This is a genomic window from Duncaniella muricolitica, from assembly GCF_910574735.1.
GTDB lineage: Bacteria > Bacteroidota > Bacteroidia > Bacteroidales > Muribaculaceae > Duncaniella > Duncaniella muricolitica.
The window spans coordinates 1-57,671 of sequence record NZ_CAJTCF010000001.1; the positions used below are offsets into that span (position 1 = coordinate 1).

At 51.2% G+C, this 57,671-nt stretch carries 43 protein-coding genes (1 of these 43 running past the window's edge); 23 read left to right on the forward strand and 20 right to left on the reverse strand.

Annotation, left to right across the window (positions count from 1 at the left end; genetic code table 11):
* Positions 1–327 precede the first annotated feature (327 nt).
* From QGT73_RS00005 to QGT73_RS00030, 6 genes are all read left to right on the forward strand, one after another.
* Positions 328–3,375 (forward strand): SusC/RagA family TonB-linked outer membrane protein, encoded by a 3,048-nt coding sequence (locus QGT73_RS00005; RefSeq protein WP_280120915.1) that lies wholly within the window; start codon positions 328–330, stop codon positions 3,373–3,375.
* A 22-nt stretch (positions 3,376–3,397) separates the two neighbouring features.
* Positions 3,398–4,846 (forward strand): RagB/SusD family nutrient uptake outer membrane protein, encoded by a 1,449-nt coding sequence (locus QGT73_RS00010; RefSeq protein ID WP_280120916.1) that lies wholly within the window; start codon positions 3,398–3,400, stop codon positions 4,844–4,846.
* A gap of 42 nt (positions 4,847–4,888) precedes the next feature.
* A complete protein-coding gene (locus QGT73_RS00015; protein WP_280120917.1) occupies positions 4,889–5,650 on the forward strand; it encodes a DUF4843 domain-containing protein in 762 nt (253 codons plus the stop codon).
* Positions 5,651–5,681: 31 nt separating this feature from the next.
* Positions 5,682–7,274, forward strand: coding sequence for a hypothetical protein (locus QGT73_RS00020; RefSeq protein WP_280120918.1), 1,593 nt, complete (start codon positions 5,682–5,684; stop codon positions 7,272–7,274).
* Between the two features lie 12 nt (positions 7,275–7,286).
* On the forward strand, positions 7,287–8,645 hold the full coding sequence (locus QGT73_RS00025; RefSeq protein ID WP_280120919.1) for a TlpA family protein disulfide reductase: 1,359 nt from the start codon (positions 7,287–7,289) through the stop codon (positions 8,643–8,645).
* 159 nt (positions 8,646–8,804) lie between these two features.
* A complete protein-coding gene (locus QGT73_RS00030) occupies positions 8,805–10,154 on the forward strand; it encodes a TlpA family protein disulfide reductase (RefSeq protein ID WP_280120920.1) in 1,350 nt (449 codons plus the stop codon).
* 103 nt (positions 10,155–10,257) lie between these two features.
* Here QGT73_RS00030 and QGT73_RS00035 read toward each other — a convergent pair whose 3' ends face one another.
* From QGT73_RS00035 to QGT73_RS00050, 4 genes are all read right to left on the reverse strand, one after another.
* The gene (locus QGT73_RS00035; protein WP_280120921.1) at positions 10,258–12,699 is read right to left on the reverse strand and encodes a hypothetical protein; all 2,442 of its coding nucleotides are present in this window, start codon (positions 12,697–12,699) and stop codon (positions 10,258–10,260) included.
* Between the two features lie 21 nt (positions 12,700–12,720).
* Positions 12,721–13,842 carry a cellulase family glycosylhydrolase gene (locus tag QGT73_RS00040; RefSeq protein ID WP_280120922.1) on the reverse strand — a complete coding sequence of 374 codons (1,122 nt, stop codon included), beginning with the start codon at positions 13,840–13,842 and terminating at the stop codon, positions 12,721–12,723.
* A 1,245-nt stretch (positions 13,843–15,087) separates the two neighbouring features.
* Positions 15,088–15,969: a hypothetical protein gene (locus QGT73_RS00045; protein WP_280120923.1), complete on the reverse strand. Its 882-nt coding sequence runs from the start codon at positions 15,967–15,969 to the stop codon at positions 15,088–15,090.
* A gap of 2 nt (positions 15,970–15,971) precedes the next feature.
* Positions 15,972–17,054 (reverse strand): HK97 family phage prohead protease, encoded by a 1,083-nt coding sequence (locus tag QGT73_RS00050; protein ID WP_280120924.1) that lies wholly within the window; start codon positions 17,052–17,054, stop codon positions 15,972–15,974.
* Positions 17,055–17,255: 201 nt separating this feature from the next.
* On the opposite strand from QGT73_RS00050, the gene QGT73_RS00055 reads away from it, so the two are divergent.
* The 3 genes from QGT73_RS00055 to QGT73_RS00065 all read left to right on the forward strand — a co-directional run bounded on the left by QGT73_RS00055 (position 17,256) and on the right by QGT73_RS00065 (position 19,451).
* Positions 17,256–17,573 (forward strand): hypothetical protein, encoded by a 318-nt coding sequence (locus tag QGT73_RS00055; protein ID WP_280120925.1) that lies wholly within the window; start codon positions 17,256–17,258, stop codon positions 17,571–17,573.
* 117 nt (positions 17,574–17,690) lie between these two features.
* A complete protein-coding gene (locus tag QGT73_RS00060) occupies positions 17,691–18,146 on the forward strand; it encodes a hypothetical protein (protein WP_280120926.1) in 456 nt (151 codons plus the stop codon).
* A gap of 462 nt (positions 18,147–18,608) precedes the next feature.
* A complete protein-coding gene (locus QGT73_RS00065) occupies positions 18,609–19,451 on the forward strand; it encodes a helix-turn-helix domain-containing protein (protein ID WP_280120927.1) in 843 nt (280 codons plus the stop codon).
* Between the two features lie 132 nt (positions 19,452–19,583).
* On the opposite strand, the gene QGT73_RS00070 is transcribed toward QGT73_RS00065, so the two are convergent.
* From QGT73_RS00070 to QGT73_RS00095, 6 genes are all read right to left on the reverse strand, one after another.
* A complete protein-coding gene (locus tag QGT73_RS00070) occupies positions 19,584–21,014 on the reverse strand; it encodes an alpha-amylase family glycosyl hydrolase (protein WP_280120928.1) in 1,431 nt (476 codons plus the stop codon).
* Positions 21,015–21,067: 53 nt separating this feature from the next.
* Positions 21,068–21,925 carry a phosphatidate cytidylyltransferase gene (locus QGT73_RS00075; protein ID WP_280120929.1) on the reverse strand — a complete coding sequence of 286 codons (858 nt, stop codon included), beginning with the start codon at positions 21,923–21,925 and terminating at the stop codon, positions 21,068–21,070.
* Positions 21,926–22,048: 123 nt separating this feature from the next.
* Complete coding sequence (locus QGT73_RS00080) at positions 22,049–22,948, reverse strand: diaminopimelate dehydrogenase (RefSeq protein ID WP_280120930.1); 900 nt, start codon at positions 22,946–22,948, stop codon at positions 22,049–22,051.
* Positions 22,949–23,095: 147 nt separating this feature from the next.
* Positions 23,096–24,292, reverse strand: coding sequence for an acetate/propionate family kinase (locus QGT73_RS00085; RefSeq protein ID WP_280120931.1), 1,197 nt, complete (start codon positions 24,290–24,292; stop codon positions 23,096–23,098).
* Between the two features lie 53 nt (positions 24,293–24,345).
* On the reverse strand, positions 24,346–25,362 hold the full coding sequence (pta, locus tag QGT73_RS00090; protein WP_280120932.1) for a phosphate acetyltransferase: 1,017 nt from the start codon (positions 25,360–25,362) through the stop codon (positions 24,346–24,348).
* Between the two features lie 145 nt (positions 25,363–25,507).
* On the reverse strand, positions 25,508–27,874 hold the full coding sequence (locus QGT73_RS00095) for a TIM-barrel domain-containing protein (RefSeq protein ID WP_280120933.1): 2,367 nt from the start codon (positions 27,872–27,874) through the stop codon (positions 25,508–25,510).
* A gap of 22 nt (positions 27,875–27,896) precedes the next feature.
* On the opposite strand from QGT73_RS00095, the gene QGT73_RS00100 reads away from it, so the two are divergent.
* The 9 genes from QGT73_RS00100 (at position 27,897) to ftsH (ending at position 35,289) form a co-directional block, all read left to right on the forward strand.
* Complete coding sequence (locus QGT73_RS00100; protein WP_280120934.1) at positions 27,897–28,082, forward strand: hypothetical protein; 186 nt, start codon at positions 27,897–27,899, stop codon at positions 28,080–28,082.
* A gap of 1 nt (position 28,083) precedes the next feature.
* Entirely contained in the window at positions 28,084–28,962 is an 879-nt protein-coding gene (locus QGT73_RS00105) for a cell division protein FtsX (protein ID WP_280120935.1), read from the forward strand.
* Positions 28,963–29,034: 72 nt separating this feature from the next.
* Entirely contained in the window at positions 29,035–29,313 is a 279-nt protein-coding gene (locus tag QGT73_RS00110; protein WP_123616124.1) for a DUF3098 domain-containing protein, read from the forward strand.
* Positions 29,314–29,316: 3 nt separating this feature from the next.
* A complete protein-coding gene (locus tag QGT73_RS00115; protein WP_280120936.1) occupies positions 29,317–30,135 on the forward strand; it encodes an undecaprenyl-diphosphate phosphatase in 819 nt (272 codons plus the stop codon).
* Positions 30,136–30,150: 15 nt separating this feature from the next.
* The gene (truB, locus tag QGT73_RS00120) at positions 30,151–30,879 is read left to right on the forward strand and encodes a tRNA pseudouridine(55) synthase TruB (protein ID WP_280120937.1); all 729 of its coding nucleotides are present in this window, start codon (positions 30,151–30,153) and stop codon (positions 30,877–30,879) included.
* 49 nt (positions 30,880–30,928) lie between these two features.
* Entirely contained in the window at positions 30,929–31,978 is a 1,050-nt protein-coding gene (gene queA, locus QGT73_RS00125; RefSeq protein WP_280120938.1) for a tRNA preQ1(34) S-adenosylmethionine ribosyltransferase-isomerase QueA, read from the forward strand.
* Between the two features lie 31 nt (positions 31,979–32,009).
* A complete protein-coding gene (locus tag QGT73_RS00130) occupies positions 32,010–32,615 on the forward strand; it encodes an IMPACT family protein (RefSeq protein WP_280120939.1) in 606 nt (201 codons plus the stop codon).
* Between the two features lie 156 nt (positions 32,616–32,771).
* Positions 32,772–33,134, forward strand: a complete 363-nt coding sequence (rsfS, locus tag QGT73_RS00135; RefSeq protein ID WP_123616129.1) for a ribosome silencing factor — start codon at positions 32,772–32,774, stop codon at positions 33,132–33,134.
* A gap of 49 nt (positions 33,135–33,183) precedes the next feature.
* Positions 33,184–35,289 carry an ATP-dependent zinc metalloprotease FtsH gene (ftsH, locus tag QGT73_RS00140; protein ID WP_280120993.1) on the forward strand — a complete coding sequence of 702 codons (2,106 nt, stop codon included), beginning with the start codon at positions 33,184–33,186 and terminating at the stop codon, positions 35,287–35,289.
* An 80-nt stretch (positions 35,290–35,369) separates the two neighbouring features.
* Here ftsH and gadC read toward each other — a convergent pair whose 3' ends face one another.
* The 10 genes from gadC to tamL form a co-directional block, all read right to left on the reverse strand.
* The gene (gene gadC / locus QGT73_RS00145) at positions 35,370–36,908 is read right to left on the reverse strand and encodes a glutamine/gamma-aminobutyrate antiporter GadC (RefSeq protein ID WP_280120940.1); all 1,539 of its coding nucleotides are present in this window, start codon (positions 36,906–36,908) and stop codon (positions 35,370–35,372) included.
* Positions 36,909–37,027: 119 nt separating this feature from the next.
* The gene (gene gad / locus QGT73_RS00150; protein WP_280120941.1) at positions 37,028–38,452 is read right to left on the reverse strand and encodes a glutamate decarboxylase; all 1,425 of its coding nucleotides are present in this window, start codon (positions 38,450–38,452) and stop codon (positions 37,028–37,030) included.
* Positions 38,453–38,719: 267 nt separating this feature from the next.
* Positions 38,720–40,108 (reverse strand): phosphoglucosamine mutase, encoded by a 1,389-nt coding sequence (gene glmM / locus QGT73_RS00155; protein ID WP_123616132.1) that lies wholly within the window; start codon positions 40,106–40,108, stop codon positions 38,720–38,722.
* Between the two features lie 57 nt (positions 40,109–40,165).
* Entirely contained in the window at positions 40,166–40,738 is a 573-nt protein-coding gene (gene bamK, locus QGT73_RS00160; protein WP_280120942.1) for a BamK family beta-barrel-assembly machinery protein, read from the reverse strand.
* 69 nt (positions 40,739–40,807) lie between these two features.
* Positions 40,808–41,863 (reverse strand): DHH family phosphoesterase, encoded by a 1,056-nt coding sequence (locus QGT73_RS00165; RefSeq protein ID WP_280120943.1) that lies wholly within the window; start codon positions 41,861–41,863, stop codon positions 40,808–40,810.
* Between the two features lie 109 nt (positions 41,864–41,972).
* The gene (locus QGT73_RS00170; protein ID WP_280120944.1) at positions 41,973–44,054 is read right to left on the reverse strand and encodes an outer membrane beta-barrel family protein; all 2,082 of its coding nucleotides are present in this window, start codon (positions 44,052–44,054) and stop codon (positions 41,973–41,975) included.
* A gap of 140 nt (positions 44,055–44,194) precedes the next feature.
* A complete protein-coding gene (locus QGT73_RS00175; protein ID WP_280120945.1) occupies positions 44,195–45,175 on the reverse strand; it encodes a hypothetical protein in 981 nt (326 codons plus the stop codon).
* Between the two features lie 39 nt (positions 45,176–45,214).
* Positions 45,215–47,341, reverse strand: a complete 2,127-nt coding sequence (locus tag QGT73_RS00180) for a sensor histidine kinase (protein WP_280120946.1) — start codon at positions 47,339–47,341, stop codon at positions 45,215–45,217.
* 59 nt (positions 47,342–47,400) lie between these two features.
* The gene (locus QGT73_RS00185; protein ID WP_280120947.1) at positions 47,401–48,075 is read right to left on the reverse strand and encodes an HAD family hydrolase; all 675 of its coding nucleotides are present in this window, start codon (positions 48,073–48,075) and stop codon (positions 47,401–47,403) included.
* A gap of 26 nt (positions 48,076–48,101) precedes the next feature.
* Complete coding sequence (gene tamL, locus QGT73_RS00190) at positions 48,102–50,447, reverse strand: translocation and assembly module lipoprotein TamL (protein ID WP_280120948.1); 2,346 nt, start codon at positions 50,445–50,447, stop codon at positions 48,102–48,104.
* Between the two features lie 168 nt (positions 50,448–50,615).
* On the opposite strand from tamL, the gene QGT73_RS00195 reads away from it, so the two are divergent.
* The 5 genes from QGT73_RS00195 to QGT73_RS00215 form a co-directional block, all read left to right on the forward strand.
* Positions 50,616–51,527 (forward strand): hypothetical protein, encoded by a 912-nt coding sequence (locus QGT73_RS00195; RefSeq protein WP_148070471.1) that lies wholly within the window; start codon positions 50,616–50,618, stop codon positions 51,525–51,527.
* A gap of 1 nt (position 51,528) precedes the next feature.
* Entirely contained in the window at positions 51,529–52,245 is a 717-nt protein-coding gene (locus QGT73_RS00200; protein WP_280120949.1) for an MgtC/SapB family protein, read from the forward strand.
* Between the two features lie 70 nt (positions 52,246–52,315).
* Positions 52,316–54,571: a monovalent cation:proton antiporter family protein gene (locus QGT73_RS00205; protein WP_280120950.1), complete on the forward strand. Its 2,256-nt coding sequence runs from the start codon at positions 52,316–52,318 to the stop codon at positions 54,569–54,571.
* A gap of 23 nt (positions 54,572–54,594) precedes the next feature.
* Positions 54,595–55,629, forward strand: coding sequence for a serine/threonine protein kinase (locus QGT73_RS00210; protein WP_280120951.1), 1,035 nt, complete (start codon positions 54,595–54,597; stop codon positions 55,627–55,629).
* Positions 55,630–55,838: 209 nt separating this feature from the next.
* Positions 55,839–57,671, forward strand: partial view of an alpha amylase C-terminal domain-containing protein gene (locus QGT73_RS00215; RefSeq protein WP_280120952.1) — the 5' portion only. 180 nt of this gene lie beyond the right edge of the window; the window shows 1,833 of its 2,013 coding nt (coding positions 1–1,833); its start codon is at positions 55,839–55,841; its stop codon lies off the right edge, out of view.

Below are 57,671 nucleotides of genomic sequence, written 5' to 3' on the forward strand. Positions count from 1 at the left end.
ATACAAAGATACAAAACTTATTTGACTTTACCAAATAAAATTGCAGCTAATTACTATAAAATCAGCAGGTTGAATTTACTTATAATGGTGATGTCTATTCCACATTATCGCCTTAGCGTGTCCGCTGAATAGTTACTTTTAGTTAAATTTGTAGTTAATGAATGTTGATTATAATCGGGGGGGGTAAAATTTTGTTTAAATTTGCCGAAAGTCAATAACAAAAAGAGTGTTTAAGTGGTGCTATTCCTTCCAAATGTGTTTTGTTAGGGCTTTTTTAGTGATGAAATTTCAGTTATTAACCAATCATTATCAATCGCAACATTTTTTATGAAAGCAAAAGGACTTCATCTATTCCTGTTGTTAGTCCTGTTCCTGTCCTTAGGGTCTCCGGAGGTCTACTCCCAGCAGGCCGGCGGAGGGACAGCCGGGACAGCGACGAGTAACTCGTCAGTAACAGGTGTAGTATTAGACTCAGAAGGATTACCCCTCCCGGGCGTCACTGTCGCTGTGATGAAAGGCGACAAGATGATATCGGGCACAGCCACTACCATCGACGGAGAGTTTGCAATCAAAGTACCTGCCGGAGCAATGCTTCGGTTCACCTACATCGGTTATGCACCTCGGGAAGTAGCCCCTGTTTATGGCAAATCGATGGAGATAACAATGGAAGAGAGTGCTGAAAAAATGTCGGAAGTAGTGGTCAACGGCTACTTTACCCGCAATCGCAACACCTATACAGGTGCGGCCAAATCGTTGTCGGGCGACGAGCTCCTGAGCGTCTCGGCCACCAACATACTTTCGGCCCTCAGTTCGCTTGACGCCGGCCTCAACATCACTCAAAACAATGCCATGGGCTCCAACCCCAACAGCATTCCCGACCTTGTGATACGCAGCACCACGTCGCTGGCCACCGACAATGAAACCGGCCTCAACTCACCTCTCATTGTAATCGACGGTGTAGAGCGTGACCTCCAGGCTCTTTATGATATGAATATTCAGGACATCGAGCGTGTTGACATTCTTAAGGATGCATCGGCCACCGCCCTTTATGGTGAGAATGCCGCCAACGGTGTGATTATCATCGAGCGCAAGCGTGTGTCGCAGGCTCCGGCCCGTGTGCGCTACACATTCACTCCTCAAATGAGCTTTGCCGATCTCAGCAGCTACAAACTTTGTAACTCGGCTCAAAAACTCGAACTTGAGCGTATGGCCGGTCTTTATGACAGCCCCAGAGGAGACCTTGACCAAAGCTATTATGACAAACTTGCTCTCGTAAGTGCCGGACGCAATGTCGACTGGATATCCAAACCTGTACGCAACAGCTTCTCCCATACCCACTCGCTCTCTGTGTCGGGACGCGGCTCAAGCCTTGACTATAACATTACCGCCGACTATTCCAATCTTAACGGTGTAATGAAAGATGACGGTCGTAACCGCTATGGCATGGAGCTGTATCTCAGCTATCGTGTGAGGGAGAAACTTGTTGTGACCTTGCGTGCCGGACATACCAGTCTTGACGTGAAAAACTCTAAATATGGTTCATTCTCCGATTATATCGAGGCAAATCCATATGATTCGCCATATGATGAATACGGTTATTTCAACCGCGTCCTATCTTATGGTATGCTCAATCCTCTTTACGAGGCATCGCTCAGCAGTTTCAGCAAGACACAGACCCGCACCCAGAACGCATCAATTGACGTGCGTTATAATTTCCGTCCCAACCTCTACATAACGGCACAAGGCTCTTACACAACATCAAAGGGCACCAGTGACGAATTTACTTCGCCTGATTCCTATAAATATGTGTCAACACCTCTTGACCAGTGCGGCTCATATACGCTCGGTAATCTCTCTACCGACAATTGGTCCGCTAAAGTCGTTGGCAACTGGATTCACAACTTTGACAACGAAGGCACCATGTCGACACTCAACGTCGGTGGAGAACTCCGTCGCGAGAAATCCACTGCAAGCTATCTTACCGGCTCAGGTTTCCTCTCTGACGATCTGGCCGACATAGCGTACGCTACAACTTATTCGACAGCCCAACTCCCGACCGGAAGTGAAGACCTGGCCACCAGCATGGGTGCATTCGCCGCAGCCAACTTCATCCTTAAAAACCGCTATGTAGTTGACGGCAGCTACCGTCTCTCTGGTTCGTCCAAGTTTGGTTCAAACAACCGTACCGCACCATTCTGGTCGGTAGGTCTCGGCTATAACATGCACAACGAAAACTTTATCAAAGACCTCGGTATCTTTGATATACTCCGTCTGCGCGGCAGCTATGGTCATACGGGTAGTGTGAAGTTCAACTCCTATCAGGCTATTGCCACATATCTGTTCTCAACCAGCTATCTGCACTATGCAGGTGTCGGTGCCGTGCCTATGGCTATTCCCAACCCCGACCTTACATGGCAGACAACCAAGAAGTTTAACGTCGGCATCACATCTTCGCTCTTCGGCGACCGTCTCAATATCAATGCCGATTACTATCGCGAGACTACCGACGATATGCTCATTGACGTGAGCCTTCCCCCGTCGTCAGGTGCAGGCACCGTGAAAAACAACTATGGAAAGCAGAAGAGCTATGGCGTGGAGTTCAGTGTCTGGGGCCGGATTATCCAGAACCGCGACTGGATGTGGAGTGTTACAGCCACAGGTCTGCACTCCAAGTCGACAATCCTCAACATCTCCGATGCACTGAAGCGCAAAAATGAGGAAAACGCGGCTGTCAACACCGAGACAACACCTCGTCTGCAGTATCGTGAAGGAGCTTCGCCCACAACCATCTGGGCCGTGCGTTCTGCCGGAATCGACCCTGCATCCGGTAAAGAGATTTTTATCAAGCAGGACGGTTCGTACACATATGATTATGACACAGCCGATCAGGTGGCCTGCGGTGATAAGAATCCCAAACTCCAAGGCACAATCTCGTCGATGCTTACTTATAAAAACCTCTCGCTCAATATAAACTTCTCCTATCGTTTCGGAGGCAATCTCTACAACGAAACCCGTATGGCCAAGGTAGAGAGCATAGATCCCCAGAAAAATGTCGATGAGCGAGCCTTTACCGACCGCTGGAAACAACCGGGAGATGTATCGCCCTACCTCGCTATCAAGTATAACGCGGAAAGCACATCCCAGTCATACTTCTATACGGATCGTTTTGTGGAGAAGGACAATGAGCTGTTGCTTTCGAGCGTAACCCTTCAGTATAACGTGCCTCAGAAGGTTGTCAACAATCTCGGTCTGCAGCGTCTTTACGTAAGTGCCGGTGCCGAAGACCTTTTCCGCCTCACCTCCGCCAAATATGAACGAGGCACGACCTATCCGTTCAGCCGCAGTGTGAACCTCTCTTTAAGTCTCACATTCTAACCACTCATTATCGAACAACAATATGAAAAAAGTATATATTGCATTCACCTGTATGCTCGGACTCTTCGCCACAACATCATGTGACGATTTCCTGGACGTCCAGCCCAAGGGTGAGAAAGTCGAAGAAGACCTCTTCAGCACCTATAAGGGGTTTGAGAGTGCCATCTATGGCGTGTATGGCTCCATGAGCGACAATGCTCTTTACGGATGTGATCTGTTGTGGGGTACTACCGAGCTTCTTGCTCAGAATCTTTACAGCACATCGACCTATGGTCAGGACATGGGTCAGTATGAATATTCAAGAAATCAGGCTTCACGTGACCGTATAGGGCGTATATGGACCACGGCATACATCTCTATCGGTTATGCCAACAACGTAATAAAGAATCTTGACGAAAAGGGTCCCGGCAGTATGCCTAACTGGGACTTGTATAAAGGTGAGATGCTTGGAGTGCGTGCACTGCTGCACTTCGATCTGCTGCGCATGTTTGCCCCCGCCGGTGACGAAAGTCTGCAAGGCATACCTTATGTGTCATCATATTCGTTTTCGGTTAAACCGTTCCTCTCAGTGGGAGAATGCTATGATGCGATAATCGCAGACCTCACCGAAGCGGAGAAGCTGCTTACCGACGATGAGACGCTTATGGCATATCCGCGTGACAACGACAATTATGACCGATATCTCAACTGGCGCGAGACTCATATGAATCTTTATGCCGTCAAAGGCCTCCTCGCCCGTGTGTACTGGTATCGCGGAGACATGACCAATGCCGGCAAATATGCTGCCCAGGTTATCGACAAAGGCTATTTCCCGCTTGTCCAGCCCACTGAAATCAAGGATTATCTGGCCGGCGTGTTGTCGCCTAAGGAGACTGTTTTCGGCATCTATTCGACAACATATCTCACCACAGCCACGACATATCTGTATCAGTATGTCTCTTACTCATCTTATGAGGCATATGACAATTCCTCAGGCTCTAACAAACTCGAGCCCTGGCAGAGTGTCTATAATCTTGACGTGGATGTTACTGCCCAGGACTATCGTCGCAATCACTTCCGTGTAGGTAATTCGATAACATTTTTTGATAAACTTACCGACTATAAGACCATCAATAATATATCTCACGATGGAAATTTTATATCCGGCATGACAGTGATGCATTCATCCGAATTATACCTCATTGCTGCGGAGGCTTTCCTCTCATCGGATTACAACCGAGCACTGAGATATTTCAATACCGAAATCACATCGCGCGGACTACCTGCGTTGATGCCTGATCAGACTCTTACTACCGATCGTATCTACAATGAGTACCGTAAGGAATTGTTTGGTGAGGGCCAGCAGTGGTTCAACATGAAGCGACTCAATCGCGACATAGTGTCCAATAATCAGGGCCGTGTAATTCCTGCATCCGATGCTATATACGTATTGCCGATGCCTGATGAGGAGTATGACTATCGCGACGAATGATATGCATCTCACGATTGACTGAAAATTTTTTAGACGAACACAATGAAGAAAATATCAAATATAATGTGGTGCGGTGTAATGCTTGCTGCACTCTCGTCTTGTACCGAAGAAGACTACAAGGTATACGACACTTCACAGAAAGACTCGGTGTTCTTTGAATACCGAGATGACGCCAACAAACTCATTGAGGCCATCGAGTATAATTTCAATTATGATATAGCTGATAGCCACACAATCGAGATTCCCGTATCTCTCATGGGCATGCCTAAGGACTATGACCGCACATATAATATTGTAGTCATAGATGACGAGACTGACATGGTTGAGGATGTCAACTATGTAATCTCTGACAATGTCATCAAGGCCAGGGCCGTCAATGGAGTGGTAAAGGTCAACCTATTGCGCAATCTTGACCCGGAGTTGCTGACGACATCCAAGACTCTCACGCTCTCAATCAGTGAGAATGACCAGCTAAAGTCGGTCGGTGAGAATAAATTTGCCATCACATATTCCGACATACGCCCGGAGGTACGCCCTGTATGGTGGACCCCTTATGCCACGATGCCGGTATACTCTTATGAGAATGCTCAGTTATTCTTCGATTACTTTTACCGCCTTGTACCCGTGGCCAATCAGGCTATATATAACGAAATCATCAACACCTACGGCGATTATTTCGTGAAGCACAAGACCGGTATGGTGTCTCCTCTTGTGTATTACGAGCGTTTCCTGCGTCAATATGTGATGATTCCCCTCTATAATGAACATCCCGAGATAGATTGGCAGGCCTCTCCGCTTTTCTAAAATTTACATTATTTAGAATTTAGACAATAATATGAAATTCAGATATATCACCATAATAATTGCGGGGGCTCTGACTCTGAGTGTCCTCAACTCGTGCATCGATGACGACAGCAAATATGGCGACATCCCTGTGCCCCGGCTCAAGGTTGAAGTCCCTGACACAGAGGTCGGCTCTATGCCTGAGGTAAACTTCAATCTTGGCGAGGAATGTGTCATCAAGCCTCAGATTTCCTACGATGGTTCCGGCTCGCTTCACTATGAATGGAGTGTCGGTTCTTATGCCAACGGCGTGAAGGGTGAACTACAGGTTGTAAGCAATGAGCTCGAACTTCACCACTCATTCCCCGCCGGAGGCACCTACTATGCTCACCTTAATGTCACGGATGGTGTTGTCGGATTCTCTCAGGATTATCAGATCAATATCAACCGTACATTTGAGCAGGGCTACCTTATTGTTTCCAACAATAAGTCGGGTATCGGTAACCTTGCTTTTATCAAAGACCTTACACCCGAGGAGAAAGAGCAGGGTATGAGCCCCATCACCATGGAACACTGTCTCGAAGCGGTAAACGAAGGTACTAATCCCGAATATCTCGCCGGAGTGAGCGTACTGCAGGTGTCATGGCCCACTGATGCCACACGCATTGTGGCAAGTTATGGCTCGACATCTTACTATCTTGACCCCAACACTTTCATCTCGCTCTCAACCATCAATCATAATGATGTTATACCCGGATTCAACGCACGCACATCTATCGGTGGGGCTGATGCCGTTGTGTACGACCCTGTGATGAACCGGTTCATCACACTGTTTGCCTACGATATGATAGGAGTGGAGGAGAGCAAGTATGCAAGCGGACAGTTTGGTTTTGATTACTATAACTTCTACGCTTACTCATCATACGGCACTCTCGTCTATAACAACTTCTTTGTATGTCATTCACCTCTCGAGGTATTCTTTATAGATTATTATGGCAATCGCATTGACCAGACATCGATAGTTGACGAAAATACCAATAAACCTATTGGCAACATATTTGACGGTCATTCGTGTGTTAATGTATTTGGCGGTCTTGCCATTACGTATACCTACGAGTACTGGGGTCAGATTTATGAAGACTCTTATTTCCCTTGCTGTGTGATCAGCAAGGATGAGGCTTCTGGTAAGTATTGGTATACACGTCTCAGTGGTTTCGGAACATATGACACGTCAATGGGACTTGCAAGCCGTAGTGAAATTGATGTCACATCGACTACTGCAATCCCCGACGTAGAGGGTGCCATTACTTTGTCACACACTTATCAGCGTGGTTACTACACATGCAACAACAAGGTATATGTGATGACTTATAACAATGAAAAGGCAATTTTACCCAATGAGTCACAGTCGGTACTCTCTTTCCCCGCAAACGAAGAGATCACATATATGACCATCAATGCCGATACCGAAGAACTGATTGTGGCTACAGCCGATAAGACCACAGGCCGAGGCAGTGTGTATTTCTATGATACCGCAAATGTTCGCACCGACTCGCCCAATACTCCGGCCAAGGCATACTATCCTGATTGTGCCGATAGGATATCGTTTATGATTTATAAGCCCCGTGTGGCCGACAATAAGTAATAAGCCCGATATATGAAACTATTGACAACATTCGTGTCAGCCGTCTTGTGTGCCATCTTTAATGTCGGAGCACAAGGTGTGGGCTTTAAAGTCACGCTCCCGGCAGATTCTGCCTATAACGGCATGAGGGTGTTGATACAAAATATCTCACCCGAGTCTGCCAAGTCATTTTCAGAACTTAAGTCTGTAAATGGCTCGCAGGCATTTGCAGGGCGTGCCGAAGCATCGCCATATGGTATATATCGCATAATCTGCAGCAATTCAAAGTATCAGTATTCTCTTCCGGTATATGTCAATCCGGATGATACGGTAGTGGCTTTGGGAATGCAGACAAGCGGTCCGTCTCTCGTCTCGTCGTTAAGCGATACTTCTAACCGTGCGCTACACGCTTATCAGGAGTTTTTGACACAAAAGTCTATCAGGCTTTCGCATGAGACAGACAGTATGCCGCTTGACGAAATTAAAGCGCGGCTATCATCGCTCATAACGGCAGGCAACTCTATTGTCGACAGTCTGAAGCCCGAGCCGCAGGTTGCCGAGTTTATTCGTCTTTGGGCCTATAGTTCGGTTTTTGAATGTGTTGACATGGCCAACTACCTTTTCAGACGCAGCCGACGCGATATGTATATAGCCCCGACCGACATATTGCCTCCTCCGTCGACCATTCTCGATACCCCTATGGCCATGGCGTTTATGAGTAATGTCCTTGCCGTGACAACATCACTTCCTGACAGAGTTCCTGTCGAGCAGCAGCTTGAGGCTCTTTATGCATCATATCGTACACCCGTCATAAGGAGTGCGGTGGCGCAGAATCTTGTGATGGGTTTTGTGAATCACTACAATCCGTCGGACGGAATGGCCGAAGGCGAGAAACGATTGGCCTCAATGATTGAGAAGTATTCTTTGCCTGAACATCTGATGACCGCTTTTAAGGCCAAAAAGGTAGTTTCGGAGGGTACTCCATTTCCCGATGTTACGCTCGTAGACCGTGATGGCAATACAGTAGACTTCTCACGCTTCCGAGGCAAATATGTCTATGTGGATCTTTGGGCTTCATGGTGTGGTCCATGCTGTGCCGAGGTGCCGCATCTCAAAAAACTTGAGAAAGATATGGCCGGCAGCAATGTTGAATTTGTGTCAATCTCGCTTGACTCTTCGCGTGATTCTTGGATTAAGAAGATGGCGCAACTTGATATGCATGGCAATCAGCTATTGTGTAATGACGACCGCCTTGCTCAAATGCTTAATGTGAAGGGCATTCCACACTTCCTTGTATATGACCCCGAGGGACGTCTGCTTATATATAAAGCTCCTCGCCCGAGTTCAGAGCAGATACTCCCCACACTCAAGGCTCTTGGTGCAAAAGAGTAAGCATATATAGTCTAAGTTTATAAAATCACGGGTATGATACATCATGTCCGTGATTTTTGTATTTTCGCCCTGTCGGAGAGATGTTCTTGGAGCCATGGTGTTATATTATTGGGAAAAATGCATTATTTTTGTGGCGTATATCACTTTATAATACCATTTATGAAAATCCATTCAACAATGTTCGCGCTGATGGTAATGTCAAGTGCGTGTATGCATGCCGACAACCTGTCAGTCAAGATTGATCTTTCGGATAATCCCTTATGTGGGGAGATGAATGTCAATATGCGCCCGGTCGAGGATTACAGCGCGGCGGCATCTGTGACGCTTCAGAAAGCCTATGCTTCATTACGTGTCGGCGAGATCGTGGAGAGCCCTTCGGGTCTGTATTACCTCTATTGTTATACACCTAAATATCAGACTTCGATACCGGTGAGTCTTGATGTCGAGAGCGTCAAGTCGCCCATTAAGGTTTCTGTCAAGGATTATGTGGTCACGACTTCTCTTTCGGGGCCGGTCAACAATGCTCTTGTCGATGCCAACACTCGCTTCACTGATCGCGCGCGCACTGTGGGCAACGGTGCGGCCGACATGACTTCCGACGAGCTGCGAACCGCCCTCGCAGGATTTATCTCTGACGGGGAGGCTGTGATAGCCGACGAGCCGTCGCTGCCTGCCTCGACGCAGGAGTTTATACGTCTCTGGGCCTATACACTTGCTTCCGACTCCTATAGTATGGCTCTTCATGTGAGAGGCCGCGCCGGAAAGGAAGTCTCTTTTAATGCTTCCGACATCCTTCCCGCGCCGGCAAGTGTGCTTGACACCCCCATGGCCGCCGGATTTCCGTCGGTCACCGGAGCTGTAGCCTCGACTCTTCCCGGTAAAAATGTTGAGGAGAAGCTCGCTGCGCTCCATGAGCTATACAATACGCAGACCATAAAAGACAATGTCACATCGATGCTTGTCAGAGGCTTTATGTCGGGTTTTGATTATAAAAACGATTTTGAGTCGGGAGTGACACGTCTGCAGGCTCTTACCGACAAATACTCATTGCCGGCAAGCTATCTCGAGAGTTTCCGTGCCCGTCGGGCCACAGTGCCTGGATTGCCGTTTCCCGAGGGCGTAAAGCTCCTTGACCGCGACGGCAAGGTGGTAGACTTCTCAACATTCCGTGGCAAATATGTATATGTCGACCTCTGGGCTTCGTGGTGTGGACCCTGCTGTAAGGAGGTGCCTTATCTTCAGCAGCTCGAGAAAGATATGGAGGGCTCGAATGTTGTCTTTGTCTCCATCTCATGTGACTCGTCGACCGCTCCGTGGTTTAAAAAGATGGAGCAGCTCGGCATGCACGGCAATCAGCTCATCGATACCACCAACGAGCTTGGCAACAAACTTAATGTCCGCGGCATCCCTCACTTCCTGATTTATGACCCCGAGGGCAATCTGCACACATATAACGCTCCACGTCCGTCATCGTCCCAGATACTCCCCCTCCTCCGCTCGCTTAAGTGACGCTTACACCCACTAAAAAACGCCAGTCAGTGACAGGAGTGTCTCTGACTGGCGTTGATGTTATCCCACATTAATGTGTCGGGGATGAGTATAGCGGTCCGGATTATCTAATGTAAATCTTGCTGACTTTATTGCCCTGGCGGCGGATAAATATTCCGTTGGCGGGATTGTCGACACGCATGCCGTTGAGGTTGTAGTATTCGACAGGCATGTCAGTGGTGTCAGAGCCTATGTCATCGATACCGCTTTGGTCGACTGTAATCAGTGACACTTTTGTGACTGTTACGGCAAAGCCTGAGATGACCAGGCCGTGAGCCTTGAGTTTCTCAAGGTCTGTCACATTTATTTCATATACGGCATCCTTGGCTCCGCGCTTGAAATTACCGGCCGAGTCCATGTTGGTGCCTTTACCGTTGACTGTGAGGTCAACCATGTCACCGCTTTGTACTTTGACGATGCCTTTGCCTTTGCCTGCATTGATTGTGAGATTGATTTTGAAGCGGTCTCCCTCACGGGCGTTTTCAAACTTGTCGGCCGCTACTGTTACTGACTGAGCCCATTGTCCGCAGTTGACATTGCCGCTCCAGATTTCAGATTCAATGCCTGGAGCGGGTGTGTCGGGATTGTCGGGCAGAGGGTCGCCTGACGAGAGCTGAATACCTGTCACAGTGATGTTTGCACCTTTGACACGCAGGCCGTTGGCCTTGAGTGACGCAGCGTCGTTATTGGTTATCACATAGGTGAGTTCGGTGACATCGGGCTGTATGCATCCATAGCTGTCAAGATTGGCCGAAGTCCTGTCGGTCTCGAGTTTGACATAAGTCTGGTCGTCAAGCTCTATATTTCCATAGTCATTACCGGCGTTCACGTTCAGAAGTATTTTCAGTATGTCGCCGCCCTTGACATTTGAAAATTTGGGAGCGTCTACCGTAATATCGTTTTTCCAGCTACCGGTCGAAGTGCTACCTGTCCATATCGTATTTTCAGCGGGAGTCTCTACGCCCTGTCCGCCGATAAGCTCTACCTTTGTAACGGTGATGTTTGCGCCTTTAATTCTGAGACCGTTTGATTTGAGCAGAGCCACGTCTGCAGCCCCGATTTCATAGGTCACTTTAGTCACGTCGGCCTGTATGCATCCATAGCTGTCGAGGTCGGCCGAAGAACCGTCGGTGTCAAGTTTGGTATACTTCTGGTCATCAAGCTCAATGTTGCCGTAGTCTTTGCCAGACTCGACGTTGAGATATATTGCGATTTTGTCGCCGGCTTTGATAGCCGAAAATTTAGGAGCGTCAACAGTTATATCGTTTTTCCAACTGCCGGTCGAAGTGCTACCTGTCCATATCGTATTTTCAGCGGGAGTCTCTACGCCCTGTCCGCCGATAAGCTCTACCTTAGTAACGGTGATGTTAGCACCTTTAATTCTGAGGCCGTTTGATTTGAGCAGAGCCACGTCGGCAGCCCCGATTTCATAGGTCACTTTAGTCACGTCGGCCTGTATGCATCCATAGCTGTCGAGGTCGGCCGAAGAACCGTCGGTGTCAAGTTTGGTATACTTCTGGTCATCAAGCTCAATGTTGCCGTAGTCTTTGCCAGACTCGACGTTGAGATATATTGCGATTTTGTCGCCGGCTTTGATAGCTGAAAATTTAGGAGCATCTACCGTAATATCGTTTTTCCAGCTACCGGTCGAAGTGCTACCGCTCCACAGCACACCATCCCCCGGAATGTTGGGGGTGTCGGGCTTCTCGGGTGTTTCGGGAGAGGTCCCTCCGTCGGTGAGTGTGACTTTGGTTATTGTAACGTTGCGGCCTTTGAGCTGTAGTCCGTAGCTCTGTAGGCTCGCGATGTCATTGTCGTCATTAATCACTGTCGAGGTTACCGTGGTGGTGAGTGCAAACTGTCCGTTTTTCTTGACATTGGTACGTCCGTCCTGACATTTGAGTTTGGTATTGTTGGAGTAGATGTCGACCGATGCGTATTGCTGAAGGGTGCCGGTGGTGAAATGTATGGTCAGAGTCTGGCCTTTTGTCAGACCGAGAAATTTTTCGGCACCGAGTTTGAAATATACTTTTTTCATGTCGGGCACGGCTGTGCTTCCTTCAAAAAGCACAGGATCAATATCGAGTTCGTCGACCAGTACAGCCTTTGTGATATTGGCCGAGCCTGGCTTTGCCGACATGAGCGCAATCTTGGTGATTTCATCCTTTTTGCTGTTGTCAAGTCGGAGCACAATCCGGGTGGATGTGGCATCTGCCTCGCAATTGCTCGAAGCATTTGATTCATCGGAGTAATAGGCTTCGAGTTTGAATTTGGCCGGGGTGGGTTGCTCGAAGTCCATCACGATGTAGTTGTATTCGGAGTAGTCCTTGTTGTCAAGGTTGAATACTATGCCGCCATAGCCTTCGGTCCAGGAGGCGGTGTTGCCGCTCATTGCCGCTCCGCTCCAGCAGAGCTCGGATGTGTAGAGAGGCATGATGTCAAGTTCGGCGGCCGATGAGCCCAAGGCCATCAGGCCGGTCGCCAGGCATGCTAAAATTTTTCTCATAGTTCTATAATTTTTAAGTAGTTAGTGGTTGAGGATTTTCTTTACTGTAGAGCCTTGCCGCAGTATGTATATGCCGGGGTTGGTCATATCGCTGACACGGCGACCCGTTATGTCAAATATCTGATAAGGTTGTGTGTAATCTATCTCCCGAGTGTCGTTGGGCCTTATGTCCCGGATGCCGGACGAGCCATATATCGAGCACTCTACGGATGTTTCGCGGATGCCGTTTCGGCCGAGCACGGTATTGGTCCCGTTAGGTTTGTATATCGAGTCGTCATAGCTTCCAAACATATCGCAGTCCTCCACACCGCCGCTGTTGCCGGTCCATGACCATACGAGATAGCCCACTTGAGTCTGTGCGGTGTAGTCGAGTATGCTTTGCCATTCGACATAGCGGCCTCCGTGTCTGTAGGCAAACTCCCCGATTATTACCGGGTAACCTGTGGCCAGCGCGTTGTCGATATTTTTCTTGACAGTCGAAGTGTTTTTTCCTGCAACGTCATACATATGTATCGCGAAGACAACATTCTGCAACGGGTCGGCTGAGGCTACTTCCGACGCTCGTTCAAATATGCTTTGAGGCCATTGGCCCCAGCCTGCTGCATCAATTATCAGAGTGTTGCGTACACCTCCGTCACGGATGATTTTTATGGCCTGTTTGTAACCGTCGGCCCATGCTGCCGAGTTGCCTGACGTGCCAAACCATTCGTTGGCTATGTTGACGATTGTTGTTGCCGTGTGGGCGTTAAGCAGGTCTTTCATATCCACCCAGAAGCGTGCGGCTTCCTCGAGGTCGGAATATTCGTTGCTTCCTGTCGCGTCATGAGTGTTGAATACTGCTATCAGATGGTTTTCCTCACAGAGAGTGATGAGTTTTTTCAGTTCTCTGACCGAAGGACGTGAAAAGCGTCGGCCGGTGCCGAGTTGGATACGGAGCGTGTTACATCCGATACGCTTGGCTGCCGGGATTACGGAGTTTTCTTTGCCTTTTTGCCAGCACCATGAATAGTTGGCCCCGCGCATTACAAAATTATTGCCGTTGGCATCAAGCAGTCGGGTCCCTGATACTTTAAAAGAGCCTTCATATTGTGCCGAGGCCAGCAATGGTAAGAGAAGTATTAGAATCTGTAGGATTGCTTTCATGTGATTGATTGTTATTTCGGTTATATATAGCAATAGGATATGATGAGAGAAAACGTCTCAAGTTGTGACATCGCAAAGTTATGACTAAATAATCGGGATGTATGTTCTGATTTTAACCATTGTTGTTACAACTGTTTTTGATGCAAAAAATAGATAAAATCAGAACATTGAGAGATGCTCCTTTATGAAGTGTGTGGTATAATATGTTGAAACATAGTAGGTTAATAGGGAGGGGTGAAAGTTAAGGTTTAATGTGTGTTCCGTGTAGTGGCCTGAAAATGTAATAATGTCGTTATATCAAGGACTTGCGGAAGGATGAAATGTGTTAAATGGTTATACATGAATTATGGCGAATTATTTTTTTGTATATATTTGCACAAAAAATGAAAATTCAGGACCTTGTAATATGAGAAAAATTAATTCGGAAATCATTACTGAAATAGTATAATCCACAAAACGAAACGTATAAAATTAGACAAGTTTACACGCTATAATTGTCTAATGATTTTAGCAGCGTAACATACTGTATTTTAATATAATACAATTAGTCTACCGTGTTAAGCGTTCCAAACTGAACGAAAACGACCACCGAAGAAAGAATATTTGAAAATCAGATAGTTACAAATTTAGAAAGTGTTAAATAAAACGAAACGTTCTGTTAATTTATGTTTAATAACTCGTTTGTGAGGTAGTATTCCATTGGGAAAATTCGACTTTTTGACCAATTGTAATAAGTCAGCGGAGCGACAAAAAAGCCGCTCCGCCTTCTGCTACGAATCGGTAGTCATTAGCTACGGAATCGTAAATTTGCCTCACAGCTTGAAGTTATCGCGCCTTTTCGGAGGTTTTGTGCAAAGGTACAAATAAATATTTACCTGTCAAAAAGACGGCAAAACCAACGGTAATTACATACAACTCATAAAGGTTTTGCCGTCCGTTCCGCAAATACAGCATCATTAAGAAAAGCTCTCCGGGCGGATCTTAGGTCTCAATCGCCAGTTTACCATTCCCGGGTGCTTGTATATCATATAAACGCACTGCGTTTTAAATAATTGTACAATGTCCGCTCCGCTATGCCGAATTGTGGATATATGTAACGCCGCCAAATATCGCGGTTACTGACACCGATTTTGGCGTGTCGGTCATATATCTCATTGACAGCCTTGATCCTTGCGGCATAAGAATTGGCTTTTGGCATTGTTTTCGACATAACGCCTATTTGTCAATTGTTTGCATTCCTTTGGATTATGCGCTTTTCTCGGCACTTACAATCGCTCCTATGCCCTTGCCACGGATAGGCAGAACGATAGAACGTTTGTCAAAGCCTACTATTGTGGCGCGTTCCTTGGGGTCATCATAGGTGGCGTACATATATGTTTCGCCATCGGCTTTGAACACTTCATCGGCGTAGAACGCTACACTGGCAAAACGTGTAGTAGCATCTGCGTCGTATGCGACCTTGACTAATGCGCTTTTGTCATCGGTCGTGTATGTCGGCATTGTCGAGCAGGAGAAACACCCGAATCCTGCGAATTTCATCGGCTCACCGTTTGTAGTGTTAGTCAAGTCCTTAAAGATTTTCAAATCTTCAAGCAGCAGGTCGGAAACGTGCTTAGGGTGCAATACCAGATAACGGCGATCCATTGGAATATCTGCATAATCGAAACGCTCTTTAAGCGCGAGTATGTCGGCGAAAGTCAGACGGTGACGATTGCCGACAAGTTCCCCGGTGGTAACGACAAGTGGTGTGTCGAATGTGTCGGACTGCGGCGCGATAGCGTGTGTCGCTTTCATTGTTACCGCCTTGCGTAATGTGCTGCGGTGCTGACGGATAACGCTTTCGAGTTTGTCGTAACTGTATTCTATCGCGTCCGGGCGGCGCACAATGGTGTTTTCTGTCTCGAATTTGTCAAGTGTTATCTCGTTGTCCTCGTCCTCACGCCCTACAACAGTTATAGGGTATGTGGTATTGTTAATCAATACCTTGGGGTCGATGCCTGCGGACGCTATGTGGATTTTGTCATTTTCCACGAAGCCGTCATAGTTCAGCAGCTTCTGCAAAAAGCTGTCATCGGGATAAAATCCCTCTTTAATCTGGTTTAACCAAACTTCTTTGTTGAGTGCCATTTTTATTTGCGTTTTTGTTCGTTTTCAATAAGTTGTGCATATAAATCGGGGTGTGCCGCGAGATATTCCGGCTCGTTCCGGCGGTAATAGTCCAAATCCTTGACACCCGCGCCGTGTCCGCGCTCATGCTCGACCAGCCGCTTGTAAAGCGTCGGATTGTCTCGCAGTTCCTCCGGGGCGAATTTGCGGTACATTTCAAGTGTCCATCGGCTTTTGTCTTCCGGAAGGCTGATTGCCTGAGACAGTCTAACCGGGTTAATCATACTATCAAGTACACCGCGCAGAACCTCCGCGCCGAGCCGCTCGCCGATATGTCGGAACGTTCCGCGCTCCATCGGCATTACTTTGTTTTGGTTTTGGTCTAACAGTCGTTCAATTTCAGCCTTTTGCGCCTCTTTACGGCCTTTGCAATATCCCCGGAAAGCCTTGATATTGCCCTTTGCCATAGCCATGAAACTTTTCCGATCGTTTGCCGAAATCAATCCGTTGTTAATTGCCTCCTCAACCTCCTTTTCAACGCTTGTAGGCTCGTTCAGCAGCGTTTTAATGTGCTCTATAATATCTTTGTCGGTCACTGTCTCCGAAAGACCTAAAACGTCAATTATGCGCGTTCTGAGGGCGGTGTTGTCATCGTCAGCCCCTGCGGTGTCGTTCTTTTTAAGTTCTGACAGCGTTTTAACGGGTTTCCAACCCTTTTTGAACAGTTTCACGGCGTTCTCGTTTGCCGGAACGTCAACGATTGAAATTTCAATCAAATCACATTCTACGATTGCCTGCACTCCGTTGATTGTCTCGCACTTGCAGTTCTCAATACCTATCGAGGCACTGCGTAAAAAGCCGCTTTCGACTTGGTGCCTTACCTTTGCTCCCAGTTCCGTGCCGTCATCAAAGACGGCCTCCGCGGTCAGTTTGTCACCCTCTTTTGTGATGTTCTCCCAGCGACCTATTACGCCCTTGTTACGGTCGTGCATATATAGCATTATCGGGTTGCGCTGAAACCGGGCAATATTGATGCCGGAAGTAAGAACAACGCTGTCATAACTGTTAAGCGTCTCATCCGATACGGTGAATTTGTTGTTTGCCATATTTTGCGGTTATTAATGTTTTGTGGCTCAAAATTATGTACCATTATTGAAACACCCTAAAAAGTGTGCAATGGTTGCACACTTCTATGCAATGATTGCACACTTTTTGTGTGAAAGCCTTGCACACTTATTATTTTTGCCCTCGAAATTTTGGTATGTCGGAAGAATTGATTACTTTCGCATATCCTAAATTATTCATGTATGAATCAGACAAACAACTCTCAAAAGCATTTGCGGCCAATGGTGCGGGTAGCGGAAACGCCCCGGCGCGTTCACATGAATAAGCGTAGGACACCTAAAGGTCGCTTTTTTAATAACTTCCTAAATTATTCATGTATGAACAACGCTTCTACAACAGAGGCGCAGTTGCTTGCTTTTTACAAGCGGTATTCTGAGCGTCTGTTAGACCAATTAGCAAGTGCCCACGAAACAATCGGCGGTCTGCGCTACTACCTTGAGATTAACAACATTGAGTTACCCAAACACCTTGCACCGAAAAAAAAGAAGAGGCAAAAATAGAAGTGACAACTTCTAAATCTCTCCTTAAAAACTTTTGGCTCAACTAAAGAACAACATTTTCTCACTTATCTCGAAGCCGCCCGGTGCAACGTCTCACCTCCGGGCGGTTTTATTCCTATGACAGCCAAAGAATGTATCATAGAACAGCACGGCATGTTTACGCCGGAAGAGATCGCCGAAAACATCGGCGTTACTGTTTATTATGTCAACAAAGTAATAAAAGCCCATACAGCCAATTTACGGCCGTCTCTGACGCTTCAAAACTATGTTGCGGCACATCATCAGGGAATAACGCGTAAATGTGATTTAGCGCGATATTTCGGCGTTACACGGGATGCAATCTATAAATTTGAGCATAAGCCGGAAATTAAATCTATTCTTGAAAAATATAAAAACATTGTCGGTATTGACCCTATTAAACGCCTTGAACATGAAATGTCCGAAATTCTGTCAGTTTTAATCGAGTGCGAACCAAAAAGTAAAACGGCCTCGACTATCAAACAACTACTAAAGGCCATACACGACAAAAAAAACACTATTAACAATTACGGGGAATCATCTGCGAATTGTTAAAATGTCACTCCACTTGACAACCTACTATACATTTAACACAAAACGAAACGTTCAAACTAAGACATATTATTGAGTTTCAATTATATACAAACAATAACAAGACAAAATTACACTATACATTCGCCCGAAATGTTAAAATTTTGGATGTTACATATCATACAACGTTAGAATGGCGTTATAATACTTTTCGGACAATCTCCACCTCTACACGACATCGCCAGCACGATTAAAATTATTGCGTGCTGTTTTACGGCCATATGTAAAGTAGATGCAACCATATCAGCTCGTTAGATTAACTCGCGTATAAACTTTTCACGCCCAAATGTAAACCAAAATTAAACCTATGTAAACTTTTTGGCGTAAACCTTTATCGCCTTTTCGACCAATCAAAACACCCAAATTCAGCCATTTACCGTGTTACACTCAAAGTAACGCTTCGTTTTGTGCCCCATAATAGCTCCTGTGCAAGAAAAGTATGGTTACTATATTGTAGAGCGTAAGAAACATTCTTTTGATTATCCGGTACATCGTCACGACGCATATGAAATCAATTTTTTGTATGGATGTAAGGGTGCGCGGCGCATAGTAGGCGACTCGATTGTCGAGCTTGATGATTTTGATCTGGTGTTTGTAGGCCATGGCATCGAGCACGGGTGGGAACAGCACAATTGTCAGTCGGGCGATATGCGAGAGATTACCATCCAGTTTTCGCCTCATTTTTTCGTAGAGGATTATCTTATTGATAATAAGCTCAATTCAATGGTGCGTCTGCTCAAACTCAGTGCCAATGGCATAGCTTTCGGCACCGAGACCGTGCTGAGGGCTTTTCATGCGTTGGATGAATTGCCGAAGATAAAGGATAGTTTTGAGAAAATGTATGCGATTCACCGTCTTGTCAGGATGCTGTCGGAGAGCATGGATTATACGATATTGTCGAGCTCGACGTTTTCAAGCATGTATGCTACAAGCGATTCACGCCGCATAACCAAGGTGCAGAACTATATACGTGAGCATGTGATGGAAAAAATCAGGCTTGTGGATCTGGCAGCTCTGGCCGGGATGACAGAGTCGTCGTTTTCGCGCTTTTTCAAGTTGCACACAGGTTACTCGGTGAGCGATTACATCACTAATATGCGGCTTGGCGTCGCTACGCGTAAGCTGGTGGATACTAAGATGTCGGTCTCGGAGATATGTTATGAGTGTGGTTTTAACAACGTCAGTCATTTTTGTCGGTGTTTCAGACAAAAGAAGTGTTGCTCACCTACCGAATTTAGAAATATGTATCAAAACAAGATTAAGCCGTAATGAAAATATATCGGATGAGTCTGATAAGGATATAAACAATACAGTTCTTGTCCAATGCTTTTAATATTGCATAAACAGGAACTGTATTGCTTGGAGAGGATGACGTTATCCTCTTAAATTTTTATGGCCCTCTTATTTTGTCAGAATTGCAGAGGTGTAGGGGGCGAGATGACCGATGACGTGGCCTGAGGCAACGGTGAAATTGCTGTTGTGCACAGAGTCGGTGTAGTCACCGTCAGGGAGTGATGTCGTGATGTCAATGTCCTGGGGCGTAGCGGTGAGATTGATGAGTACAAGGCCTGCGTTTCCACGACCTATGGCTATGACAGCTCCGTTATTGGCCTGAGTGATTGTTTCGGGTTGCCCGTGCATGGCGCGGCGAAATTTGTTGACAGCCACGACTTCTGGATGCTTGAACTCGTCGTTGCCGCGTGCGCCTACGCGATTGTTGCCCCAGTAGTTATCACGTGTGCTTCCGGCCGGGCGGCTGAAGAAGAGAGGGGTGCCGTTCTGACGGGCGGCGAGAAATACCCAACCCATGCGTATCTGGTCGTCGGTAAGTCCGGCCGATTCGTGTTCGTTGGCATATGTGTCGTGCGATTCCACCCATGTCACGAGATGCTTGCCGTCGACCGGGTGATGCCAAGTGAGGAGCGAGTCGGCATTGAAGTCGCCTTTGTCAAGCACGGTGCGGAGGGCATGGCCATAGGCCGAGGCAGTGAGGTCCATGTATTCTCCATATTCGGCTTCTTTCACATTACGGTCCTGGAGCACTTCGCCATAGATGAAGAGCGAGTCGCGGGGCACGCCGAGGCTTATGCCTTTGACGGCTTCGCGGCCGGTGGCAATGTCCCAGAAGTTGTTTCGCTCGGCAAGACTGTCAAGGGGGTCGGAGGGAAGGCCAATGTGCTTGGCTGTGTCGTAGCGAAATCCGCGTACTCCGAGGCTGAGCAGGTCGTTGACATAGGCCATATAGTAGGCCTGGAAGTCGGGATTTTCGGTATTTACGTCGGGTAGGCCGCCCATCTTTCCGGTGGTGCACTGATAACGGTCGTTGTAGTCGGTGATGTCGTTGAATCCGTTGGCGTGAAACAGCTTTTCGTGACCGCCTACGGCATTGTCAAGGTCGGGGAGCACGACTGTGTGGTCAACGGCTGTGTGGTTGGGGAGAACGTCGACGATGACTTTTACATTATATTTGGCCGCGCTGTCCATCATGGCCTTGAACTGGTCGCGCGAGCCGAGCAGATAATTTCCGATTTTCCAGTCGGTGGGCTGATAGTAGTAATACCACTTGCCGCGCACCGAGTCGCCGGGCTGGGAGTAGAGGGCGAGGCCTCCGTCTTCACCGACAAAGCAGGTGTTGGCGGGCGATGTCTGCACGTAGGCATATCCGGCTTCGGCGATGTCGCGCATATTGGCGGCGATGGTGTCAAATGACCATGACCAGGCGTGGAGGATTACGTCGTCGTTGGTATCGGCTGACGCTGTTTTGGCGGTGTTGCCTCCGCATGACGCGAGCATGGTGCCTGCGGCAAAGGCAAGAAGTAGTGATTTGTTCATGAAATTGTTTGATTTATGTAAGTATGATTATGATATGCTGGCGGATGATACCGCTAAAGGAAGAGTGTAAGCGTGATGAGGTAGAAAAGTGAGGCGGGGACTACGAGCAACAGTGAGTCGATGCGGTCGAGTATACCGCCGTGACCGGGGAGAAGATTGCCTGAGTCCTTGACGCCGAGTGTACGCTTTATGAGCGATTCGACAAGGTCGCCCCAGGTGGCGAATATGGCTACTGTGACTCCCATGAAGCACAGCCCTGATGTCGAGATGCTTTCAAAATATGTCGGGAAGAAGTATTTCATGACGAAAGCCGATGCGACAACAAATATAATACCTCCGAAAAATCCCTCCCATGTCTTGGCCGGAGATATGCGCGGAAACAGTTTGTGGCGTCCGATGAGCGAGCCTGTGACAAATGCGCCCGTGTCGCTCAGCCATATCATTATGAACATCGCCAGCAGGAGAGCTTTGCCGTCAGGAAGCGTGTAGTACATTGACAGGATGCCGAGCGGCAGGGCTATGTAGAGCTGGCCCATATAGGAGTATGCGAGATTGGCAAGCGGAGAGTTTTCGTGATTGTAGAGCTGCATTACGAGCCTGATGGTGAGATACAGGAGGTAGAGCAGGAAGAATGTGCCGCCGAGTACAGCCGTGGTGTGGGGCGACAGAAGGCCGAGATTGACGCTGCCAAGTCCTACCACAAGGATGAGTGCGCCGGTCATGTCGGTGACGAGTGTGGTGATGTTCTCTCCGCCCGAACCGGTGTTGCACAGTGTCGAAAACTCATTCACTGCAAGAACAGCGAAGAGCGAGAATAGTGCTACAAACCACCATCCGCCCGACAGGACGGCTGCGACGATAAGGGCTACGTATATTATACCTGTTATGGAACGTTTTATGAGATTTTTCATTTGTGTATTTTATGCCAATAAACAATATTTCGCAAAAATAATGAAAAATTTTTATAGAATGCTAAAACGGACCGCCTAAATTTAGGCGGTCCGTTTAAAATGAGTGTTTTTGGATGCGTTTTTTTACACGAGATGTCCGATGAGGTTCTCGCGATCGCCGGGCAGGAGGTCGATGACAGGGATTTCCACCATCGTGTAGGCTCCGGGGGTGAGACGCATCGATGCGCGGGCCACGCCTACGAGCAACTGGGCTGTGAGGGCGGGATTGTTGATGCTCATGCTAAATTCAAAACGCTGGTTTTGGGTCTGGCCCGAAACACCTTTGCGCACCATGTGTACACCGTGACCCATGTCCTTGACGGCATCGACGCTCTCGACGGCCATCACGTGGGTTTCGTCAGAGGCGAAGTAGGGGTCTTCCTTTACGGCTTTGGCCACATCTTCGAGCGACGCACCGGGGAGAAGCTCTACATACACCATGCGGCGATGCATGCCGTCGCCCTTGGGCATGGTCATGGAGAGGGCGTTTTTCACGCCGGGTTTTGATTTGACACACACGGTGTGGCCCATGCTCATGCCGGGGCCGAAGTTGGTGTGGGTAAGGCCTTTGGGAGCGGCTGCTTCCATGAGAGTACGCACGATAGAGTCGCTGCCCGGATCCCATCCAGCCGAGATGACGGCTACTTTGCCGGCCTTGACTGCGGCCTCGTTGAGCGATCGGCGCAGTGATACTATCTGTGTGTGGATGTCAAAGCTGTCGACTGTGTTGATGCCCATGGCAAGATACTCGAGAGCATATTTCTCTACTTCGCGGGTGGGGGTGCAGAGGATGGCTACATCGACCTGTCCCAGTTCGCGGATGTCGGTTACTACGGGATAGGGAGTGAGTTCGAGGGGTTTCTCACCAACGTTGCGGCGTACTACGCCGGCAATCTCCATGTCGGGGGCTTCTTCAAGGGCCTGGATTGTAAACCGGCCGATGTTGCCGTAGCCTACTACGGCTGCGCGGATTTTCTTATTCATACCTATTGAACTTATAAAATGTGCAAGTAAAATGTCATTATAAAGCCATGAGGCTATAAGGTCATGGAATGATTGTGCATCCTCTTAACCTTATAGCCTCATAATCTGATAGACTTCAATTTTCTTGAGCTTGCGGAAAAATTGAAATTATTTCTTTACGATTGCTTCGGTGTCACGTGCTATCATCAGTTCCTCGTCGGTGGGGATAACCACAACCTTGACCTTGGATGCGGGGGTGGAGATTACTTTCTCCTCGCCGCGTACTTCGTTGGCCACAGGGTCGATTTCCACACCCATGAATGCGAGGGGTGCGCAGACGTCACGGCGGAGCGGGCACTGGTTTTCGCCGACACCGCCGGTGAAGACGATGATGTCCACGCCGCCCATCTCGGCAGCATAGGCTCCGATGTATTTGAGTATGCGCTGCTGATACATGTCGAGACCGAGTGTGGCGCGCTCGTCACCGTTGTTGACGGCTGCCTCAATCTCGCGCATGTCGCTCGAGATGCCGCTGATGCCGAGCATTCCGCTCTCCTTGTTGATGATTTTCTGGAGGTCGGCGGCCGAGAGGTTGTGCTTGAGCATGATGTAAACGAGGGCTCCCGGGTCGACGTCACCTACGCGTGTGCCCATCATGAGGCCTTCGGTGGGGGTGAGACCCATCGAGGTGTCGATGCTCTTGCCGTCAACCACGGCTGTGATTGATCCGCCGTTGCCGATGTGGCAGGTGATGATTTTCTGACCCTTGGGGTCTACACCGAGAAATTCACACACGCGCTGCGATACGTAGCGGTGGCTTGTGCCGTGGAAACCGTAACGACGCACGCCGTCTTCCTTATAATATTTGTAGGGGAGGGCATACATGAACGATTTGGCGGGCATTGTCTGGTGGAATGCTGTGTCAAAGACTGCCACCTGGGGTGTGCCGGGCATGAGGGCTGTGATGGCGTCGATGCCGGTCATGTTGGCGGGATTGTGGAGCGGGGCGATGTCATAGCACTGCTTGATCATGTCCTTGACCTCGTCGGTGATGAGCATGCTCTCGCTGAACTTCTCGGCTCCGTGCACCACGCGGTGGCCTACGGCGTCGATTTCGTCGTAGCTGCTGATGCAGCCTTCCACGGGGTCGGTGAGGAGGTTGAGGATAGCCTTTACTGAGCCGTTGTGGTCGGTCTGGCCAAGCTCGATGACTGCCTTGGAGCCGTCGGCTTTCTTGTATTTGAGAAATCCGTCGGGAAGACCGATTTTCTCAACACCACCCTCGGCGAGCACAGCGTCGGTGGCTGTGTCGATAAGTTTATATTTTACTGAACTGCTGCCGCAGTTAAGCACGAGAATTTTCATTATATATGTGTGTTAAAACTTTTATATACTCTGAGTCTTTGATAAATGATTCATCAATTGTCGCCCTTGAGGCCGATGGCCTGGTTGCAGGTGATGATGATGGTCTTGTAGATGTCGTCGGGCGAGCATCCGCGGGAGAGGTCGTTGACAGGAGCGGCGAGACCCTGGAGCACGGGACCTACGGCCTCGACGCCGCCGAGACGCTGCACGAGTTTGTATGCGATGTTGCCCACCTCAAGGTTGGGGAATACGAGCACGTTGGCACGACCGGCAATGTCGCTGTTGGGAGCCTTGCTGCTGCCTACGCTGGGCACGAGGGCGGCGTCGGCCTGGAGCTCTCCGTCGAGCGGGAGGGTGGGTGCCATTTCCTTGGCTATCTTTGTGGCTTCGATTACCTTGTCGACCTTCTCGTGCTTCGCGCTACCCTTGGTCGAGAAGCTGAGTATAGCCACGCGGGGCTCCATACCGGCGATGTCGCGTGCGGTCTGGGCTGCCGATACAGCTATCTGGGCGAGTTCGGCTGCGGTGGGGTCGGGGATTACGGCGCAGTCGGCAAAAATGAGCAGACCGTTGGTGCCATAGGCTGAACCTTCGGGGAGCACCATGACAAAAGCACCGGACACGACGTTGATGCCGGGTTTGGTCTTGATTACCTGGAAGGCGGCGCGGAGCACATTGCCTGTGGTGTTGAGCGCGCCGGCCACCTGGCCGTCGGCGTCACCATTCTTGATCATGAGGCAGCCGAGATAGAGGGGATTGGAGGCTGTCTTACGGGCTTCTTCCATAGTGATGCCTTTGCTCTTGCGGAGCTCGAAGAAGAGGGGAGCATATTTGTCAAGCACTTTCTCATCGTTGGGGTCAATGAGGGTGGCCTTTTCGATGTTGGTGAGTTTGAGCTCATTGGCCTTTGCATTGATCTCTGCGGGGTCGCCGATGAGTATTACCTCGGCAATGCCCTCGGCAATGATGCGTGCGGCAGCTGTGAGTGTGCGCGGTTCGGTTCCTTCGGGGAGTACGATGCGCTGGCGCGAAGATTTGGCTTTCGCGGTAAGTTTTTCAAAAAGTCCCATACTGATTTGGTGGTATTATAATTTGGTTGTTGTTTGTTGTGTCGATAGATTAGAATCAATTACGGGGCAAAGTTACAAAAGTTTTCCCCCAATGACAAAAAAACTTTTGCCATCGGGGGATTTTTACTTGTTTTTGAATGCCATTTCAGAGCCTGATGTCAATATCAAGATTGTCACGCATGTTGATGTCAAAGCGCAGGGTGTGTCCGTCCGGGTCATATCTCCATCCTTTGACGTTTTTGCCGCCGGATGTCACCGATGCCGGTCGTGACATTATGCGGTGCACTACAAAAGTGAGCCGTTTGTTGTCGGCCGAACCGTCGATGTGTCCTGTTGTCGCCACCTTAATATTAATATAGGTGTCCGAAGCCTGCCCCGAGAATGTCACGAGGCGATAGTTGCCGCTCTCGAGCGATGAGGGCGAGGTGAGGTCGTCTTCATATAGAGTATAGGTCGACAGGCCTGATGTCGGGTAATAGTTTATGGTGTATCGGTCGGTGCGATAGTCACCGGTGTTGTCCATCTTGTAGTCGGCCGTGGGGATGAAAGAGCCGGCCCGCACGAAGAGCGGCAACACGTTGAGCGGAGCGGGATAGATGATGGTATCGCCACCGTGGTGGATGTTGTCGGGAGCGGTGATGTCGAGCCATTCGCCGTCGGGGAAGATTACCCTGCGCTCGGTGGCACCTTGTGTCAACACCGGGGCCACAAGAATGTCGCGTCCCCACAGATATTCGTCGTTTATGTCATCATAACGGGGAGAGCCGGGAGTGTAAAAGTTGAGCGGGCGCACAAGCGGCAGTCCCTGCGAAGCATTCTCGTAGGCGAGAGTGTAGTTGTAAGGAAGCCAGCGGTAACGTTCCTTTATCAGCGGGAGTATGATGTCCTGTTGGTCGGGATAGCAATAGGGCTCGGCTGTGCTTTGAGAGTGGGTGCGCAGCACAGGTGAGAATGTGCCGAGCTGCAGCCAGCGTACATATAGCTCGGGGTCGTAGGGTGCGGCCGGGTCGATGGCAAATCCGCCCACGTCGTGGCTCATGTAGCCGAGGCCGCTCAGGCCTGAGTTGAGCATGATGGTGATTTGCGGAGCAAGGCCGCCCCAGGAGCGTGACACGTCGGTCGACCATGGAAACACGCTGTAGGACTGCAGACCCGTAGTGCCTCCGCGCATCATTGTCATGAGGCGTCGGTCGGGGAAGTCTTTTTTGAACAGGTCATATATGATGCCGCTCCAGTCGTTGCCGTAACGGTTGTGATACTGGCGTGTGGTGAGACCGTTGGCATGCATGCCGCTTTCGGGATGTACCTCCGGCTCGCCGAGATCGCCCCACCATCCGCCCACGCCGTCGAGAGTGAGTTGCTTGTAGCGGTCGCTCAGCCATCTGCGGGTGTCGGGATTTGCCACGTCAAACATGCCTCCCTCTCCGACCCATATAGTCACTTCCTGGGGCGAGCCGGTGGTGTCGGCAAGCAGGAGACCTTTGTCGCGAAGCGTATTGTAATTGTCGGCTCCACGGCCGTTGCGCAATATGTAGGGCTGTGAGATGATTACGGTGTTGACTCCGCGTCGTTTCAGTTCGGCCAGCATCTTTTTGTAATCGGGCCACTGCTCCGGGTCCCAGTCGAGGCGGCCCATATCCTGCTCCTTGCCATACCAGTAGAGGTCGAGGACGATGCCGTCAAGAGGATAGCCGGCACGTTTGAGAGTGTCGACCACACCTGTGGTCTCACGTTGTGTGCGGTAGCCGTATTTCGATGTTATATAGCCGAGCGACCATAGCGGTGGCAAATCCTGCCGACCGGTTATGGTGGTGAGTTTGGTCGTGAGGTCGGCCAGTGAGCCGGCGGAGTTGACAAAATAATATGACACCGGGACAGTCGACTCAGTGGTGTAGACGATCGGGTCGGACATCACCATGGAGGCAGCGGCATAGTCGTCAAACACTATGGCATATCCGTTGGAGCTGAGAAATAGCGGCATGGTGATGTTCATCTGGCGTATGCGCGGGTCTCCGGCCGTGTAGCCGTAGTTCTGTCTGTTATACATCACCAAAGTGTCGCCTGCAAGGTTGAAGCTGTAGCCGCGCTCGCCCGCTCCGTAAAACGAACCGCTGCCCAGGGTGGAGAGCGATATTGACTGACGTCCGTCCGACAGCGTGCGCAGTCCGTTGTCGCTTACAGCTCTGTTGCCGCCGGCGTTGATGTCGACAGCTCCCGTGGTCGAGTCGATGCGGACGGTGACGCCTGTCGGAGTGGTGAATATGCGCAGCGGTCCGGCCGACGAACTGACACATTCGATATCGGCAGCTTTGGGGGCGTCGGGAAGTGTTGCCGAAGGTGTTTGTCCGTGAGCGAAGTTTTCCACGCGTATAATGTCGGGAGTGATGGTTGAGACCGTCACACAACGTCCCCGTGACGTGTTGACACTGATGGTCTCGGCTGTTGCCGGTATGGACATGAGTGTGGCCGACAGCAGCACTGACAATTGTACTGGTATGATAAATCTTGACATTTAGGGAAAGAAAGAATGTAAGATGAAAAATAAAAAAATGCTTTTACTAATTGGTTACAAAGTTAATAAATATAATCCTGGTTATGAAATTTTTCGCCTCGAAAAATGGCCGTGCCGCGATGGTGAAAATACGGCAAATGTTAAACTTTGGTTAAAACACTTGACAAAGGGGCTGTATGGTTGTAATTTTGTGGCGATTTTATCATAATATGCCTAAGAAGCGTTTACATCATATCCCCTTGTTCAGCACTCGGGCCACCGCCACCGTGTCGGTCGCATTGGTGCTGGTCATACTCGGCATAGCCGCACTTGTGGGGTTGGCCACACACGGGCTGTCGCGCTCCGTAAGAGATAACATGGGTTTTGTGGTGATATTCAGTGAGAATGTCACCGCCGCCGACATAGCTCAGGTCACCGATAAGCTAAAGGCCGGGGGCGGCGTCAGAGACATCCAGTATTCTTCACCCGATGATATATTGGCGCGTTGGCAGAAGATGGTCGGTGAGGATGAAGACATAATGAAGCTCGCCGATGTCAATCCTTTTACATCCGAACTTGAAGTCAAGGTAACCGATACCTACGCGTCAACCGACAGCATCATGACCCTTGCGGCTCCTGTGATGCTCATGCCGCAGGTGAGTGATGTGAAGATTCACAATGAACTTATCGACAGCGTAAACTCCACTCTTCGTAGCATATCGCTGACACTTGTGGCTGTGGCCGTAGCGTTGATGATAGTCTCGTTTGTGTTGATATTCAACACTGTGAGGCTGTCGGTCTATTCACGCCGTTTCCTCATCAACACAATGCAGCTCGTCGGAGCGACGCCCGGATTTGTAAGGCGTCCCTTCATCCTCGAGAGCCTCGTCAACGGAGCTGTGGCCGGGGTGCTGGCATCAGCGATAGTAGGGGCGATGCTCGGTATGGGCATGCATATAGATGTATCGGTGTCATCGTTGCTCAACTGGCCTCAGGCCATAGCCGTGATGGCCGCAATGATTGTGACCGGCATGCTTATATGTATGGTGGCCGCATTCTTTGCATGCAACAGGTATCTTTCACTCACGTATGACGAACTATATAAATAAATAATGGAGCCGTTGACGACACCGCCAAGCGTGTTGTCAACGGCTCTACCATACAAAAAAAACATATTGATTATGGCTTATAAATCAGACCGTCGTTCCGACAAAAACGATGTGCTCGAGAAGGAAAACGACAACGAGCTGCCTCTCCTCCGTGCCAATTTCAGACTGATGGCTGCTGCCGGAGTGATGATAGTGCTCGGCTTTCTGCTGATGGCCGGTGGTGCCACCGACTGGGGCGAGTTTAATCCAGATATATTTTCTGCCCGCCGCATAGTGGTAGGGCCGACCATTGCCTTTCTTGGCTTTATTTTCATGGGCGTGGCTATAATGTATTCACCTAAAAAGAAATAAGATATGGATTGGTTAGACGCGCTTATACTCGGTGTGGTGCAGGGCTTGGCTGAATATCTGCCTATAAGCAGCAGCGGACACCTGGAAATCTTTCGTGAAATACTCGGACTTGAACTTTCCGGCGAGGATGCCCTGGAGTTTGACGTAGCTCTTCATGTGGCCACTGTATTGAGCACTATCGTAGTGCTCTGGCGCGAGTTTTTGCCCTTGTGCAAATCGTTCTTCACATTTGCCCGCGACGATAATTTTTATTATGTGTGTAAGATATTGCTCTCATGCATCCCTGTGGCCATAGTCGGTCTCTGCTTTAAGGATTTTGTTGAGAGCTTTTTCGGCGGAGGCCTCACTGTGGTAGGTATCTGTCTGCTTGTGACAGCATGTCTGCTTGGTTTTGCCTACTATTTCCGCAACCCGGCCCGCGAGGCTCGCAATCATGAGCGCGGACACGACATCACATGGTTGGATGCGTTCATCATCGGTTGCTCTCAGGCCATCGCCGTGCTCCCCGGCCTTAGCCGCTCGGGCACAACGATTGCCACAGGTCTGCTTCTCGGCGACAAGCGCGACAAGATAGCTCAGTTCTCATTCTTCATGGTAATCATTCCTATACTTGGCGAAGCAATGCTGGGTGTCAAGGACTTGATCGGTGGTGAAGGCATGGGGCAGAGTGTGGGTATCCTCCCGCTGGCCATCGGCTTTATAGCAGCCTTTGTCGTGGGTTGCATCGCCTGCAAATGGATGATTGACATTGTAAAGAAGGGCAAACTCGTGTGGTTCGCGCTCTACTGTCTTGCTGTCGGTATTTTGTGTATAGTCTGGTGATAGAACTCATAACCTATGGATTTCATTAGCGGAGAGACACTTTATATAGACAAGCCATTGGGATGGACCTCGTTTGACGTCGTAAAGCGTCTGCGTGGGGTGTTGCTCCATCGCCTTCATCGTAAGAAGATGAAGGTAGGCCATGCCGGCACGCTTGATCCTTTGGCTACAGGTGTGATGGTAGTGGTCACCGGCCGCTCAACCAAACTCATCGAGAGTCTCCAGGCAGGAGTGAAGGAGTATGTGGCCACCATACAGCTTGGAGCCACTACCCCGTCGTTTGACCTCGAGACCGAGATTGACGCCACATATCCCACCTCCCATATTACACGCGAAGCCATCGAAGCCATCCTTCCCCGCTTCCGCGGACGCATCGAGCAGGTGCCCCCGGCATTCTCGGCCTGCAAGGTCGATGGCCATCGTGCTTACAATATGGCCCGCAAGGGGCATGAGGTGGAACTGAAGCCCAAGGTGCTTGTCATTGACAGCATTGATATCGAGAAGTTTGATGAAGAGAAGATGAGCCTGCGTCTGCGCATCGTATGCAGCAAGGGCACATATATACGCGCGCTTGCCCGCGACATAGGCGAAGCCCTCGGCAGCGGCGGACATCTAACGGCCCTGCGCCGCACTCGTGTGGGCGATGTGGGCATTGAGGACTGCCTCACGGTGGAGCAGGCTGTCGAACTCATACGCACGACCGACATCGTGATTCCCGACGAGGAGTCATGTGACGGCAAGTGAGATAAAAATATAGAAACAATCAAGTGAAAACAATACATACTGAGAGAGGATGAAACTTTCACAATTCAAATTCCGTATGCCTGAGGAACTTATAGCCCAGCAGCCCGGCGGCGAACGTGACGAGGCCCGTCTGATGGTGGTCAACCGCAAGGACGGCTCGATAGAGCATCATGAGTTTAAGGAAATTATCAACTATTTTGTCGATGGCGACCTGTTTGTCTACAACGACTCCATGGTGTTTCCCGCACTCCTTTACGGAAACAAGGAGAAGACTGGCGCGCGCATCGAGGTGTTTTTGCTGCGCGAGCTGAGCGCGGAAAACAAACTTTGGGACGTGCTCGTGGAGCCGGCCCGCAAGATACGTATCGGCAACAAGCTCTATTTCGGCGATGACGAGTCGATGGTGGCCGAGGTGATTGATAACACCACCTCGCGCGGCCGCACTCTGCGCTTTCTCTACGACGGTCCCCACGAGGAGTTCAAGGAAGAGCTTTACAAGCTCGGTGCTACCCCTCTGCCCTTCTATATCAACCGCGAGTCGACATCCGAGGACACTGACCGCTATCAGACCATCTATGCCCACCGTGAAGGTGCTGTAGTGGCTTCGGGTGCCGGTCTGCACTTCTCGCGCGAACTCATGAAACGTCTTGAGATCAAAGGCATCGGCGAGGCTTTCATCACCATCCACAGCGGTCTGGGCAACTATCGCGAGATCGACGTGGAGGACCTCACCAAGCACCGCATGGACTCAGAGGAGATGGAGGCATCGCAGGAGCTTGTCGACAAGGTCAACGCCACCAAGGACGCCGGCCATAAGGTGTGTGCCGTGGGTACACAGGTGCTCCGCGGCATCGCCAGCGCAGTGAGCATGGGCGGACACATGAAGACCTACTCGGGCTGGACCAACAAGTTTATCTTCCCTCCCTACGACTTCACCGTCACCGACGCGCTGGTGTCAAACTTCCACCTCCCTTACTCCACCATGCTCATGATGGTAGCCGCTTTCGGTGGCTATGACCTCGTGATGGAAGCCTACAAGAAGGCTGTCAAGGAGGGTTACAAGTTTGGTGTCTACGGCGATTCGATGCTGATTATCTGATGGCGTTAGCCGGAGGTACCGATCTCTTGAAATGGCCAAATATCTGACCATACCAAAATCAGGCGAAGGGATTTATCGCGAAAAGATGAGCCGCTTCCTGGCCTTTGCACTTCCGGTGTCGTCGGTCGACGAGGCCCGGGAGTGCATAGCATTGTATGCCAACGAGTATCATGACGCACGTCATGTCTGCTGGGCCTACATGGTCGGGGCCGACCGGCTCACATATCTTTCGAGCGACAACGGAGAGCCTTCCGGCACGGCCGGCAAACCGATACTCGGACAGATCAACTCTTTTGGCCTGACCAATGTGGTCGTGATAGTGGTCAGATATTTCGGAGGCATCAAGCTCGGCACCTCCGGACTTATCACAGCCTATCGCGAGGCCGCACGTCTGGCTCTCGATGACGCCGGCACGGTCGAAGGCCGCGAAATGACTCAGATGAGCGTGACATTTCCCTATCTTGCTATGAACGACGTGATGAAGATTATCAAGAGCACTTCGGCCTCTGATGCAGTGAAGATTACTGGACAGGAGTTTGACAATACCTGCACTCTCACACTGTCACTTCCGCTCGACATCGTGCCTGTCATAGCCGCACGGCTTGATGCTGTCTCCGGCACCTCGCTAAACTATTGACGTGTCATTATTGTTTAGAAAGGTGAGCGATAAAAAACGGCAGAACGGACAACGTGTTATGAGCAAAAATGACTACCTTTGTGACTTGACGCCGTTAATATTCATCCACATTAAAAGTTTCAACGAAGAAATATTTTCAGACAACCCCTATAATTCATGACAGACAACACTACTGACCTGCTCCCGATGATAATCGAAGGTATACAGGACCGAAAGGGCAAACATATCACCGTCGTGGATCTCAGCGACATAGAGAGCGCGGCCGCTTCGCGCTTCGTGATATGCGAGGGCACCTCGTCGCAACATGTGGCCGCAGTGGCCGACAGCGTGCGCGACTATCTTTTTGAGCACGGTCGCATCAAACCATACAACTATGACGGATATACCAACTCTCAATGGATTGTCATAGACTATGACGACACCATGGTACATGTGTTTCTCCCCGAGACACGCCGTCTCTATGATCTCGAAGGACTCTGGAGTGATGCGCGCATCACTGAGATTCCCGATCTTGACTGACGTGTCATCTTTTTTCATATTCATCGACCTCACCTAACTACCGCATATGATGAGTACCCCCGATAACAGACCCAAGAAGGGCGGCATACGCTTCAGCATGTACTGGGCATATGCCATAATTATAGTTTTCCTTGTAGGAATGCTATATATCGACGACAATTCCTTGACCAAGGACGTGAGCTACTCCAAGTTTGAGCAGTATGTCGCGTCGGGAGGAGTCGAAAAGATTACGGTCTTCACCAACACCAACAAAGCCGAGGCTGTTGTCTCCGACTCGTTGGCCCGTACCATATTCCATGAGAGCCAATACAAGCCCGACGGCGGTGTGGTGGCCCATATTGTCACCGACATCCCTTCGGCCGACAAGATGAAGGATCAGATTGATGTATGGAAGGCCGAGGGCAAGTTTCACGGTGAGGTTAATTACGAGAAAACATCCGACTACTCCTCGATACTCTGGACTTTCGGGCCTATCATCCTGCTTGTCGCTTTCTGGTTCTTCATGATGAAACGCATGTCGGGCGGAGCGAGCGGTGGCGGACCCGGCGGAGTGTTCAATGTCGGTAAGTCCAAGGCCAAGGTCTTTGAGAAAGGTGAGGCTACCAATGTTACGTTCAAGGATGTTGCCGGACTCACCGAACCCAAGACCGAGATACGCGAGATTGTCGAGTTTCTTCGCAACCCGCAGCGTTACACCGACCTTGGCGGCAAGATACCCAAGGGCGCGCTGCTTGTAGGCCCTCCCGGAACGGGTAAGACCCTTCTTGCCAAGGCTGTTGCCGGCGAGGCCAACGTGCCTTTCTTCTCGATGTCGGGCTCCGATTTTGTCGAGATGTTTGTCGGCGTGGGTGCATCGCGTGTCCGCGACCTCTTCCGCCAGGCCAAGGAGAAGGCTCCATGCATCGTGTTTATCGACGAGATTGACGCCGTGGGCCGTGCGCGTGGCAAGAATCCCAATATGGGTGCCAACGACGAGCGCGAAAATACGCTCAACCAGCTCCTCACCGAGATGGACGGTTTCGGCACCAACAGTGGCGTGATTATCCTCGCCGCCACCAACCGTGCCGACATTCTTGACAAAGCCCTTCTGCGTGCCGGACGCTTCGACCGTCAGATTACAGTCGACCTCCCCGAACTCAAGGACCGTATAGAGATTTTCAATGTCCATCTGCGCAACATCAAGAAGGACGACAGCGTGGATGTCGAAGTGATGGCCCGTCAGACGGCCGGATTCTCGGGCGCGGATATAGCCAACGTATGTAACGAGGCCGCGCTTATAGCAGCACGTAACAATAAGAAGACCGTCGACCGCGACAGTTTCATGTCGGCCATTGACCGCATCATCTGCGGTCTGGAGCACAGTTCCAAGATTATATCGGCCGACGAGAAAAAGGCTATCGCCATCCACGAGGCCGGACACGCTACAGTGTCATGGTTTCTGGAGTATTCCAACGAGATGGTCAAAGTCTCCATCGTGCCCCGCGGCATGGCTCTCGGTGCGGCATGGTATATGCCCGAGGAGCGTCAGATTACACCGCTGCAGGCTCTGCTCGACCAGATGTGTATGACCCTCGGCGGTCGTGCGGCTGAAGAACTCACCTTTGGACAGGTGTCGACAGGCGCGCTCAATGACCTTGAGAAAGTCACCAAGATGGCCTATGCTATTGTGGTCTATTACGGCATGAGCGAGAAGCTCCCCAACGTATGTTACTACGACTCCACCGGTCAGGCCTACGGTTTCTCCAAGCCTTATGGCGGTGAGCGGGCAAAGCAGATTGACGACGAGGTGTCACGAATCATCAACGAGCAGTATGAGCGTGCCAAGAGCATCATCCGCGAGCATAAGGACGGACACGCCCGTCTGGCCGAGACCCTTCTCACCAAGGAAGTGATGTATGCCGAAGACCTCAAGGAGATATTCGGCCCGCGTCAGTGGCGTTCGCGCACCGAGGAGATAATGCGTCTCCAGGCCGAACGCGACGCAGCCCGCGAGGCAGCGCAGCAGGCACAGTCCGAATCGTCTGCTGACAATGCCGACGACACTCCTGCCACACCATCATCCGATGCTCCTGAAGACGTCGAGGCGGTAGAAGTTTCTTCTCAGACCACACCTCCTCCGTTTAAAGGCATAGAAAAACAGGATAACGATCAATAGGTAATTTTAGATACACTATATATAAAAGGCTCAGAAAACGTCGGTTTCCTGAGCCTTTTATAATATCATGAATCTTTATCTCAATTCTCAACTTTTTCATACTCTTCTTCGGCTTTCTTGAGAGCGGCTTGTGAGGCCGGATCTTTCTGCCAGTGGAAGGGGACGAAATTGCTGCCCGGCTGTACCCACGACGGTTTGCGGAACGCAAGTATGATAAACGGAAGTATCACAAACAGAGCCACACCTCCGAAGAGCACTGCATACCACACGGTGGTCGAGCCCATGGCTACCTGGTCGGGCGGGAAGAAACTCAGCACAAATGCAAGCAGCGAGCCGAGAAAACCGACTCCGCCTACAACCCACATCAGCAAGTTGCCGCGTTTGCCTATACGGAAAGGCCGCTTGACATTCTTCATGTTATAACGAAGATAGATTGCGGCTGCAAACATTAGCAGATACGCTATAAGATACAGCAGCACGGTAAGCTGTGACAATATCTGGTAGAAACTCTGTACCGACGGCATGACTACAAACAGCAGTGAGAGTAATGTCACGGCAAGACCCTGGACGAGCAGTATGTTTTTCTGCACACCGGCCTTGTTGGTCTTCTGGAAAAATTTTGGCAGATAACCGGCTTGCCCGACGGCAAAAACTCCCTTTGACGGGCCGGCCACCCAGGTGAGCACTCCGGCAAGCACTCCGAATGCAAGTGCGATGGCTATGACAGGTGTGAACCACTCCATGTGGAATGCCTGGAAATAATTGTCAAACCCCACAAGCAGACTCTGCACGAGATTTATATCCTTGGCCGGAATAATGACACCGAGAGCATACGTGCCGAGTACAAATATCAACACCGTCACAAGCGCGCCGCCAAACACGGCTTTTGGATAGTTGACCGCAGGATTGGAAATGTCTCTGACGTGCACGCCCGACATTTCCATACCGGCATAAAATAGAAATATCGAGGCGGCCAGCACTACGTTGTCAAAGTTGGTAAGGTCGGGCCAGAAGTCTCCGTGAAAATTCATCTCGGAGTGGCCTCCGCTTGCAAGATATACGACTCCACACACCACCAGCAGGATTGCCGGTATTATAGTGCCCACCATGCCGCCTATTTTTGATATTTTGCCCACCCAGCCAAGTCCTTTCAGCGATATGAGCGTGGCTATCCAGTAGATGGCGAGCACTACTGCGATTGTATAGAGCTTATTGGCTGCGAGATGTGAGTCGGCCACATGGTCCATGCCGATGAAGGCCAGTGATACGGCTCCGAAGGTCAGCACGGTCGGAAACCATATGGTGCTCTCGACCCATTGAAGCCATATGCCCAGAAATCCGAGTTTGCTCCCGAAAGCCTCGCCTATCCAGCGAAACATTCCGCCCTGCTGGTAAGGAAACATGGCGGCAAGCTCGGCCGCTACGAGTGATACGGGTATAAGAAATACCAGTGCGGCGAAAAGATAATAGAACGCCGAGCTCATGCCGTATTCAGCCTCGGCCGGAAGTCCTCGCAGCGATACCACCGCCACGATATTCATGATCATAAGGGTGAAGACACCCAGTTTTGCCGCCTGCTTCACCTTGGAAGTCTTGGCGGGAGCCGTTTGAGTTGCCATAATGTAGAGGGTCTTGATAGTTGAATCCGTCTGCTCGGAGCTGTGTCTGTATAAAGAGACCGGCCGGTTGCCACAGTCACGCGACAGGGGCAGCCGGCCGGTCACATCAGCTTCGATACTTATTTACCGGTGTGGTTGAATGTCTTGGCCACGAGAGGAGTATTTTTCTCCATGGCGATACGTGTCGGGGTCGGATATTCGAGCTTGTTGAGCTCGTCGACGGCAAACCGTATGTCGGCCAATAGCTGGTCGGCCATGTCGCGGCTGAAACCCTGCTTGCACAGCACGCGCATCACCACCATCTTTTCGATATTGGCCGGCATCGCATATGCAGGCACCATCCAGCCCTTCTGGGCCAGTTTGTCCTGAAGGTCATAGAGTGTCCATTTGGCCGACTTCTGAACCTCGGGCTTCATAAGCCATACAAATATCGGGTTGGGCACCTCCGGGGCATAAGGCTGGAACTCGGCCATCGACCCTATCTGCTCGTGGAGATATTTGGCCACCATGAGCGAGTTGTACTGCACGTTCTTGTAGCCCTCAAATCCGAGGCGTATGAACTGATAATACTGTCCGAGTATCTGTGCGGCCGGACGTGAATAGTTAAGTCCCACCTGTGTCACCTCGGCTCCGAGATAGTCTACCGTAAACGACATGTCATCGGGTAGGTATTTCTTGTCTTTCCATACCACCCATCCGAGACCCGGATACACGAGGCCGAACTTGTGGCCCGATGTGCTTATCGAAAGCACCCATTTGAGTCGGAAATCCCACTTCTTTTCCGGATTGAGGAACGGCAGTATGAATCCGCCTGACGCTGCGTCGATGTGTATGCACACCTCGTTGCCCGTCTCTGCGTTATATTTGTCAAGAGCCGCGTCAAGAGCCTCTACGTCATCGTTGAGGCCTGTCCATGTGACACCCATGATAGGCACGACACAGATGGTGTTTTCGTCACACATCTTGATTGCGGCGTCGATGTCAAGTGTAGGATGCTCTACCGAGAGTGGCACGCAACGCATCTCGATATCCCAGAACGATGCAAACTTCTCCCATACTATCTGATAGCCGGTCGAGATTACCATGTTGGGTTTGTCATAAGGTTTGCCCGCCTGTTTGCGGCGTTCGCGCCAACGCTTGAGGGCAGCGATGCCGCCGAGCATACAGGCCTCTGACGAACCTATGGCCAATGCGCCGGCTTTCCACTTGTTGGTCTCGGGCGTGTTCCACAGGTTGGCCATGATGTTGATACATTTCTGACACATCACGGCTACGCGCGGATATTCGGTCTCGTCAATATAGTTGATGTTGATGGCCTCGTTCATCAGACGGGTCGCATACTCGTCCATATATGTAGTAACGAATGTTGCCAGATTGAGTCGGGGCTGTGTCTGGGCGAAGGTTTCGTCCTTGACCATCTGATAGGCTATTTCAGGAGTGGTCGGGCCGTCAGGGATTTTTTCAACGGGTGCTGATTTCAGCATGGCGTCAGAGCCGAATACATCGGTCTTGGCATCGCCTTTGCGGAAGTTTGTGTCGAGCATAACAGTAATATTTTTTGAATAAATATGTTAGGATAAATGTTGACAGACCGAATACTGACGTTGCCTTGTAGCGGAATATCAAGCCTGACTTTATTATAACACTCCCGACTATCGATTATATCTTGCCCGATGAGTTAAATGAACATAAATTATTGAAAACAAATGCTTATTAAAGATATGAAAAATCGGGAGCCGCGATTTGTGTCGTGGCTCCCGATACCTGAGATTTATTTATAATGATGTGAGGCTATTGTGACTCGGATATTTTTATCCGGCTATCTCTTTGATTACAGCCTTGATGCTCTCAGCCAGCTCATCGGCTTCGGCCATTGTGTGGGCCTCGCTGTAGATGCGGATGATAGGTTCGGTGTTTGACTTGCGCAGGTGTACCCACGAGTCGGCAAAATCTATCTTCACACCGTCGATGTCGGTGATGCGCTCTCCGGCATAACGTTCTTTCACAGCCTGGAGTATGGCGTCGACATCAAGGTCAGGTGTGAGTTCGATTTTGTTTTTGGCTATTTCATAGGCCGGATATGTAGCGCGAAGTTCGCTAACCTTCTTGCCGCTCTTGGCCAGCAGGGTCAGGAAGAGAGCCACGCCTACCAGTGCGTCGCGTCCATAGTGGGCGGCGGGATAGATGACTCCGCCGTTGCCTTCGCCTCCGATGATGGCGTTGGTCTCCTTCATCTTGGTCACTACGTTGACCTCGCCTACGGCGGCTGCGTTGTAGGTGCATCCGTGGGCGGCGGTTACGTCACGAAGGGCGCGTGACGAGCTGAGGTTTGACACTGTAGAGCCGGGGGTGTGCGACAGTACATAATCGGCTATCGATACGAGGGTATATTCTTCGACAAACATGCGGCCATCCTCCATCACGATAGCCAGACGGTCAACGTCCGGGTCTACCACAAAGCCTACGTCGGCCTTTCCGTCGGCCATGAGCGACGAGATCTGGGTCAGGTTCTGCGGGATGGGTTCGGGTGTGTGGGCAAACTTGCCTGTGGCCTCGCAGTTGAGTTCTATGATATTTTTCACGCCGAGAGCGCGGAGCAACTGCGGGATTACGATACCGCCCACCGAGTTGACAGCGTCGACGGCTACCGTAAAGTTGGCCTTGGCTATGGCATCGGTGTCCACAAGTTCAAGAGCGAGCACCTGCTCGATGTGACGGCGGTTGTAGGTGTCGTTTACATATTCATGTCCGAGATTATCGACTTCGGCAAAGGTGTATTCGCCGCTTTCGGCTATGCGCAACACCTCTTTGCCCTGTGCGTCGTTGAGAAATTCGCCTTTCTCGTTGAGGAGCTTGAGGGCGTTCCACTGCTTGGGGTTGTGGCTGGCTGTGATGATGATGCCTCCGATCGCGCCTTCCTCCACTACAGCTATCTCTGTTGTAGGTGTCGAGGCCAGACCGATGTTGACCACATCCATGCCCATGGCTGTGAGGGTGCTGGTGACGAGATTGCTGACCATGGGGCCGCTCAGACGTGCGTCGCGACCCACTACGATGGTGCGCGAGTTGCCCGTGGCATTACGGCTGATAAGTGTTGCGTAAGCGGCTGTAAACTTTACAATGTCCAGTGGAGAGAGGCCTTCGCCGGGTGCGCCGCCTATGGTGCCGCGTATACCGGAAATAGACTTGATGAGTGACATTTCTTTACGTTGTGATTAATGTTATATCTATTACTATCGTTTAATTTGTCGTGTAGGTTACATTGCGGGCTTGTAATAAGCAATTTCATAGAGATAGGGCACCACATAGCTCATGGTGGATGTCGGACCTGCCTGCGACTTGATTATCACATTGACTTTGCAGTCATATCCAAGCAGTCCGACGGGTATCTGTATGCCTGTGCCATACTGCGATGACTGTTCGATGGTGAAGTCGTCATACAGGAAATAGGTGGGGTTCGAGTTGCCGGTATTGTTGAGGTTGCCGGTGCCGATGTTGTCATCGCTCCCTACCACATAGTAGTTGAGGTCATAGCTCAGATAACGGAAATACACGCGGTCGCCGGTCTCGGGAAATACTCCGTCACCTTTTCTCAGTACCTGCATATACACGTTGCCTTCGTCATCCACGCGATAGTAGGGTGCGTCGGGGCCCACTTCACACTCGTCCACACCGGGAAACTCTTCAAGCACCCTGTGTTCGGCAAGAAATGCGTTGACCAGCTTGTTTTCGTCATTGAGCAGGTCGGCATAGCTTTTTGAATCGCTGCACGCGCTTGTGACAAGGAGGATGGCAAGGAGAGAGAATATGGATAGGATATTGCGTTTCATCAATCGGTTGGTTTAAATTCGTAGGATGGATTAATAGGGGTTATTGATATCGGTTTACTTGAACAGGGTCTATTCAAGCAGGTTTTCATATTGGGGTATGGTCTCGAGCAGATAGGTGATGGCCTGTGACAGCGAGCCGTGATATTCTCCGCCCGAGGCGTTGACGTGGCCTCCGCCCGAGAAGCTTTGTTCACACACGAGGTTGACGGGAAACGACCCTTTGGAGCGCATCGACACTTTCACATAGTCTTTGGCATCCTCGCGCAGATATATCGACCACTGCACTTCGGGGATCGAGAGCGGCACGTTGACCAGTCCCTCGGTGTCACCTTTGGAGTAATCGAAATCTTTAAGTTCCTCGCTGCTGAGAGTGATGAGGGCCACGCGTCCGTCACACAGATATTGTGTGCGATACTGTGCATATCCGTTGATGCGTATGCTTGTCTGGGTGGCGTTGTTGTGGATGAGTTTATATAGATTGTCCTTGTCGATGCCTTTGCGCAGCAAGTCGTGGACAATGAGGTAGAGGTCGGGGTCGTTGGAGTTGTAGGAGAAGTTGCCCGTGTCGGTCATCATGCCGGTGTAGATACAGGCAGCCGCGCTGCGGCTGAGTCGTCGCGCCCATCCGGCCTGCCACATGAATATATACATCAGTGCCGAGGTCGATGATACTTCGGGATGTGAGATAAGTATCTCGCAGTCTATCACCGGGCCGAGATGATGGTCGATGACGATGCGTCGCGCCTGTGACTGCTCAAACTTTTCACACAGTCGGTCGACGCGCTTCAGGTCGTTGAAGTCGAGGCAAAACACCAGATCGGCGTCGGCGATGAGTTCGGCGGCGCGTTCGGGAGTGCGTGTGGCGGTCACGATGTCACGTATGCCCGGCATGAACTGCAGGGCCTTGGGCGGACAGTCGGCTGTGACCACCACTGCGTTTTTGCCCAGTGATCGGAGCGTCGAGCACAGAGCCAGGCTTGAGCCGAGTGCATCTCCGTCGGGACTTACATGACAGGTTATTACCGTATTGCGCGAGCCAAGCACGAGCTGCTTCACCCGCTCAACAATATCGGGGTCGATTACGGTATTGAACCGATTTCTTCGCTGTTGAGGTGTTGTTTCCATAATAGCAACCGCAAAGTTACGAAAAAAACGGAAATAAGCCTCATTTTTCGAACCTCTCACAATAATAAAAATAGTGAATAATTACGTCGGTCACCTGTCTGATATACTGTCACAGACGCTTCATTTCCGATTCGTCCGCGGTTTTGCCCTTATATTTGTTCTTGCGCGGGTTGAACTGATATATGATGTTGAGTGTCACTCCGCGGCGGTCATACTTCTGACGTTTGTCAACAAATACGCCATACGTGTTCATTGTCCAGTCATTATTGGCTGTGTTGAATATGTCGGTGGCAGTCAGTCTTACGTTCAGTGATTTGTTTAGGAATGTTTTCCCGACCGATAAGTCTGCGGTGAGCCATGTGGAGCCGAATTGGTTGGTGTGCATGTCACCGCGGCTTCTGCCTCCGATGTTGACCGTTGCCGACCAGCCTCGCGGCAGTGCGAATGTGTTGTTGATATCATATGAGAATATTGGCCTGTCATAGCTTGTGCCGGCAATATCGAGCCATTGACGGTAAAGACCGAGAGTGGCGTTGGGAGTCCAGCATCCTATCCTCCTGCCCCATACGAGATACATGCTGAAAGCCGTGACATCTATGTTGACCGGATGCATGAGCAACTGTAGATTGTCGGCCGGATAGACTTGTTTGACAAATGCATAGGTGTCACGGCTTCTTGTCATGTCGGCCTGAAGCATGAAGTCATCATGCATCGCCATCAGTTGCAGGTCGTGCATGTGCTCGTCGCGCAGAGCCGGATTGCCCCCTTCGATTTCATGCAGTCCCGTGTAGGAGAGCGAACCTGTGAGATGTGAGTACGGAGGCTTTACCTTAGCCATCTTATAACTGAGGCTTAGTTGTGAGCGGTCATTGAATGAATACCCGAGGGAAATGTCGGGGGTAAGGAGGTGGCTGCGGCGGCTCATGTCATCGTCGCGTATGCCGTTGACCTTAAAGATATAGTCGACATATTCGTAACGTGCACCCGCAGTCAGCCTGAATCTGTCCGTCATATAGGACCATGATGCGAAGAGGGCGGCCGATGTCTGACCGGCATCTGTGAGCGACGAGGGGATGTATTGCCCGACCGTCGCGTTGAGCATGCGATAGTTGAGTGTGGTATGGGTATGGCTGTCCTGCGTGCCTATTGTGAAATCACCGTTGAGAAAAGGGAAATCGACATATAGTTTCCCTGCCCATAGCGTTGACCTGCGTATGTCGGTGGAGTTTACGGCTTCGATGTCGGAGGCGGGATAAGAGGTCGAGACACTGTTGTCGGTCATAGAGTGTCTGAAATCGCCGTCGAAATGTATCAGATACCTGCCGTCGACACTGTTTTCATAATAAGCTGAGACGAGATGGCTGTGTGAGCCGGTAGATTTATATATATCGCGCGACAGCGGTGTGCTGTTGTCTGTCAATTCCGAGCCTGAATTGTACAGGCTGCTTTTTTTGGGATTATAACGGTAATATGTACCGAAACAGCGGTTGCCCTTGGCATAGTTCATTCCTCCGCGGATTACACCGGAGTTGGATGGATAACGGTTGTGCTGTGAACTGCCGACGACGGTCTCTTTTCCGTCATGAAGGAGTGTGTTGGTTGTCAAGCCGGTGATAATCTTGTCATCATGACTGAAAGTGCCGTCAAGATATATGTCCCAGTCACCCGTGCGGTAGTTGAGACTGAGATCTTCCGCGATCGACCATCGGCGACGGCGTTGCAGGGTCACACGGTCGGTCAGTGACAGCCCTTGTGCGAAATTGTGGCGTGTCGTGATTTTCAGTACAGCGTCGGTGGTGCTTTCATATGCCGCACCCGGAGCCATCAGCAGCTCCACTTTGCGGATGTTGGACGATAGGAGTTGCTGTAGCTCCGTCTCTTCGCGCATTGGCCGGCCGTCAATCATAATCCTGACATTGCTTTTGCCTGTGATGCTGACCGTGTTGTCCGTGACATTTATCATCGGCAGTTGAGCGAGCACATCAAGAGCGTTGCCGAGTCCGGCAAGAGTTGTGCCTGTGATTGTCGAGACGAGTGTGGTACCTACAAGTTTTGTAGCCGGCAGGTTGGCCGTCACGACGATTTCTTGCAACTGTCGGGTGAGGCTGTCGGTCGGTTGGGTGGAGTGGGCGGTCACCGAAATGGTGCAGGCGGCAACCGTCATGAGCGGGGTGATGATTTTTACATTCATGCGGGTTGTTTTTGTGCAAAATTACGCATGAAAGTGTGCTCAACCCAAAATAAAAGTCTGACCGATTGGATTGTAATGACTTGTTACATAGTGATGTATTGCCTTGGGCTATGTAAAAATCTGACAGCTGGATTTTACTGTCAGAAAATGCTCTCAAAATCACATCTGTCACAGTCTGTGGCGTTGAGAAGTCTCTTTTTCAACCTTGATTTTCTCTTGTAGATTACATCGGTCGACTCGTCGAGCAGAAGACTGATGGTACGTGTCGAAAGATTGCTTGCGAGATACACGGCGAGCTGATAGTCTTCGGGCTTGATGTCGGGAAGAGTCTGCCTGACTCGCTCAAGTATGTTGTTACGGCAATCATTGACCACTCGCTCCATCTTGGGGAACGAGTCGGTGCGTACAGCCTCGATTTCGGCTTTGACTTTTTCGGCTATAGCTTTGCGCTCAGTCCTGGTGCCTTGTGATTCATAATAAGTCTGACACAGCGAGTCGATTAGTGAAAACCTGTTGTCAAGCAGACTGTGGAGAGTGTTTTGCAGTCGGCTCACGTCACAGCTTCGGGCCTCTATTTCGGTTTTCAGTCCCGAGGCTTCAGCCATCAGCGCGTCATTTTTTGCCGATTGCAGTCTGAGCCTCTGGCGCATCCATATGATTGTCCCGGCCGCGAGCATTATGACAATTATCGTTATATAAAACAATTTTTCCCCGGCGGCACGCTCCTTGTATAGCATAAACTCTTTCTCTTTCTGCAGATAGAGAGCTTTGGCAAGTTCGTCGTGGTTGCCATAGCTCTTGATAATCGCTTTAAGACGCGATGCTTTCTGAAACTCGTCGCGCAGATTGTGCCCGCCATAATAATCGACCGCTATATTAATTATGGTGTCGGTCGGAGCCGTAAGTCGGTTGGCCACCATCGCCTCGCTGTAAAGCAATGCCCATCTGGCCATAGTCGCTGAATCATCAAGCTCCGAAATATCCAGGCTGTTAAGACACGACAATGCGGCTTGCGGGTCTTCCGTCATAAGACGCTGGGCCTCGTCAAGTACTTTAGGACGGGAGGCTGTGTAGCTGCATCCCGTAAACAGAAGTATGACTATGTACAATAAATGACGCATGTTACTATATAGGTGGCTGATTGGTTGGATATGGTCAGTCTATCTTCCCAGCAATGATAAGCAGAATCGGGCTCCGGCCTTGTAGGAGGTGTCGAGCCAAAGGTCGCCGCCGAGATGTCGGGCGAGCAGACGCGAGATGGTGAGTCCGAGTCCTGCGCCCTGCGAGTCGCGGTCGAGCTTGACAAAGCGGTCAAAAATCTTTTCCTTGTTCTCGGGATTGATGCCTATGCCGGTGTCGGTGACAGTGAATATCATCTCCTTTCCATCACGTCCTGTGGTGTATGACAGCACTATGGAGCCAGTGGCGGTAAATTTGGCGGCATTGGTGAGAAGATTGTTGAGTATCTGCTGTAGCCTTATCGGATCGGTGAAAAAGTCGGCATTCGGCACATCGTGGTCAAGCGAGAGTGTTACCCCCGGCGTGACGCGGTGTCTCACGCTTGCGATTGTGGCTTCACACAAGGCTTTGACCTGCACCACCTGGGCCTGGATCGGCAGCGGGTTACTCTCTATCTCCGACAGCCGCAACACATCGTTGATGATGGTGCTCAGCAGCTCGCTGTTCAGTTCGAGCAGGTCGGCAAACCGTGCCAGGTGGCGGGCCGACTGGTTAGGGGGCGTGTCGCTTTGCGTCGACGGAGCGTTGGCCACACAGTCGGCTATCAGATGGGAGTATTCGGTGATGGCCTGTAGCGGCACTTTCACCTCATAGCTCATGTTTTTGATAAAGTCGCTTTTGAGATTGTTGGCTTTCTGGGCCTGGTCGCGTGCGCGTATGAGTTCGGCCTTGGATTTGCGCAGGTTCTCGCCCTCGGTTACGAGGCGGTGGTTGGTCTGTGACAGGTTGTGGGTGAGCTGGCGGTTTTTGCGGTATTGCCTGAACAGGACTATCACAAAAATTGCGAGCACCGCAAGGGCACATAGCGACACTACGATAATGATGCGCTGCATGGCAGCCTCCGATTCGCGGCGTTGCAGCTCCATGACTCCGAGATTGTGTTTCATCTCATATATCGCATAGGCGGTCTGCAATTCGCGGTAACTTTTGCCGGAGCGTTCGTCAAGCTCAGCCCTGAGCGCGTCGGCATAGTTGAGACCTGCCTTGAGCAGAGTCTCTTTATATCCGAGTGCTTCGGCACACTCCATCATGTAGTGCAACAGCCTGAGGCGTTGAGGTGCGGCATAAGGTTCGTCGATGACTTGGGTCAGAAGCGGCAGGGCCCGTCGGTAGTCTTTGTGATACATCGCGTGATATATCTCGGCCATCGGAGCCTTGTCGTATGTCTCGCGTATGGCCGGGTCGGAGGCGAGCAGTCCTGTGGCCTTGCGGTAATATTCCTCGACCTGTGAGGGTGATAGTATGGCGAAGTTGGAGAGCAGGCGGGTGTATATGGTGTAGTACGACGTATTGTAATTGCGGTATATGCGTCCGTTGTCGTGATAATATTTCTCGAGTTTGGCAATGTCGGCAAGTACTTTCATGTCGGCCGCGACAGATTTTTCAGGGCGTGATGAGGCGAATATTGTCGCAGCATGGACATTATAGGCATTGCGCAGCGAATAGGCGGTCGGGGGCAGCCGGTTGATCATCCTGTCGAGCGAGTCCATGTATGCCGCAAGTATGTCGCTCGAAGTGTCGTCAGAGAGCAGCAGACACACACCGTGAGTCAGGGCTATATGGTCATAGAGGTCTGTAGCCGGCGCACTTTCGATTTCCTCGAGATATTCCTGGAGAGAGTTGGCGCGCTCCACGCTGTCACTGTAGCGGGCACGGCGCATGTTGTCCATGAGTCGTATGAATGTGAGAGTCTCGCGCCGGTCGTTGCTGTCGGCACATGCGAGAGCCCATTGGGTGAGTCGTTCGAGCTCGTCTGACTCACGCATGCGGCGGTTTGCCTGGTTGCGTATGACGTCAAGGGCTGTACGTTGGTCGCCGGCCCGCATGGCGGTGTGATAGAGTGTGTCGCCGATGGCTGTCGACTGCTCGCGCGGCAATATATCGTAGAGATTGCAGAGCGTGCTGGTGGAGTCGGATGCCGTGCGGGCATCGCGTAGTTCGGCCCGGAGCGAATCGACCGCATGGCAGTTCTCGGGCAACTCACGGGAGTAGGTGAGTCCCGGCAGCAGCACTGCGATTATGGTTAATATGTATGAGAGTCGGGACATCGGATTGCCGGGATTATGTGTTGTCAGGTCTGTTGTGTTATGAATTGGATGCGAAAGCCTCACACATCAAGCTCGAGGCCGGGCCGGCGCACGATGGTGATGATTTCGTCGGGTGTGTTGACGATATTGTCGGCATAGGTCTCGCGCAGTTCTTTGACTGGACGGAATCCCCATGTGACTCCGCATGAGTCGACACATGCGCGTCGGGCCGTCTCCATATCCACGCCCGAGTCGCCTACGTAGAGCACTTTCGACTTGCGGGTCGGCACTTTGCCGAGTATCTCAAACACTATCGAGGGGTCGGGCTTTACGGGCACTCCCTCCTTCTGGCCTTCGACCGCACTCCAGGGGATGTCGGGGAAGAAACGGGCTATAAGCATCTCTACAGCCTGCTGATATTTGTTGGAAGCTACGGCTACTTTCACGTCCATGTCGACGAGAGTGTGGAGCAGTTGCCGTATGCCGGGATATGGTTCGGTCGCGTCGGCCATATGCTCGTCGTAATACTCGCGGAATTTCTCACGCATGGCCTCGATGATTTCGGGCGTGCGCACATCTTCGGGCAGTGCTCGCTCTATAAGCCTGGTCACGCCGTTGTCCACAAACATCGGGTAGGACGCGAGACTGTGCTCGGGATACCCGCTCTCTCTGAGCGCGTGATTGGTGGCCGAGCCGAGGTCGGAGATGGTGTTGAGGAGTGTGCCGTCGAGATCAAATATTACGAGTCGTTTCATAATGCTTGGTTTTTGCTGTGGTTGTGTCAGAAAGGATAGCCCACCGAGAAGTGTACGGCTGTGTTGCGGTGCCAGTCGAAGTGGAGCAGTGGCCAGCGTTCCTGTCCCTCGGCCGGGTTGTAGGCCTTTATGCCGAGGTCGAGACGCAGCAGGAAGTAATTGAAGTCCATGCGCAGACCTATACCGTATGACCATGCTATCTGTTTCCAGAAGGTGTCGAAGTGAAACATGCCTCCGGGCTGGTTTTCGTAGTTGTGTATTGTCCAGATGTTGCCGGCGTCGATAAACGCGCCTCCTTCGAGCACCCAGAAGAGTTTGGCCCTGTACTCCACGCTCATGTCAAACCGGATGTCGCCGCATTGGTTCATGAAGTAGGTCACGGAGTTGTGGGAGTTGTAACTGCCCGGACCGAGTGTACGCACGCCCCATCCGCGCACTCCGTTGGCTCCGCCGGCATAAAAGCGTTTCTCAAACGGGAGCACGCGTGAGTTGCCGTAGGGAAATCCGATGCCTGCGCCCACGTGGAATGCAAGCGAGTGGCGGTGGTCGAAGTTGCGTGTGAGTGCATAGTCGACCTCGCCCTTTACATATTGCGAGAAGCGTGTGTTGAACACCTCATACACTCCGTCGTCGGGACGATGAGCGAGAATCCGCGAGCCGAGATAGAGCAGGTTGCCGGCTGTCTCGGCCGAGGCGCGTATGGTGTAGACCATAGGCTGGATGCCGCGCGTGCGTCCGACAGCCGAGGGTATGCGCTTGTTGGAGTTGTAATATCGGTAACCCATGCTCATGATGAAGTGGTCTTCATAGCTGTAGCGGAGCAGGGGATTGTCGGGCGCGATGGCGTCGAGAAAATCGTTGGTGCGCTCGGGGAGGTACACATAGTTGATGTCGATGAGGTCAAACTCGTGACGCCGTGTGTTGGTGCGGTTGACCCACTTGTATTTCCACGCCGCACCCGAGATGATGCGGGTGTACTCGGGCCGCTCCTGATAGTTGCCCGATATGGCCAGCTCGGAGGTCACGTTGAAACGCTGGCGCATGCTCAGTGGTGCAAAGGGAAATTCAAAGCGCGGGAATGTGATGCCGACCTCTCCGGCATATTCGGTGTAGCGGTCGTTGATGAGTCCGTTGAACGAGCCCGACAGGCTTTCGTAGTTCATGCGCAGACGGGCAGTGAAGAGCTGTGAGCCGCGGGCCAGATTGCGGTGCTGATAGGTGGCTCCGACACCAAATCCGAGATCGCCCTCCGAGTTGGTGCCCTCGACATCGAGGGTGATTGACTGTTTCTTGTTGCGCGACAGCAGTATGTATACGTCGAGCAGCCGGTCGGCTGTGGCTGTGGTGTCGGCCGTGGCTGCCTCGGGCACCAGCTCTATGTTGATTGACTTGAGTATGCCCAGACGTGCGAGCGACTCATATGTGCGGTCTACACTGTGGGTATTGTAGAGCTGTCCCGGCACGAGGAAACATTTTTCCTCAAGAGTGCCCGGGGTGAGATAACGGTCGGGACCGTAGAGTATCTCTACATTTTTATAATGTACGGTGTCGAGTTCGGCACGTGTGCGGTCGATATCGGTGATGAATATGACGCGGCCTATGCGGTAGAGCGAGTGGATCGCGAGCGAGTCGGCCCGGGTGTCGGCTCCGGCCGGTCGCTGCGGCGGCTTGACTGTCATGGTGAGGATGACGTCGTGTGACATCTCGGCCGTGTCGGCGTAATAGGTTATGTAGTCTTTGTTGAACGCATAGTAGCCGTGGTCGCGCAGACGGCGGGTGATGAGAGTGCGCTCCGCGTCAAGGTTGTCGCGGTCAAACTTGTCTCCTTTTCTGACCGTGAAGCGTGCCGAGTCGGACATTATGACCTGTGCCACCGACGTGTCGGGTATTTCATAGTTGATGGCCGAGATGCGATGGGGCTCGCCTGTGACTATCCTGTAGTTTACGTCGATTTTTTTCTTGTCGGGCCTCATCATCGTGTCCACCTCCACCTGCGCGCCGAGATACCCGCGGTTGATCATCGCCAGTTGCAGTTGGCGCGCCGAGGCGTCGGTTAGTGTCTGCTGATAGAGCACAGGGGGCTGACCCATGCGGCGCACCCAGCGGTTATACCATTTGGTGGTGTCGTTGCCCGAGAGATTATAGGTGCCGAGCTGCAGTTTCCAGAATCCGAGCACACGGTGGTTGGGGGTCTGGCGCAGATAATTGTATAACTCGGAAGACGACACGTCCTTGTCGCCCTCCACATCAATCTCTACATTGTCGAGCAGGAGATTTCCCTCCGGCACATGGCGCGTCGCGCTGCATCCGGTCATCATCAGCGATGCAACAGCTACGGCTTGTAGAGCCACTTTATGTAGCCATTCTCTCATTGCTGATACAAAGGTACTCCTCCCGCGTCAAATTCACAAATCGTAAGGGATAAAAATTTGCGAGATACGCGTACGTTTAGTAATTTTGCACCTATATTTTTATTCAGGCACTTATTTGTGCAGTAATCAACGGACAAATCTACGAATTAAACTCACGTAATCATAGAAATGAAAAATAAGTTATCACCTCTGATGATTGTCGCCGCCATTCTCGCGATACTGTTGCTGCTGGCGGTAGGTTTCGGTGTCACACAGGTCGCTTCGCTGAAGTCGCAGGTGCAGCAGGCTCAGTTGCAGAACGAGGAGCTAAAGCTCGACAACGAGCAGTTGCAGCTCTCCAACGAGTTTGATCTGCTCAACTCCGAGTTTCAGCAATATGAAAACCAGGCCCAGCGTCTGGCCAACGATACTATCCTTGCAAAATATACCGCAGCCAAGACCAAGGTGGAGCAGCTTATGAAAGAGCTGAAAAACGAGAAGGTGAAGTCGCAGGCCCGCATCAAGGAGCTGCAAAACGAGATTTCGACCCTCAAAGGCCTTCTCCGCCATTATATAGCCCAGATTGATTCGCTCAACAAGGAGAATGCCGGTCTGAAGGCCGAGAACTCAGAGATAAAGGCGCGCAACGAGCAGCTCAGCTCGAGGGTAATCGAGGAGACTCGCCGCAATGAGAATCTGAGCGAGCGCATGACTCTCGCCGAGAAGCTCAACGTCACCGGAGTATCGCTCACCGCGCTCAAGAAAAACGGCAAGGTGGAGAAGAATGTCACCAAGGCCAAGCAGCTCATGGTGAAATTCACAATACCTCAGAACAACTCGACACCCGTAGGCGAGAAGACTATCTATATGCGTCTCGTAAGCCCCGAAGGACAGTTGCTCGGCGGCGGTGCGTCGTTCCAGTTTGAGGGCAAGAGCGTACCCGCTTCGGCCCGCAAGAACATCGAGTATGCCGGCGAGGAGATACCCGGCATCACCATCTACTGGGATGTCAACACTACACTTACCCCCGGTGAGTATACCGTCGAACTCTTTACCGACGGCTATCGTCTGACCTCGCGTCGCTTTACTCTCAAGAAATAATATGCAGCAGTTCTGGCATCTCATCAACGAGGTTGAACTCACCTCGACCACGGCGATAGTGCGTATCGTACTTAGTCTGGTGCTCGGGTCGCTTGTAGGCATAGAGCGCAAGCGCAAGGGGCAGATGGCCGGACTGCGCACTTTTTCGCTCATATCGATGGGCGCGTGTATCGCCATGATGTTGTCGATATACGTCTGTCAGGAGACGGTGGGACTGCTTCGCGGCGACCCTTCGCGCATAGCCGCACAGGTGCTCTCGGGCATCGGTTTTCTCGGTGCCGGCACCATTATCCAGATGAAAGGCTCGGTGCGCGGACTCACCACCGCCGCCGGCATATGGATCATAGCCACAATAGGTATGGCGGTCGGATGCGGCCTCTATCTCATAGCGGTCGTTGCCACTCTGCTGGTGCTTATCGTGCTCACTCTGCTCGAGCAGCTCGAACATCGCGTTAACGTGGGCAATGAGGCCCGCACCATACGTCTCAAAGTCAAGGGTATAGTCAAGTCGATAGCTCCTTACCGCGAGGTGCTCGGCCGTTTCGGCATACATCTCTCCAAGGTCTATGTCGAGTATGACTACGACACGCAGGTGACGCGCCTCAATCTGCTGATACTCATAAGGGAACACAGCGACTTTATTTATGTATTCGACGCTCTGCACGATGTGTATCCCACCATAACTATCTCGCTCTCCAATCCGGCTGACCTCTCATAGTCCGGACAGACAGACTGTAGGGTAGGTATATTGCTGTGTCGAGACGACAAAAAATTTTTTAGTGAAACCTATGCTTAACATGATATTGGCTAACGTCCAGGCTGTCGCCGAGGCATTTAATGTAGAAGGTCTTATCAGTGACCTTGCTTTCATACTCATACTCGGAGCTGTTACTACCCTGCTGTTCAAATGGCTCAAACAGCCGGTAGTGCTTGGATATATAGTGGCCGGATTTCTCGCAAGCCCTCATTTTACCTATCTTCCGTCAGTGACCACCGAGGCCAATATCGACTTCTGGGCGCAGATAGGCATCATTGTACTGCTCTTTTCGCTCGGCCTTGAGTTCAGTTTCCGCAAACTGGTCAATGCCGGCGGCTCGGCCGTAGTCACGGCCCTGTTTATCGTGTGCGGCATGATGACGGCCGGATTTGCCGTCGGGCATGTGCTCGGATTCTCCAATATCAACAGTCTCTTTCTCGGCGGCATGCTCTCGATGTCGTCGACCACCATTATTATAAAAGCATTTACCGACCTCAATCTTCGCCACCGCAAGTTTGCATCTCTTGTGTTTGCCGTGCTCATTGTCGAGGACCTTTTTGCCGTGTTGATGATGGTGATACTTTCGTCGATAGCCATCAACAACAGTGTGGAGGGTACAGAGATGCTCTACAGTGTGAGCAAACTGGCGTTTTTCCTCATCATCTGGTTTGTGGTCGGAGTCTTTGTGCTGCCGTCGCTGCTCAACTCTCAGCGCAGATATCTCAACTCCGAGACGTTGCTTATCGTCTCGATGGGCCTGTGTCTCGGCATGGCGGTCTTCTCGGTGGCTTGTGGATTCTCGCTCGCGCTCGGGGCCTTTGTCATGGGCTCAATACTTGCCGGCACGAGTTTTGCCGAGCGCATCGAGCGTCTGACCATGCCGGTCAAAGACCTCTTCGGCTCGGTGTTTTTTATCTCGGTAGGCATGATGGTCAATCCGTCGATTATCGTTCAATACTGGCTGCCGATACTTGTGTTGTCGGGAGTGGTGATAGTCGGCATGATATTTTTCGGCACATTCGGTATGCTCCTCACCGGCCAGACTCTGAAAGTAGCCATAGAGAGCGGATTTTCACTCACGCAGATAGGCGAGTTTGCCTTTATTATAGCCTCACTCGGCATGGGGCTGGGTGTGCTTGACCCTCAGATTTATCCGATAGTGGTGGCTGTGTCGGTAGTCACGACATTTACCACACCTTATTTTATACGCATGTCGTCTCCGGCATATGACTTTGTGGAGCGTCATCTTCCCCGTCGGCTCCACTTTCTCATCGACCGTTATTCCGAGAGTGCCACGGCCGAGCAGAGTGTGGTCCGTGAGTTGTGGACAAGTCTGCTGAAACGCTATCTCTGGAGGGTGGTGCTTTATTCGATAGTGCTCATAGCAATGTGTGTCATCACGCTCCATTATATAGTACCGTTTGCCGTGGAGATGTTTCCTTCATGGGGTCGTCTGCTTGCCACTGTGGTCTCGCTTGCGGCCATGGCTCCGTTTCTCATGGCTCTTACATATCCGGCATCCAAAACCACCGAGCGCAAGCGTCTCCGCGAGTGCAACGCGCGTTTTGACGTGCCGCTGATTATCATGACCGTGGTGCGTCTGCTTATCGCCATGATTATCATGGTCTATCTGCTCAGTTCCATCTATTCTATGGCTGTGGGCTGGACTCTGGGCGTAGCTTTGTTCATAATACTGCTCATGACTTTCTCCAAGAGCGTCAAGGAACGGTTGTCGCGAATCGAGACCCGGTTTATTGACAATCTCAACGAACGCGAGCTGCGAAAGACGGGTGCCAAAAATTCTCTCGTTCCCACCATGCATCTTGCCTATATGACCGTCGGATATGACTGCCCCTTTGTGGGCGAGCAGCTCAAAAACTCGGGGTTGCGTTCGCGCTACGGGGTGTCGGTGTCATCGATACAGCGTGGCAATAACGTCATAATGGTGCCCGGAGCCGATGCCCGCATCTTTCCAGGCGACATACTCGGAGTCATCGGCAGTGACGAGGAGTTGCAGTCGCTGATACCTGTCGTCGAGGCCAATAATGACACCGAGTCACCTCAGGTTAGCGACGTGCGCCTTACCAGCGTGCGCCTCTCCGACCATTCGCCCGTGACCGGCAAGACTGTTGCCAAGTCGCGTATACGCGAGGATTATGAGTCGCTGCTTGTGGCAGTGCAGCGCGATGACAAGTATATACAGCCCGAAGCCTCGACGGTCTTCGCTCCTGGCGATGTGTTGTGGCTGGTGGGTGACGTCAACCGTCTGAAAGCACTTTCTGTCTGAAAATTCTCAATTCCCCAACCGTCATGATGCCTGAAAAAGCACTTACGCCCGGCACAGTCATCCGGGGCGAGAAACATACTTACAAAGTGGTGAGTCTGTTGCGAAGCGACGGGCAGGGCTACACCTATAAGACCGTGGTCAAGATAGGCACCGGCTCGCATGTCAGAGAGGTGTTTATGGTGGTCAGGGAGCACATGATGGCTCGCTGCTCCTGCTGCGGGGCCGACGGCATGACTGTCGAGACCCCCGACGACATAGCCCCGACAGTGGCCGGTTGTGTGGAGGCATTTGCCAGAGCCAGCCGCGAGCGTGCCAAGGTGACCGCCGACTCACCGTGGCTGATAAGGGTGATAGAGACCTTTGCGGCAAACAACACATATTATTATGTGGTCGAATATCTCGACGGCCAGACATTGCGTGAGTATGTGGAGTCGCATGGCGGATATCTATCGGTCGAGGAGGCCCGGCAGGTCCTGTCGCCGATATTCGATGCCGTGCGCACACTCCACCGTCACCATGTGATGCATACAGATATACATCCGGGCCACATAAGGCTTGTGAGGACGGGTAAGGAGCTGACCCCGGTGCTTTTCAGTCTCTACTCCACGCTTCATTTCAGTGAAGACGGCCTTCAGGAATGGGTGTTGCCGGCCATGAACTGCGAGGAGGGCTATGCTCCGCCCGAGCAATATGGCGCAATAGACCACTTCTATCCCCAGACCGACGTCTATGCCATGGCTGCCACGCTGGTCTACGTGCTTTCGGGACGTTCGCTTCCCGACTCGCGCACCATCACGGAGGAGGCGATACGCGACACACTGCCTCCGGCTCTGCCCGAGACTCTCGCTCAGGCCATAATCAATGCCCTCGAGCCCGATGTGAAGCAGCGCACATCGTCGATTTCGAATTTCCGCGAGGAGTTGCGCGAATTTTTTCGCAACATGTATGACGTGACAACGCGCAAGACTTCAGCCGATTCAGGTCTCTACGATTCGCATAGTGTGATGGGGGCGATCATGACCATGTTTAGAAAAGTTTTTGCTATCTTTGGTAAATGAGGTGTCAAATCATGTCCAAAATGCCTTGACGGGCAAATAAAATGACATATTATTGGGATAGCTCGAAGTTTTTTCGTAAGTTTGTACGTTATCTATAAGGATAGTGTGATAATCAATTGTTTTGACGGGCGCGCTTCGATGCGGACGGCCCGGCTGCTTGTTGACACATTCCTTTATGACAATTACCCTCACGATTATAATCGTCAATTATGAAAAAAAAGACTCTCAACATCCTCAAGAATGACCCGTGGCTCGAGCCGTATGCTTCCGCCATCATAGGACGACACAATGATGCCGTAAACAAAGAGCTGGAATTGTGCGGCCCTGACGGCAAGCTCGAATCGTTTGCCAACGCGCACAATTATTTCGGGCTCCACCGCACGGCCGACGGCTGGGTGTTTCGCGAATGGGCTCCCAATGCCACCGTGATTACGCTCATCGGTGATTTCTCCAAATGGAAGGAGCTTAAAAAATATGCCCTCAAGCCCAAGAAAAACGGTGTGTGGGAGCTGAAACTCAAAGGCGATGCCATCAGCCACGGCGATCTCTACAAGATGATTGTCACCTGGGATGGCGGACGCGGCGAGCGCATCCCGGCCTATGCCACCCGTGTGGTGCAGGACGAAAACACTCACGTGTTCTCTGCCCAGGTGTGGGCCCCCGATGCATACAAATGGAAGGTGAAACGGTTTCGTCCCGACACGCGTCCGCTGCTCATCTATGAGTGTCATATCGGCATGGCCCAGCAGCGCGAAGGGGTGGGCACATATGTAGAATTTCGCGACAACGTGTTGCCTCGCATCGCGGCCGACGGTTACAATGCCATACAGATTATGGCCATACAGGAGCACCCCTATTACGGGTCATTTGGCTATCATGTGTCGAGTTTCTACGCGCCGTCGAGCCGTTTCGGCACTCCTGAGGAACTCAAGAGCCTCATCGACCGTGCCCATGAGCTCGGCATCGCGGTGATTATGGACATCGTGCACAGTCACGCTGTGAAAAACGAGGTCGAGGGTCTCGGACGCCTTGACGGCTCGTATGACCAGTATTTCTATGGCGACGGCCGTCGCGAACATCCGGCGTGGGACTCGCTCTGCTTTGACTATGGTAAGAACGATGTCATCAACTTCCTGCTTTCCAACTGCAAATATTGGCTTCAGGAGTTCAAGTTTGACGGTTTCCGCTTTGACGGCGTTACCTCCATGCTCTATTACAGCCACGGACTCGGCCAGGCTTTCGGCTCATATGACGACTATTACAACGGCTCGCAGGATACCAACGCAATCACCTATCTGACCCTTGCCAACAAACTCATACATGAAATCAATCCCTCGGCCATAACCATTGCCGAGGAGATGAGCGGTATGCCCGGACTTGCCGTGCCTTTCAAGGATGGCGGCATCGGATTTGACTACCGTATGGCCATGGGCATTCCCGACTATTGGATCAAGACACTCAAGGAGCGCAAGGACGAGGACTGGAAACCCACATCCATATTCTGGGAGCTGACCAACCGTCGCGCCGACGAGAAGACCATCTCGTATGTCGAGAGTCACGACCAGGCTCTGGTGGGCGACAAGACTGTCATATTCCGCCTCATTGACAAGGAGATGTACTGGCACATGATGGTCGATGACGACAATATGGTCGTGGCCCGCGGCATGGCTCTCCACAAGATGATACGCCTCGTGACGGCTGCGACCATCAACGGCGGCTATCTCAACTTTATGGGCAACGAGTTCGGACATCCCGAATGGATTGACTTCCCCCGTGAGGGCAACGGCTGGAGCTACAAGTATGCCCGCCGCCAGTGGGATCTTGTTGACCGCGAAGATTTGAAATACAAATATCTCAACGCGTTTGACAATGATATGATACGTGTCATATCGGACGTGTACAACTTCCAGGCTCTGCCTGTCGACAAACTGTGGGAGAAGGACAGCGACCAGGTGCTCGCATTCCGCAGAGGAGACCTCGTGTTTGTGTTCAACTTCAATCCCGTCAAAGCGTTTACAGGCTATGGCATACTTGCCCCTGCC

Bases quoted from the DNA above. Each gene is read 5' to 3' on its own strand.
- rsfS (WP_123616129.1), top strand. From the start codon at position 32,772: ATGACAGACAACACTACTGACCTGCTCCCGATGATAATCGAAGGTATA.
- QGT73_RS00060 (WP_280120926.1), top strand. From the start codon at position 17,691: ATGACAGCCAAAGAATGTATCATAGAACAGCACGGCATGTTTACGCCG.
- QGT73_RS00165 (WP_280120943.1), bottom strand. From the start codon at position 41,863: ATGGAAACAACACCTCAACAGCGAAGAAATCGGTTCAATACCGTAATC.
- QGT73_RS00210 (WP_280120951.1), top strand. From the start codon at position 54,595: ATGATGCCTGAAAAAGCACTTACGCCCGGCACAGTCATCCGGGGCGAG.
- QGT73_RS00050 (WP_280120924.1), bottom strand. From the start codon at position 17,054: ATGGCAAACAACAAATTCACCGTATCGGATGAGACGCTTAACAGTTAT.
- queA (WP_280120938.1), top strand. From the start codon at position 30,929: ATGAAACTTTCACAATTCAAATTCCGTATGCCTGAGGAACTTATAGCC.
- QGT73_RS00030 (WP_280120920.1), top strand. From the start codon at position 8,805: ATGAAAATCCATTCAACAATGTTCGCGCTGATGGTAATGTCAAGTGCG.
- QGT73_RS00095 (WP_280120933.1), bottom strand. From the start codon at position 27,874: ATGTCAAGATTTATCATACCAGTACAATTGTCAGTGCTGCTGTCGGCC.
- QGT73_RS00195 (WP_148070471.1), top strand. From the start codon at position 50,616: ATGAAAAATAAGTTATCACCTCTGATGATTGTCGCCGCCATTCTCGCG.
- QGT73_RS00115 (WP_280120936.1), top strand. From the start codon at position 29,317: ATGGATTGGTTAGACGCGCTTATACTCGGTGTGGTGCAGGGCTTGGCT.
- tamL (WP_280120948.1), bottom strand. From the start codon at position 50,447: ATGAGAGAATGGCTACATAAAGTGGCTCTACAAGCCGTAGCTGTTGCA.
- QGT73_RS00040 (WP_280120922.1), bottom strand. From the start codon at position 13,842: ATGAAAGCAATCCTACAGATTCTAATACTTCTCTTACCATTGCTGGCC.
- glmM (WP_123616132.1), bottom strand. From the start codon at position 40,108: ATGTCACTCATCAAGTCTATTTCCGGTATACGCGGCACCATAGGCGGC.
- QGT73_RS00055 (WP_280120925.1), top strand. From the start codon at position 17,256: ATGAATCAGACAAACAACTCTCAAAAGCATTTGCGGCCAATGGTGCGG.
- QGT73_RS00005 (WP_280120915.1), top strand. From the start codon at position 328: ATGAAAGCAAAAGGACTTCATCTATTCCTGTTGTTAGTCCTGTTCCTG.
- QGT73_RS00075 (WP_280120929.1), bottom strand. From the start codon at position 21,925: ATGAAAAATCTCATAAAACGTTCCATAACAGGTATAATATACGTAGCC.
- QGT73_RS00105 (WP_280120935.1), top strand. From the start codon at position 28,084: ATGCCTAAGAAGCGTTTACATCATATCCCCTTGTTCAGCACTCGGGCC.
- QGT73_RS00010 (WP_280120916.1), top strand. From the start codon at position 3,398: ATGAAAAAAGTATATATTGCATTCACCTGTATGCTCGGACTCTTCGCC.
- QGT73_RS00070 (WP_280120928.1), bottom strand. From the start codon at position 21,014: ATGAACAAATCACTACTTCTTGCCTTTGCCGCAGGCACCATGCTCGCG.
- QGT73_RS00130 (WP_280120939.1), top strand. From the start codon at position 32,010: ATGGCCAAATATCTGACCATACCAAAATCAGGCGAAGGGATTTATCGC.
- QGT73_RS00080 (WP_280120930.1), bottom strand. From the start codon at position 22,948: ATGAATAAGAAAATCCGCGCAGCCGTAGTAGGCTACGGCAACATCGGC.
- QGT73_RS00180 (WP_280120946.1), bottom strand. From the start codon at position 47,341: ATGTCCCGACTCTCATACATATTAACCATAATCGCAGTGCTGCTGCCG.
- QGT73_RS00170 (WP_280120944.1), bottom strand. From the start codon at position 44,054: ATGAATGTAAAAATCATCACCCCGCTCATGACGGTTGCCGCCTGCACC.
- ftsH (WP_280120993.1), top strand. From the start codon at position 33,184: ATGAGTACCCCCGATAACAGACCCAAGAAGGGCGGCATACGCTTCAGC.
- QGT73_RS00175 (WP_280120945.1), bottom strand. From the start codon at position 45,175: ATGCGTCATTTATTGTACATAGTCATACTTCTGTTTACGGGATGCAGC.
- QGT73_RS00085 (WP_280120931.1), bottom strand. From the start codon at position 24,292: ATGAAAATTCTCGTGCTTAACTGCGGCAGCAGTTCAGTAAAATATAAA.
- QGT73_RS00200 (WP_280120949.1), top strand. From the start codon at position 51,529: ATGCAGCAGTTCTGGCATCTCATCAACGAGGTTGAACTCACCTCGACC.
- QGT73_RS00025 (WP_280120919.1), top strand. From the start codon at position 7,287: ATGAAACTATTGACAACATTCGTGTCAGCCGTCTTGTGTGCCATCTTT.
- pta (WP_280120932.1), bottom strand. From the start codon at position 25,362: ATGGGACTTTTTGAAAAACTTACCGCGAAAGCCAAATCTTCGCGCCAG.
- bamK (WP_280120942.1), bottom strand. From the start codon at position 40,738: ATGAAACGCAATATCCTATCCATATTCTCTCTCCTTGCCATCCTCCTT.
- QGT73_RS00110 (WP_123616124.1), top strand. From the start codon at position 29,035: ATGGCTTATAAATCAGACCGTCGTTCCGACAAAAACGATGTGCTCGAG.
- QGT73_RS00045 (WP_280120923.1), bottom strand. From the start codon at position 15,969: ATGGCACTCAACAAAGAAGTTTGGTTAAACCAGATTAAAGAGGGATTT.
- QGT73_RS00015 (WP_280120917.1), top strand. From the start codon at position 4,889: ATGAAGAAAATATCAAATATAATGTGGTGCGGTGTAATGCTTGCTGCA.
- QGT73_RS00100 (WP_280120934.1), top strand. From the start codon at position 27,897: ATGAAAAATAAAAAAATGCTTTTACTAATTGGTTACAAAGTTAATAAA.
- gadC (WP_280120940.1), bottom strand. From the start codon at position 36,908: ATGGCAACTCAAACGGCTCCCGCCAAGACTTCCAAGGTGAAGCAGGCG.
- QGT73_RS00035 (WP_280120921.1), bottom strand. From the start codon at position 12,699: ATGAGAAAAATTTTAGCATGCCTGGCGACCGGCCTGATGGCCTTGGGC.
- gad (WP_280120941.1), bottom strand. From the start codon at position 38,452: ATGCTCGACACAAACTTCCGCAAAGGCGATGCCAAGACCGATGTATTC.
- truB (WP_280120937.1), top strand. From the start codon at position 30,151: ATGGATTTCATTAGCGGAGAGACACTTTATATAGACAAGCCATTGGGA.
- QGT73_RS00205 (WP_280120950.1), top strand. From the start codon at position 52,316: ATGCTTAACATGATATTGGCTAACGTCCAGGCTGTCGCCGAGGCATTT.
- QGT73_RS00185 (WP_280120947.1), bottom strand. From the start codon at position 48,075: ATGAAACGACTCGTAATATTTGATCTCGACGGCACACTCCTCAACACC.
- QGT73_RS00020 (WP_280120918.1), top strand. From the start codon at position 5,682: ATGAAATTCAGATATATCACCATAATAATTGCGGGGGCTCTGACTCTG.